This is a genomic window from Paenibacillus sp. FSL R5-0527, from assembly GCF_038008055.1.
Classification (GTDB): Bacteria; Bacillota; Bacilli; order Paenibacillales; family Paenibacillaceae; genus Fontibacillus; species Fontibacillus macerans.
The window spans coordinates 57,672-115,342 of sequence record NZ_JBBOYI010000001.1 but is presented as its reverse complement, the minus strand read 5'-3'; the positions used below and the strand labels follow the sequence as shown (position 1 = coordinate 115,342).

Below are 57,671 nucleotides of genomic sequence, written 5' to 3'. Positions count from 1 at the left end.
CGCACCGTGGACGGCGAGCCAATCGCGGAGCAGCTGAGCTGCCGTTCGATCAGCGCCTGCTCCTGCAGCGACCAGTCGAGGTGGTCGACCGGCGGGTTCAGCTTTCCGGTGCGGCGGCGGATCAGGTTCAGGAACTGCTGCTGCTGTGACGTCGCCAGCCGCCGCGCTTCTTCGTCGGTATCGGCCGCGATCACGTTGACGCCGATCATCGCGTATGGCTCCGCCAGCGCTTCCGAGGCGCGGAAGTGGCCGCGGTACAAATCGAGCGCCGGGAGCATATAATCCGGCGCGAAATGGCTGGCGAAGGCAAACGGCAGACCGAGCTGGGCCGACAGCTGCGCGCTGAAGCCGCTGGAGCCGAGCAGCCAGATCGGGATGTCCAGGCCTTCGCCGGGGACGGCCCGCACCGCCAACGAGGAGCCGGGTGCGGGCTGGAAGTAGTTCCGGAGCTCGGCGAGCCGCTCCGGGAAATCCTGGCCGTCGCTGCCCGGACCGCGGCGCAGCGCCTGCGAGGTCGCCGGGTCGGAGCCGGGCGCCCGCCCCAGGCCGAGATCAATCCGCCCGGGATACAGCGACTCCAGCGTGCCGAACTGCTCCGCGACGACGAGTGGCGAATGGTTCGGCAGCATGACGCCGCCGGAGCCGACGCGGATCTTCTTGGTGCCGCCGGCGATGTGGCCGATCGCGACCGCCGTCGCCGAGCTGGCGATGCCGGGCATGCTGTGATGCTCCGCCAGCCAGTAGCGGTGGTACCCCCAGCCTTCCGCGTGCTGGGCCAGATCAAGCGAGTTCCGCAGCGACTCGGCGGCCGTGCTGCCGATGGTAATCGGGGCGAGATCCAGGATGGATACGGGAATATCGGTTAAACGACCTTTGCGGTCATGAGATGAATTGGACATGAAAGAACCTCCTTCGATTACTATCTACTTATGTGGCTTCGCTATTGCCAAAAACGAAAGCCTTATTTCTATTATAATCGAAATTACAAATAAATGCGTTACCGATATCTCTGGCCTTGATCTGGCAATCTCAACAGTAAATTGCTTCACTTGGGTCCTGTTTCACAGCAGTAACGAGTGTAAATGACTCGTCAACATGCATTTTGTTTATCATTAATGTGCTTTTAGATTGCTGGTGAATGTAAGTATAGTAAACTATATATTATAAAGTTTATAATAAATCCCTTTTATATTTAATAATTCTTCATGAATTTTCTGTTTTCGCCCGATAGACCCTAACTTTTCCTTGATTTCCTGTTTTTGGCGATTATCCTCCTTTAAAAAGTCATGCAAAAGCATGAATTTATTCATCGATATACTCTTGCTTCTTACTGACAATATTAGCATTAAAGTGTTGCTTTTTAGAGTAGTTCGCCTTTAATTTTGTGCAGCCAATCGCGATAGGTTGGCCGTCGATAACCCGAAACCTTTTAACAGTGGGGTGAATTTTTTAATCAGCTTTTTTATAGAAGTAAATGAATTAGACCTTCAATATAAGGTATATATGCTCATCTCCTTTGATATAGAGATTCGACAAAGGTCATCTATTTTCATGCCTTTAATTAAGTAAGGATCTGTGAGAGTTGTGAGCGTTAAGCTCACTTCTACTCGACTAAATCCCAAATATTTAGCCTAATACCATGTATAGTAGCGGATCAAATCCAAATGGACTGATGGGTTAACGAAAATAGAAAAATCGCTTCGTTTTGGTAGAGTAAAGAGTCCCGAAGTCTTCAATACCACAGAGAAAGAGGTGTCATCTTAATAGAACAAAAGTAGATTAACTGCCAGACGATGCCGTTCCAGGAGCCGGAACCAATTTTTCTCGTGAGTCCTTCTCCGGCAAAGCGTGTGACATTTATTCAATCACGTTGGCTATACTTACCTGGATTTTTGTTATCACTCAGTATCGATACGGTCACGCAAATGAAACCGTTGTCCTTGTCCAACCGGGGAGACCGCTTGATTTTCAACGCTTTTACGTCTCTGCGCAACCGAAGCAAGACCATCGATATAGTCAAAATCATTTTTGATTGATCGTTATTCCCCTGGGTCAAAAAGGAGCGACAAGCAAGCAGATTACTGCAAATCGGCTCGGTCATTGACCAAGACAGCTTGCTTCGGCGAGTCCTCGAACGTGGCTATCTTATTGAAAAGTAACACTGGATTTACTAGAGGAACCAAGTAGTTAATTTCTGTTACCTGCAGGGATATTAACCAAAAGAAAAGTTCCTATTCTTTCGGCACCGCCAGCGAATTCAAGAGGAAACTAAAAGTATGCGAACACATTGAAGCTTAAGGAATATTTTTGCTGGATAAGGTCGATCCTGGGACTGACTGCTTGGATACTGAAGGCCTTATTTCTTAGGGGGAAAGAGTAAGATGGCGCTGGATGGATTTCCTAGCCAGAGAATCACACTTAATGCTTTTTTAAGGAATTTATAAAATAAAAACTATAATTGATAATTTTTCCTATTAAGTATATTATATATATGTAAGTAAAAAAATAAATGGAAAGGAATGAATGCTTTGAGGAAAATTCTTGTTTCCAGTATTACTGTTGGTATTCTTTCTTTGGCAATGTGCGTACCCTTATTCGCTGCGGATGGGAGTTCGGCAACGGATTCGGGAAGTAGGGTGAAAGAATCAATAAATCTACAAGATGCCTCTGAGAATATGACAATGAGTGATGTATTGACCTTTGATGAATTGGTCTTAGAATTTGCTAAGGATAGTGAAATTTCTGTCGATCAAGCTAGAGCTACATTACTTTCAAACTATTATTCATCTGGAAAGAAATTGAATTCAAGTGTCAGTCCACAATTAGCTACATTTAGAACTTTTACCGCTACACTTGAAGAATTTTCGAAAATTGGAATAGACTATAAACCGTCGCTTAATTTCTACTGCGAAACAACTGAAAGTCGTCCTTCTTTTCATGGGATTGTATCCGTGCTAAATACAACAATGAATAGGATTTATAATGGTAAGGCAAAACAGTTTTCTGGTACCGTTTACACAAATTTAGAGCATGCGAATAAGATTCACTACGTAGTAGAAGGAAGTTTCTATAATAATGGTACAACAACTTATTCAGGTAATGGTGGAATAAAAGTTGGTGAATCATTTACTTTATCGTTTGGCGTTTCCAACTCCAGTAACTATTTTGGTTCTTTATATGAGCCTGGAGATTATGAATGGTAATAAATTAACAGTTTAAAGTATTATAACCATGAAGGATTATTTCTATCCTTCATGGTTATATATTTTTGATGTGTTCTCAAGTTTGGTTCTTGAGAACTTAATATTTCTGATTTAGTTAGGTGGTGTTATTTTGAACAATAGCGGCTGTAAAAAAATGCTATTTATAAGTGTGGTAATAGGTGTACTGATTATGCTTTCACCTATTTTTATTACGGGGTCTTTGTATAATGATAATGAAGTTATGGGAGGTCTACTAAGCGCTGAACTAGTTGTAAGGACACTTTCCTTAGTTATAGGACTTATTGTTATTTACGACGGTTTTAAAAGTTTTTATAAAAAATAAGCAATAATGCCTTTGATATTTTTAAGTACAGCAAGCTAAATTTTCGTAGCAAGAAATTGGTAGATATGTATTAATACGATTGGGTAAAGCGACAATCCAACTGCTGGAGTTGATCTGAAACGGAGAGGAAGCTTTTTCCTTGCTTATGCGGTGACCTCGTGGGCCAGATCGAGCAGTTGTTGTAAGGCGAGCACCCAATCAAGAGATCCTACTGGTCGTGTGACTCACAAAACAGATCGTACGAACCGTACGAACGGCCCAGAAACTCGTTTTGCAGTCGTATAAGCGCCTTCGCGCACGTTAAGAAAAACTCAATGTCCCAGCGTATTAGAAAAACATCGCTTCGTCTGGTTAAGTGATAGTTCGAGCTAACACTGCCACACAGAAGAGGCGTCTTCGCTTTAAGACACCAAAAGCAATGACTCGATCAACTACCAAACGAAATTAAGCCATCTTTTCAGGAACTGAACGTGCTGAAGCACTTGAACAGTGCGGGTTTCAAAAGGGAATTTGGCTTTATGTTCACCTATTTGTCCGTCTCGTTTATTCGTACCTGGTCTATAGCGTACATGCTGTTTTGCCGATTTTACCTCTGAGAAAATTGAGTTATATGTAAGAAGAAAAAAGATAAATTCCAACATATGAAGCCTATTACTATCAGCCCAGAAATCCAACAAACCCCCGGAGCCATTTGCTCCGGGGGTTCTTATCAACAACATTCAGCCCTTCACCGCACCGGCGACCACGCCTTTGACGATGTATTTTTGCAGGAAGATGAACACGATGATCGAAGGCAGCACGGCCATCACCATGGCGGTCATCGCGTACTGCCAGTCGGAGGTGTATTGTCCGACGAAGGTGTACGCGGCCAGGGTCAGCGTTTTGGTCGCCGGCGAGCCGTTGACCATAAGCAGCGGGAGCAGGAAGTCGTTCCAGATCCACATCACGTCGATGATGATGATCGTGGTCGTGACCGACTTCAGCAGCGGGAAGATCACGCTAAAGAACAACCGGAAGCCGGAGGCGCCGTCGATTGTGGCGCTTTCGTCGATTTCCTTCGGAATCCCCTTTACGAAGCCGTGGTAGATGAACAGGGCAAGCGGGGCGCCAAAACCCCAATACAGAATGCCCAGACCCCAGGTGCTGTCGGATAGGTGGAAGCTTTTGGCCATTTGCAGCACCGTCAGCATGATCGACTGGAACGGAATCAGCATCGGTATAATGCAGAGCATGTAGATGATCGAACTGGCTTTTGATTTCGTGCGGGCCAGCTTGTAAGCGGCGATGGAAGAGATCAGGATGATCCCGGCCAGGCCAAGTATCGTGATGACCGCATTGTTCAGAAACAGCCGCGGGTAGTTGATGAATTCCCACACGTAGCTGTAGTTCTCAAAAGCAAGCCGTTTCGGCAAAGCGATCACGTCGGTCATGACCTCCTGGAAGCTTTTCAGCGAGTTGATGATGGTCAGGAACAACGGATACAGGAACAAAATGGACAGGAGGACCATAACGATTTCCAGGACAAAACGCCCCGCTCTGTTTTTAGTCATTATGCCTCAACCTCCCTGCGTTTGAAGAGCGTTAATTGAATAATGGTGATGATCAGCACCGCCACGAACAAAATCAGCGCCTTGGCCGTGCCGTAACCGTACAGATTGTTCTGGAACGTATCGCGGTAGATGTCGTAAGCGACGCTGTATGTGGTGCCGCCGGGTCCGCCGCCGGTCAGCGACAGGATCACGTCAAATACCTTGATCGAGTTGGTCAGCGCCATGAACACGGAAATGGTGATCGACGGCGCGAGCAGCGGCAGCGTGACGTTGAAGAACCGGCGGACCGGTCCGGCCCCGTCAACGGTGGCCGCCTCCTTCAAATCGTCTGGAACCGATTGCAAACCGGCGATGTAGATCACCATGTAGAAGCCGATCGATTGCCAGATCGAGACGAACAGCACGGAGATAAAGGCTAGTCCGGGTTCACCCAGCCAGCTTAGCGCGAATACCCCCCAGCCGGTGCTTTGCCCCAGCGATTCGAAACCTTGCATGAAAATGAACTTCCAGATAAACCCTACGATTACCAAGCTGAGAATGTAAGGAATAAAGAAGGCCGCTCTCAGCCAGTTGGTCGATTTCAGCTTCATGTCCAGCACGAGCGCCAGCAAAATCGCCAGCACATTGATCAAAACGATGTAAAGAATCATGTATTTGACCGTAAACCAAGCGGCGTGCGTAAAGTTGGCGTCGCCCATGAAGATCTGTTTGAAGTTATCGAGTCCGATAAATTTAGGGTGCTTCGAAATCCCGTTCCATTTGGTCAGGGAGTAGCGAATGGTCATAATAAACGGATAGTAGAACACAGCGATGACCGAAATAAGGATCGGCAGCGTAAATATTCCGAACTCCAGCTTCTCGGCGCGTTTTCTCCCAAGTCTCAACATAATGCACCTCTTTTTCGCAACGATAGTTTATATAAGGTGATTCGGCTATAATGATTATAAATCAACCGTTTTCACGCCAAAATGGATTTAAGAAAACAGTTAAGGGTAAAAACGTGAACTGGCGTTAAGCGCGGGTCGTGACTTATATTTTGAACTAGGGAATAGAACGGGAAAAGGCAACTTACACAGTCATAGAAATGAGGGCAATATGTTCAGCCGACTGAAACGTTTGACATTGTCGCTTAAAGACCGGGTTTCGCGCCGATTGGTCAATAAGCTTATTTTGCTGTTTACGACGATTATTATTCTTGTGGTAGGCTCGCTGACCGTCATCTCCTATCAAATGCTCGAAAAAGAATCGGTCGATCACAGCATCGTCAGCACGACCAACAATTTGAAGCTGGTGAACCAGAACCTCGAGGATTATTTGTCCGGCATCGAGCAGTTGTCCCTGCCGCAAATCCGCTATGACGAGATCATCCGGGCGATTAAGCTGGAGGAAAACGATTATTCGTCCAAAATGTATTTGGAAAATTATTTGCGGAGCCTGTTCTACTCGCGGGACGATCTGGAAAGCATTTATTTCTACCTCATCGATCAGAAGAAATATTATTCGATCACCCGTGAAGCCTATAACATTACGGTGCGTGTCAGCTACCAGGAGGGGATTCCCGACCAGCCGTGGTACAAGCAGGCCATGGAGAGCCCGCACAACCGTTCGTTTCAATCGTTTATCGTTCCCGGGGCCAAGTCGGGGTACGCCATGAGCAAGGAGCCCAGCTTCATGGGGTATCACCGCGTGCTGCGCTCGCTCGTTTCCCGCGACCCGAAAGCGGTCATTTCCTTCTATATAAAGCCGGCCGGCAAGGACGAAATTTTGCGGGATATCCCGTTTGAAGAAGGGGAGCATCTGCTGTACCTCGATGCCGACAACGTGCCGTTTCACGTCGACGATCCGGAGTTTCTGCAGCAGGTGGAGAACGCCCCCTGGCTCAGCCAGATCGGCAAGGACGGCGGCATGCGGCCGTTAACCTGGACGAGCGAGGACGGCACCAAGTATTTGATTGTATACAACGTGCTCCCGGACGAAGGCTGGAAATTGGTCAAGCCGATTCCTTACCGCAACATTTACGCCGCGGCGACGACGACGAGGGATTTGAGCTATCTCATCGGGGGCATTTTTTTGCTGATTTCGGTCGTTTTGGTCACGCTCCTTTCGAGTGCGATCACCAGACCGCTGAAAGACTTGTCCTATGAGATGAGACGCTTTAGCGAAGGCACGTTCGACGCGGAAATCCCGGTCAAGGGCAGGGATGAGATCGCTTATTTGTCCAGGCATTTCAACCGGATGGTGCGGCGGACCAACGATTTGATCAATGAACGGTATAAGATGAAGCTGGTGGAGAAAAACGCGATTTTGAAAGCGCTCGAGGCGGAAATCAATCCGCATTTTCTGTACAATGCGCTCCAGGCAATTTCGACCAAAGCGCTGAAAAGCGGGGACGACGAGGTCGCCGATATGGTGGATGCCTTGGCCTTGACGCTCAGATACTGCATAAGCGGAAAAGATATCGTAAACGCTAGGGAGGAACTCAAACATATCGATCGTTATCTGGCGCTGCAAAAAGCTAGATTCGGCAGCCGCCTTCAGGTGACGATCGAATGGGACGAATCGTTGATGGAGCTGCAAATTCCCAAGCTGTCCATCCAATCCCTGGTGGAGAATTCAATCAAGCATGCCCTGGAAAAGGTGTCGAGCGCCATTACGATTGTGATTCGGGCGGAACTGGCCAATACGCATGCGATTATTTCCGTGCAGGATAACGGGCCGGGGATTTCCCAGGAAAGGCTCGAGGAGATCCTGAAATCGTTTCACGCCGAATGGGAGGACCAGGAGGGCGAAAACATCGGGCTCAAAAACCTGTACACGCGCCTCAGGCTGCTTTATGGCGAAGACGCCGATCTGGTGGTCCGCAGCGGCGACGGCGGCGCGGAAATGCGAATGATGATACCGCGGGGAGGCAGCAGCCATGTATAAAGTGTTGATAATCGACGATGAAGAACCGCTCCGTGAGGCGATCCGGATTTTAGGGGATTGGGAAGGCCTGGAAGTTGACGAAGTGCTGGAGGCGACGGACGGCAAAACCGGACTGGCCATGCTGGAGCGGCACAAGCCCGACCTGGTGATGGTCGATATGAAAATGCCCGAGCTGAACGGCGTCGAGTTCTTAAAAATCGTGGAGCGCGATTACCCGGAGCTGCTGACGATCGTGATCAGCGGTTATAACGATTTTGAGTTCACCCGTCAAGCGATTCACTCCAGGGTGTTGGACTATTTGCTCAAGCCGATTAACCGGCATGATCTCAACCAGGCGCTCCGCAAAGGCATCGATTTGCTAAACGCCAAGCGGCAGCTGCAAACCGAATCGATTACCCGCAATATTGCGTTTAATATGTCCCTGCCGAAGCTGAAGGAGAAAATCTATCTATCGATCATTGAACGAAGCTTCAAACAACATAGCAACCGGGCGTTCCTGCCGCTGATCGGGGCGGACGATCCCCTGAACCGTTTCGGCACGCTGGTGCTGCGGATCATGAATATGGAAGCCGTCAGGGACAGCCGGTTCAACAGCGATACCGAGCTGCTTTATTTTGCGGTGGCCAATGTGGTGAGCGACGTGGCCGGGGGCGACATGCTCTGCTTCAGCTTTGCCAATCCGAAGCAGGAGCGCGAGATTATTGCGGTGTATACCGCGGGGGGCGGTTATCCCGAAGAAGTCGCTTTCCGCGCGGAAAAAATGATGCGCAAGATCACTGGTACCCTAAGTGAGCTGTTTGGCTTGCAGGCAGCGGGAGGGATCGGCCCTTCGAGCCCAAACATCATGGAACTGGCCGATTCCTATGAGACGGCGGTCAGTTCGATCCTGGCCATCGATCTGTTAAAGCTGAAGGGAACGGCCGCGATCGGCGACAAGGGGAGAGCTGCCGCGAAGGATATCTACTCTTTCACCAGCCGGATGCCGCTCCTTCGCGGGGCGCTGGAAGCCGGCAATCTCCATCATGCCAAATCGGTCATGGGGGATTTTGCCAAGAAGATCAAAGCTGCGGACGCGTTCAGCATCGGGGCGGCCGACCGGACGCTGCGCGAGATCGTCGTCCTCTTAAGCGACATGGCCCTGGATCTTGGCGTGCCGGGGGACGCGCTGCCGCGTTCCGGCGATGAAAGGGCGCTGCGCGCGCTGGGGCTGCGGACCGATTTTGCCGGCTTCGACGAATACGAAGAAGTGCTCCTGCGGCTGACGGAGTACTATCACGAACAAATCCGCCGCTTGCTGGCGGCCAACCGGCCGTTTCAGGTCGACGACATCAAGGAGTACATCGACAATCATTATTTTGAAGACATTAAAATTTCCATGTTCACCGAAAAATACTTCTTAAGCCGCGAGTATTTAATGAAGCTGTTCAAACAACAGTACGGGTACGGCATCCACGAATACGTGCAAAAGGTCCGCATGGACAAGGCCAAGGAGCTGCTGGACGATCCTTCCCTGAAAATCCAGGAGATTTCCGAAATGCTCGGCTACAAGGACAAAAATTATTTCAGCAAAGCGTTCCGCAATTACTGCGGGTTATCGCCGACGGAATACCGGTCGAAGGAGGAGGAAGGGGTCAAAAAGTGAACTGGACGATCACTCCACTTTTTTACCCTTAAGTCACCACTTATCTACATTTTTATCGCTGCACCTTTTCTTTAGAATAAGGAACATAGAAAGCGTGAAACTGCTTTCAAAGAATGAACAACGACAAGAAAGTGGGGGCGTTACGAATGAAAAAGAAAATCTTGGCCCTGTCGTTCAGCCTTGTGCTGCTCATGGGTCTGCTGTCCGCTTGCGGTGGCGGCGGAAACAATGCCGCGGGGGGCGGGACGAATGGCGCGGGTGCAGGGAACGGCGGTGCAACGGATGATTCCAAACCGGTCACGATCAACATGTTTACGGCTTCTCCGGAATATACCGACGCTTTTAACGCCTATATCGCTGAATACAAAAAAGTGAAGCCCAACGTGACGATCAACCTGGAAATCATGCAGTCCGACTATAATACGGTGTTGAAATCGAGAATCGCCGCAGGCAGCACGCCGGACGTATTCCAAACGACAGCCGGCGGAGATATCGACACGTTTGCCGAATACAGCGCCGATTTGACGGATCAGCCGCTGGCGGCAGCGATGACGGACGCCGTTCGCGCCAACATGACCTCTTCCGACGGGAAAGTGTTGGGCCTTCCGGTTAAAGGGAATCTGTTCTCGCTGATCTACAACAAAGATCTGTTTGAACAAGCCGGCATCACAACCTTCCCGAAAACGACGGCCGAGCTGGACGACGCTATCGCGAAGCTGGAAGCCAAAGGCATCAAGCCGTTTGCCAACGCCTATAAAGAATGGTGGGTATGGAAACACGTATTCCAGCATTTCGTCAACGCGGCGGCTCAAGACAAGGGCGTAACGTCGAAGGACCTGGTGAACAGCTTTATCGCCGGCGACGCCAAAATCAAGGATTATCCGGTGCTTTACAACAACTTCTTTGACTTCGTCGACAAAACGGTTAAACATGGCACCGACAAACCGCTGGAACGCGACAGCAACGCGCAAATCAGCGACTTCGCCACCGGCAAGGCGGCGATCATGGTAGGTAAAGGCGCATGGGACGAAGAAGCGATCAAGAAAATCAGCCCGGACATTAAAATCGGGATCGCCGGATATCCGGTCAGCGACAAACCGGAGCAAGCTACGATCATCACCGGCGCCGACCAGGCGCTGCGGATCAACAAGGACTCCGCCGTCGTCAACGAAACGATCGAATTCTTCAATTGGCTGTACACTTCCGATTACGGCAAGAGCTGGTTCTCCAACGTAGCGAAGGTCATTCCGCCGATTAAGGACGCTCCGCTTCCGGAACTGGATATGCCGAAGCAAATGAACGAAATTTTGCAATCCGAACCTTCGGGCGACCTGGCGATCAACTACTCGCTGGATACGTTCCACCAAAAATTCGGTGAAATCATGCAAGCTTACATCGGCGGCAGCAAAACGAAGGACCAAGCCGTGACCGAAATCGAACAAGCATGGGTTCAACTGGGCTCCGCCCAATAAACCGGCAGAATTAATGATTCCATCCTTCTTAACTCAGCACCCCGGGTGGTGCTGAGTTAAATTTTTGTAGAGGATAATGCTCCGGGCTCACGAAATCAATCAACAAGGGTCTGCAAGTTCAGCGATTTTTTAATAGGGAGGCTGCTTATTCTTATGTCCCAACTTATTCATGTTCAGGAAAACGGACTTCACCTGGTGCTGGAGGTTACGCCGGAGCAAGACGTGCGGCTGCTTCACTTTGGTACGGGCGAGCTGCGGGAAGGCGCGATTTCAAACGGGCAAAAGCCGGGCTTCCGGCTGATGGAGCTGCAGCTGACGGGCGAGGACCGCGCGGAATATCACGGGCGGACGCATCGGGCCACGTTCCCGGGGCTGCGCATGCGCTACGAGGCTCATGCCGATATACGCAATAAGGCCGGCCGCAAGCTGGAGATCGCGCTGCGCGATCCGGACACGTCGCTGCGGGCGGTGCAGCATTTTCAATTCTACGACGGTCTTCAGACTGTCAAGGCTTGGGTAACGCTGAGCAACGAGGGAACGGAAGAGTTGGGCGTAGAATACGTTTCCTCCTTCGCCTTAACCGGTCTCGATAAGGAAGGCGCGCTTGACCGCGACGACAAAATGGCGCTGTACATTCCGCACAGCGGCTGGCAAAGCGAGCTGCAGTGGCGCACGTACAGCCTGCCGGAGCTGGGCATGTCGCATTTGACGGACCGCAGCTCCAAGCGGGTTTCCTGCAGCAATACCGGTTCGTGGTCGGCTGCGGAGCATATCCCGATGGCCGTGCTGGAGAACCGGGAAGCCGGAAGCAGCCTGTTTTGGCAAATCGAGCATAACGGCTCCTGGCATTGGGAGATCATCGATCAGAACGATTTCCTCACCCTTCTCCTGAGCGGGCCGACGGAACACGATAATCATTGGTGGATTTCGCTGGCGCCGGGCGAGGAGTTCGTCAGCGTGCCCGTCGCGGTGGGCGCCGCGATCGGCGGGTTCGAAGAGGCGATCGGGCAGCTGACCGCGTATCGCCGCCGGATTCGCCGTCCGAACGCGGACAACCGCGATTTGCGGATTATTTTTAACGATTACATGAACTGTCTCTGGGGTTCGCCGACGACGGCCAAGCTATTGCCGCTCATCGACGCCGCGGCCGAAGCAGGATGCGAGTATTTCTGCATCGATGCCGGCTGGTACGCGGCGGGCGAATGGTGGGACGGTGTGGGTGAATGGATGCCGTCGCTGGAACGCTTCCCTGAGGGCATCAAATATGTGCTCGATTACATTCGCGGCAAAGGGATGGTTCCGGGGCTGTGGCTTGAACTGGAGGTGATGGGCATCAACAGTCCGAAGCTGGCCGGCACCGATGACAGCTGGTTTTTCATGCGCCACGGGCGGAGAGTCAAGGACCGCAGCCGCTATCAGCTCGATTACCGGAACCCGCGGGTGGTTGCCCATGCGAACGAAGTGATCCGCCGCCTGGTGGAGGATTACGGGGTAGGCTATATCAAGATGGACTATAACATCAACGCCGGGATCGGCACGGAGACGGACGCGGACAGCTTCGGCGACGGCCTGCTCCAGCACAACCGCGCTTATCTGGCTTGGCTGGACGGTATTTTTGCCCGGTATCCGGACCTCGTGATCGAAAACTGCTCAAGCGGCGGGATGCGAATGGACTATGCGATGCTCAGCCGCCACAGCATTCAGTCGACGAGCGATCAGGAAAACTACGTCAATTACGCGGCCATTGCCGCCGCTTCGCCTTCGGCGCTGACGCCGGAGCAGTCGGCGATCTGGTCTTACCCGCTGCGGGAGGGCAACGATGAAGAGGTCGTGTTCAACATGGTGAACGCGCTGCTGCTGCGGGTCCACCAAAGCGGGCATCTGGCCGAGCTAAGCCCGCGCCGGCGGGAGCTTGTGAAGGAAGCGCTGGATTACTACAAGACGATCCGCAAGGACATTCCGGAGGCGCTGCCGTTCTGGCCGCTGGGGCTGCCGAAGCAGCAGGACGATTGGATCAGCCTGGGGCTGCGCCACGGGGACTCGGTTTATTTGGCCGTGTGGCGGATTGGCGGTGCTTCGCCTGAGCGGACGCTGCCGCTTCCGGCGCTGCGGGGCGTGCAGCTTGACATTCGCTGCGCTTACCCGCAAGGGTTCGACTGCTCGTGGAGCTGGGACGCCGAGCGGGGCGAACTGCAAGTGACCTTGCCAAGTGTGAAATCCGCGCGCCTGTTTGAAATTCACCCGAAACGATAAACCTAAGGATTATGTGTAACAGAAACGATAAGAATTGATCCGCAGAAATAGAACCGAAGACGTGTTCAGGCAGGCCTTTTGAGACTGGTTGAATACTAGCTGAATACTAGCAACACAGCGCCGGAAATCCGGCGCTGTGTTGCTTTTTTGACACTATATCCAGAATTTATAAAATTTCGGGCATGGTAGAGAGCGATGCGCAGGTAGAGAGGGGAGGAGAAAAGGAATCGGGAGGCTAAGGGACACCAGGGCACTAGCTTTGCATTTAAAGCTGGCAAGATACCTTTTCTGGGCCCCCCAATATTCTAACGGTTGCCACAAGCGCTATTTGTTCCAAAAACGTTGATTTCAAATTGTAACGGTTGCCATGGAGCTTATTTCGCTGCAAACCGGTAATTTTTGCTTGGATTTAGGCAAATAACGACGTTCGCAACCGTTAGAATTTAGAAAAGTTCTTTTTTCGGCAAATAGCCGCTGCTGCAACCGTTAGATTTCCGGCGGGCGGACAGTATCGATTCGAAAGCCAACGCTTGTAAAGAAACCTTGAGCAAAAGTTAATGCAACGCCAGTGACACCAGAGCCGTTATTTGCGAAAAAACGGAGGTTTGCCAAATGTGTGGACACAGAAGACCTTTTTTGCCTCAAATCGGCCTAGATGAACTGGCTTAGAGCATAATAGGGCCGTTTGTGTCTGTTAGGCTGGGAAATACCCGGGAAATGGGCGAATAAGGTCGCTGGTGTCCGTTAGAGCAACGCCCAAAGTTTAAGAAGAGCCTCCAATCGCTCCCAAGTAAAAGCCAGAGCCGCTAAAGGACGCCGTCAGGCGTTTTTCTTATTTGCTTTATCATGAACGCGGCCCTGACGGCATCTCCTGGATGCGGCAGTTATGGAAGGCGGCAATGAGCCATTTATCAGCCTGTCTAACGATAACATTCGTATTGATGGAGCCTCTGTCGTTAGGATCCTGTTCGGGATCGGCCAGCTTAACTTCCCCGATCCCGTGGACAACGGCGACATCCGGCGTAATATAACGAGGTTGAAAATCGGATGTAAAGTTCGATTCCATTTTTGACCCGCGAAGCGGACCGTTAAACAACCATTGGTGAACTTCGGCAATTTGCTTTCTGCCTTTTAAATGCTGGCCTATAAAGGTAACATAATCGGCGTCTTCCGTGAAGCATTCCCCGTATGAGGTCCCGTCGCCGTTGTTCCAGGCCTCGTTAAGCGCTGTAAAGAGTTCTCTGATTGCGTCCAGGTCTTTTTCCCGATTTTCCATACTTGATCCTGTCCTTTCCATTAAGGTTTGATCATCGATTGGTTAAACTTTGGAGCTGTGATATACTGTTGCCGAATAAAGTCTTAACCATGATGAAATCTTAATTAAATAATTATCTTAATAAACTAAGATAAATTAATCATATATGGGAGGTTTCTTTATGTCAAGCGATAATTATCGGCCATGGCCGAACCTGACGCCGCTGCAACAGGAAATAGTTCTGGAATTGCGTGAGAACGGGACCCGGGCCGTGATGCTGCATCAGACGATTTCTGAAAAGATCGGCTTGAATGCGACCGATCACAAATGCCTGGATTATTTGCTGAAAGCTGGCCCTGTAACCGCAGGGCGTCTGGCCGAATTAACGGGGTTGACCACCGGAGCGGTTACAAGCGTAATCGACCGCCTGGAGCAAGCGGGATTTGCGACCAGAGACAAAGACCCGAACGACCGGAGAAAGGTGCTGGTCAAAGCCGTTTCCGAAAAATCGGAGCTGATTTCGTCTCTGTTCGATTCCGCGTTAAAGGCCACTCAGGAACTGGTAACTCGTTATAATGAACAGGAGAGCCGGATCATTCTTGATTTCCTTAAGCAATGCAACGCCATGACATTAGAAGAAATGGACAAATTAAAACAGAACAGCTTATAGTAACTCCGCAGTATTGACATGAAACCAAACGGTTTCTTAAAATGATATTGAGAAACCTTCTGGTTTCATAAAACAAATCGCGAAAGGACGAACATCATGGATCAAACCAACAACCCGCATCATCAAACCGGCGGAAGCGGAGCACTGCCGGATATCCGCCATACAATTATGCTGAACGCGCCGATCTCCCGGGTATGGGAGGCGGTGGCCACCTCGGACGGGATTGCCGCCTGGTTTATGCCCAACGATTTTCAGCCGGTCGAAGGCTTCGAGTTCCATCTTAATGCCGGGCCTTTCGGCAACTCGCCCTGCAAAGTAACGCTGGTGGATCCGCCGCATCGCCTGTCGTTTAACTGGGGCAAGGACTGGACACTGACGTTTGAGCTGAAGGAGCAGGGCGATCGGACGGAATTCACCCTGATCCACGGCGGCTGGAGTGCGGAACAAGTGACCGAATTCGGCGAAGCCCACGGGCTGGTGCGCGGCCGGATGGACCAAGGCTGGGCCGGACTGGTTCAGAAGCTGGCCGCTTACGTCGGAGCGTAACGATGGAGAGCGCTGCCGCGAAGCATGACGTGTTTCAGGCGATCGCCGATCCGACGCGCCGGGAATTGCTGCGTTTGCTCGGCGAACGTGAGCTGCCGCTCAAGGACATCAGCGGCCGTTTCCCGATGAGCCGCACGGCGGTCTCCAAGCATCTGCGCGTGTTGGCGGAGGCGGGGCTTGTCCACGAGCGCAAGGTAGGACGCGAGACGCGCTACCGGCTGGACGCCGACCCGCTGCTGGAGCTGAAGCGCTGGCTTGATTACTACGAACGCTTCTGGGAGAACAAGCTGTCCATGCTCAAGCATTACGTGGAATCCGAGCCGGGGCAATCGGCGGAAGGACTTAAGCTGGCGGAACCAAGCGAGTTTAATCCGGGACAAGCAGAAGGGAAAAAGCCAGGGACAGGCCAGGGGCAGGCGGAGGGACTTTAAGCCGGTGCGCAGGGAAAGCGAATAAACGGGACCGTACGCCGAAATAGCGGTAAAAAAGGGCGTTATTTTGACCGGACATGCGAAAATGGCACGAATAGCGGAATTTTATGTCGCTAATCTTTGCAACTGCCTGTTGAGAGGCGGCAAAAAGGAAGGTCACTCTAGAAATAGAGACAAAAAATTCCGCTAAGCCCCGAAAATGAGGCGAAAAGGTGCGGATAGGACCAAAAATTACCGCTATTTTTTGAAGAGGGAAGGGTTGCCGATAACAAGCACCGTAGGGTATCACAACAGAAACTCGAACAACAGAAACTCGAGCTTTTTACCGGTTCGGACTATGGTATATAATGGGTATGGACTTCATACACCTAGAAAGGTTTTGTGCAAACATGTCCGTTAGAGTCATGCTACCAAAACGCTTAAGGAGGTTGTAGTCATGAAGTATGCCAGTTTGGGAAGAACCGGGTTGAAGGTCAGCCGTCTTTGCCTGGGCACGATGAATTTCGGGCCGGCGACGGAGGAGCAGGAGGCGTTCAAAATTATGGACGCGGCACTTGATGCCGGGGTCAATTTTTTTGATACGGCCAATGTGTACGGCGGCCCCGAACACCGCGGGCGGACCGAGGAAATCATCGGCCGCTGGTTCGCGCAGGGCGGAGGCCGCCGCGAGAAAGTGGTGCTGGCCACCAAGGTGTACGGCCCGATGGACGATCCTCTGGACGGCCCGAACGGAGAGGCCGGGTTGTCGGCTCATAAAATCCGCCGCCATCTGGAGGCTTCTTTGCGGCGGCTCGGTACGGATCATATCGAACTGTACCAAATGCATCATATCGACTGCAACGTCACGTGGGATGAGCTTTGGAACGCTTTTGACATCGCGCAGAAACAGGGGAAAATCGGCTATGTCGGCTCGAGCAACTTTGCCGCCCGGGATTTGGTCAAGGCTCAGTATGAAGCCAAGGCGCACGGGGCGCTGGGACTCGTCTCCGAGCAGCACAAATACAGCCTGCTATGCCGGCTGCCGGAGCTGGAAGTGCTGCCCGCGGCCGAGGAGCTGGGCATCGGCGTAATCCCTTGGAGCCCGCTTGACGGGGGCATACTCGGCGGCAATCTCAACCCGCAGCCGGGATCCCGCACCGAGAAGCAGGCCGAACGGGTCGAGAAGCTGCGCCCGCAGCTGGAGCGGTTCAGCAGCCTGTGCAAAGAGCTGGGCGAATCCGCAGCCACGGTGGCCTTGGCCTGGACATTGGCCAATCCGGCCGTCACGGCGCCGATTATCGGGCCGCGCACGCTGCAGCAGTTCGAGGAGACGCTGCGCGTCGTCGATGTGGAGCTGAGCGAAGATACGCTGAAGGCGATCGACGAAATTTTTCCGGGCCCGGGCGGGGAGGCCCCGAAAGCGTACGCTTGGTAATCCGCGGTTTTCATAATATGCAAAAGGCAGTCGAACGATCGGCTGTCTTTTGTTTAGGCAAATAGCAGGCCCGCGCGTGTTGGGAGAGTAGATTTTCGGAGGTGTGAAATGCTTCGTTATGCCAGAGGCTCCGAAGTGGGGACGGATGTATTGTTCGCCGCTTTTCGGCGCGGTTTTTCGGACTATATTATTCAATTCAAGCTGGACGAACCCGGCTTTGCGGCCAAATTTTTTGGCCCGGAGGGGAACCGGAGAGAGCATTCCTTCGTCGCGCTGGACGGGGAGGAGGCCGTTGGGATCGTTCTGGGCGGCGTCAAAATGTACGAATCGGTCAAAACGATGCGCTGCGGGGCGCTGGCCGTAAGCCCGGAATACCGGGGGACAGGCGTAAGCGGCAAGCTGATGGACCTGCACCGCGAGGAGGCGGAAAAGGCGGGGTGCCGCCAGCTTTTTCTTGAAGTCATCGTCGGGAACGACAGGGCAATCTCTTTTTACCAAAAACGGGGGTACCGTAAAGTTTACGACCAGCACTATTATACGCTGACCGATGCGGCCAGGCTTGGCTCTCCGCCGGTCCCGGAGGGCTGCCGCTTGCGGCGGCTGGCGTTTGAGGAGTTTGCCGAGGCGGTTAACGCGCGCAGATATTTTCACGTGAACTGGCAAAATGACCTGGAATACCAGCAGCTTAGCGAGGGAAACGCGTACTTCGGCATCAGTCAAAACGATGCGCTGGCAGGGTGCCTGAGCGTAAACGGGTCCGGCAAAATCAACATGCTGCTGGTGGATCGCCGTTATCGCGGCAGAGGGATCGCCACCTGCTTGCTGGCCGCCGCCCGCGATGAGCTGGGGATCGCCAAATTAACCGCGTCCACCCCGAGCAATGCGCTGCTGGAAGGTTTTTTGGAGCGGACCGGGTTTGTCCGGGAAAGTTTGCGTCAATATGAAATGTACCTGCCATTGGGGAGTTGACACTCCCCTCGGCTATCGTTTATGATGTAGACCGATTGGTCTAATCTTAGAAAGAAAGGTACATGATGTTGGATGTCTACCCGCAATCACACCCGTCAAATACTGATCGAAACGACGGCAAAACTGCTGCAGAACCAGGGATATAACGCCACCGGGCTGAATCAGATCACGCAGCTGAGCGGCGCCCCCAAAGGATCGCTCTATTACCACTTCCCGGAGGGCAAGGAACAGCTTGCCTGCGAAGCCGTCAGCCATACAAAAAACGTTACGCTGGCCAACCTGCGTTCGGTTCTGGATTCGAAGGCGGATGCCACCCAAGCGGTTCAGGAGCTGCTTATGGTGCTTGCCGAACAGGTCGATCGCAAGAACGCGGAGCTCGGCATTCCGCTTGGCGTCATCGCCCATGAAACGGCGGGAAGCAACGAGAACATCCGGAAAGCCTGCTGCGGCGTATATAACGCCTGGATTGCCGAATTTGAAAACAAATTCGTCGCCTGCGGATACGCTCCTGAAGAAGCGAAGGAGATCGCCGTGTCGATCAATGCGCTGATCGAAGGCTCCATGATCATGTGCATGACCCAGCGGGACAGCGCCCCGCTGCGAACGGCTGCCAAACTGGTGCCGCGCCTACTCCAGGCGTAATGAACGAAAGGTGTAATGGATTGGCTAAAAAAGGACAGTGACAAATGCATTGGTAATACTTTAAATTTTATATATAGAACGGTCTAGAAAAACGATTTCAACAAAAGACGAAAGGCGCTCACACCCCAAGGAAGGCCCTGGAAACATACAAATGATCTTGGACCCTCCTTGTTTATATATAAAAAATAAAAAGAGAACAATCCAATTCCGGATAGTATGGAGGTAACCGAAAAAAATGAATACAACAACGCTTAGCGCTGTCAAGGAGGCCAGTGTAGAAGGGATTAGGCGGCTGCCGATAACGATCGCCTTGATCATTGGGGCCTTTGTGTCCATTTTGAATGAAACCCTTCTGAACGTGGCTTATACGGATTTAATGCATGAGCTCGGGGTTGGAGCTTCCACTATACAATGGCTGTCGACCTCATATATGCTGGTGATCGGGATCCTCGTGCCGATTACGGCGCTGTTGATTCAGTGGTTTACGACGAGGCAAATGTTTTTGTCCGCTATGATTTTGTTTCTAATCGGTACCGTCGTTTGCGGGATTTCCCCGAATTTCGGGATGCTGCTGTTCGGGCGGGTGATTCAGGCCATTGGTACGGGCCTGCTGCTGCCGGTGATGATGAACACGATCCTGACGATTTACCCTCCCGAAAAAAGAGGAGCGGCCATGGGCACCATCGGTCTCGTCATCATGTTCGGCCCGGCGATCGGTCCGACGCTGTCCGGCCTGATTCTGGACGCCCTGAACTGGCGCTGGCTGTTCTTTTTGGTCGTGCCGCTGGCCCTGTTTTCCATCCTGTTTGGGGCCGTTTATCTGCGGAATGTTTCCGAGCCCACGAAGCCGCGGGTGGATCTGATTTCCATTCTGCTGTCTACGGCCGGCTTCGGCGGCATCGTTTACGGCTTCAGCCACGCCGGGGAAGGCGAAGGCTGGTCGAGCCCTATCGTCTACATCTGCCTGATTGTCGGATTCGTGGCACTTGCCTTATTTGTATGGCGCCAGCTGGTCGTCGCCGAGCCGACGCTCGATGTCCGTGTCTTTAAATATCCGATGTTCGCGTTGTCCGCCGCGCTGCTGACGGTGATGATGATGACATTGTTCTCCACGCTGATCCTGCTGCCGATGTATCTGCAGGGGGCGCTGCTGCTGGCGCCGTTCGTCGCCGGACTCGTGCTGCTGCCGGGCGGGGTAATCAACGGCCTGATGTCGCCGGTGGCGGGCAGACTGTTTGATAAGTTCGGGCCGCGCGCGCTGATCACGCCGGGGCTGCTCATCGTCATCATTACGCTTTGGTTTATGCGCGGGCTGGAAACGACCACCTCCACCGGGGTCGTCATCGGGCTGCACATCGCGCTGCTCGTTGGCATCTCGCTGGTGATGATGCCGGGCCAAACGACCGGGCTGAACCAGCTGCCGCGCCAGCTGTATCCGCACGGGACCGCGATCATGAACACGCTCCAGCAGGTATCCGGGGCGATCGGTACGGCGCTGTTCATCAGCATCTATTCCTCCGGCCAGGCCCGTTATCTGGCTTCTTCCGCCAATCCGAAGGACCCGGGGGAGCTGGCCCAGGCTTTGGTCAGCGGCCTGCACAGTGCTTTTACCATCTCGATGTTTGTCGGCGTCATCGCCCTCATTCTCGGTTTGTTTTTGCGCCGGACGCAAGCGCCGGCGGAAGCACACGGTTCCGGGGCGAAGCAGGGCTCTTAATCCTTGGCCTTACGCCGGTGTGACCCAGGTCTGCCCGCGGGATCATCTTAGAATGGTCCTGCGGGCAGCTTTTTGCGTTTAAGAGGCTGCATACGCGCACTTTAAACAATTTGTAACCCGTTTTAACTTTGCTGTGACCCTTTTTCGCAGCAGCCGTCATATAATGAAGGTGTAAGGCATATTAGTAAGCTTGAATGCTGAATTTGTGCTGACAGGGAAAGGCGGACCCGAAACATGAGAAATTGGTTTGTAGCAGTGCTTCCTTTGTTGTTGATCGTTGCGTTGCCCCCGTTTGCCGCATCCGGTTCCTTGATGCCCGGAACGCAGGTAGTTTCCGGACCCGTGCAGGGACCTCATACGGTTACCGTGTATGTGAACCGGCTTGAACTGGGCCCCCGGGGCGGTACCCTCGCCGCAGATCCGATTCTTTGGTACGAGGGGGAAGAGGCGGCGGCCGCGTTCGCCGAGCATGAGCCGGACGCGGGGATTGACGGACCGCCGGACGGTTACTACATCGTGAATGACGTCAAAGAGACGGTGGAGTATCCGGTAGCGAAAAATGCCGAAGTGCTGATGCAGATTTACGATCGCACCGGGCGGATCGAGGATATTCAAGTCAAATGGAACGAGCCGGTAAGCCTGGAGAAGTTCGGCCGGCTGTTTGGCGACAACGATTTGATCGATTTAAGCCGGTTTCCGTACCACCTTACCATCGAAGGCGGGCAAGTGGTGCGGATCGTTCAACAGTTTATCCCTTAGAAACAAAAACCCATGATGCGGGTTGCGGGGAATCTTAACCCTCTGGACCCGCGTTTTTTTAGTTCTTCTCGATTAAAAACGGAAACGCGATGCCGCTGCATAAAATTAACGTACTCCACATTTTATACTTTGTAGTATAATAATTCCTTAGGCATAGTCCTTTATACCCACGCGAAATTCCCAGCGAAGTCTGCTGCTGACTGCAAAGCAAAAAGGTGGTAGAAATGAGTAGAGATGCCAAACTAATTCATCAAAAAAACGTATGGATGCTGGTGCTGCTGGGTTGTTTCTTTGCGGCAGGCCTGTTCATGAACATATTGATCAACCGGAACGCCATGGCGGTGCAGCCGCTGCTTGGCTTCGTCCTGCTGCTCATTTTGGCCGGCTTCGTTTGGAACGGGCGCTGGCCGACGGCCACGATGCTGCTTGCGATCTTTCTGCTGTTTATCTATCTTTTCGTTGTAATATGGAACGAGCGTTCTTTTACTAGTTATATCTTTCTTGGACTGCTGCCGCTGCTGAGCCTGTTTTATCAAAATTACACGGCCGTGGCGCTGGCGGGCGCGCTTTATTTGTCCTCGGGGGTGTACTTCTTCTACAAGCTGCAAAATACGATGTTTGCCGAGAGTACCAACGTGTCCGATACGGCTTACATCGCCGCATACGGAGTGCTCATTCTGACGTTTTCCCTCATTACTACCATGATTACCAGAAAATTGTCAGATCGGGCGGAGCACAGCGAAGGACGGCTCAAGGCGATCCTTGAAAGCGTCTCCGTCGGCATTTGGACCTATGATTTTGGCGAGATGAAGCTGACGGTTTCCGACGGATTTGAACAGATAACCGGGTATCCCGCCAGCTTATTTGAGCAGTCCCCGGAGCGGATCACGGATATGATTCATCCGGAGGATCAGCACATGTTTTTCGAGTCCCAACAGGAAATGATTCTCGGCCGGACAAGCTCGGTGAAGGAATGCCGGATTCTGCGGCCGGACGGCGAGGTGAGATGGATTCAAAGCCGGGGCACGCCTCATTTTAATGCCATAGGCCATCTCGTTCGTCTGGAGGGGATCATTATCGAAGTTACGGATCGGAAACAGCTGGAGGAAACGGTTCATTATCTGGCGTACCATGATGAACTTACCGGCCTGCCCAACCGGACAAAATTCGGGGAGAAGTTTGCGGAATGCGTGAGCAAAGGGGACTATCCCCTGGCGCTGCTGTTCCTTGATCTGAACAATTTCAAGGACGTTAATGATACATACGGCCATGAGGCCGGAGATCATCTGCTGAAACAAATTGCCGTCAAATTGTCCTCCCTGATCCGGGAAAACGATATGGTTTGCCGTATGGGCGGCGATGAATTTGTCATCCTGCTGACCCATCTGGACACCGATGGCGTCTTGAAAGTGGTGGAGCGGATTCTGGCCAACCTGTCCGAAGGCTGCGAGTATCGGGGCGTTCGGCTCGGCATCTCGGCCAGCGTCGGCGTCAGCTTCTCCCCGGACGGCGGCAGCAGCCTGGAGGAGATGCTCCGGCAGGCGGACGCCACGATGTATGACGCCAAGCGGGGAACAACGGGCGCTTACCGGTTTTACGGTGACAGGCGGAACGAGACCGAACGCGTCCGGTGAACAAGCTGATCGCATTGTAGCGTAAGCTTTCTAACGCCGGCGAACGGCCCCGGCAGCCGCTGAAAGCGCACGGCCGCTTCTCCCGAAAAATTCGGAAAAAGCGGCCTGTGCGGAAAGCGGATCAGCTTTTGTTTACAGCCGTCTTTTTGGGGCGAGCATCACGCCGGCGCCGATGGCGATGAGCGCGATCGCCAGCACCGGCTGGCCGAAGATCAGGCGGTTATACAAGTTGCCGAGCGAAAAGACGGCAAAAAACAGCAGCGACAGTACGGTCAAAATGTTGATCGGAATGAGCAGATATCTGTTGCGGTCGCCGAACCAGTAGAACTCGAACAGGCCGACGGCCGGAGCCAAAATGAATCCGGGCCATAGGTATTGCCAGCTGTCAAAGAGGGTGGCAAGCTGGCAGACTAGGCCAGCCGTGAACAAAATGCCGCCGGGAATAAGCAGCCCCGTTGCTCTCCGGTCCGTCATCGAGAAGTACATCCAGTGGAAAAATAGTCCGACCGGAATGACGAACAAGGTTGGCCAGAACTGGCCGAAGATCGTGCCCGCGCTGACCGCTTCCTTGCGGAAAAAGAGCAGACAAATGCCGATCAGCACAAGCGCCGGCCCGATTAATGATTTTTTATTCAAATTCATACCAAGGTCTCCTTTGCCTATGTATTCATTACCTACAGCATACAATAAAATCGCCGTCAGGTTCTTCGGACTCTGGGGAAGTTGTGAACTGGACTTAGGTCCAGTCAGAGTATAAAAACAGCCAATAAAAGACACGCTAACGCTAGAAACGAGTAATTCGGATGAATAGGAGGGTACTCACTTGGCAAACGAGAAAAACCGCGGGCGGCAAGCCGGCAACGGCAGCAGCAACGGGCAAAATGATACGACCGGAGACGGCGGAGAACGCCGCAACGGACGCCTCGCCCAAATCAAAAACCACAGCACGACGGGCGTGGGGCCGCTGGATGAGTATATTAGCGGAAACGACAAGAACTAAGGATCACCTCTGGCTTGAAAGCAGCTTTTGCCGGGTTGAAGACAAAAAGAGGTAGGCCTTTGATTAAGCGGAAGGTGCTATCTCTTTTTTTGTATCGATCTTCCATATATTTACGTATACAGCCAATCTATCTAAAGTATAAGAAAAGAAGAAGTCCTACAATGATGATAATGGTGGTCAAACAACCGCCCTTTGCTAAGGCGTTCCAATCGCCGATTTCAGCACGATTCATCGAATCAGCAAAATTAATGAAAGGCTTGCGTTTATACTCTTCATACTTATCCTTTTCTTGTTTTCCCCAGTTGCCCATTGCTATCCCCCCTTAATTATGTGTTAGGTGGTATGGAATAAATTTCCTCATCCTACTATAAGAAATTAGTATTAATTTTTCAATGGAAATTGCGGCTCAAACTAATAATCAGCGCTTGACAGGGAGGGCCGGTAAGCGATCGTGGCAAAAAATATCGGCAGATCAATATCCGATGTTCGGACACTTGGCACGATTATCCCGTTTGATCCGGAAGCAGAGAGGAGGGTAAGTTCAGGAGAAGAAAATAGGTTTGGGAGAAGCAGACCTGTTTGAGATCGTTAGACAGATTTTGTGAGAAGGAGGTCTAGGAGAAGTGAAGCAGACCTGACCGGAGGAATGGGGCAAGACACCGGGAAAAATGAAAGGACCGTGATTAGTCCCCACCCTCTCCCCCTGAACAAGAGGGATAATCGTGCAAAGCAGCATGCAGGGATACCAAGACACGAAAATGACTGAAATGATAATTAAAAGTTGGCTTTGTAAAGAAAAGGGGCGTCCTCCAAAGCTGCAAGAAAGCCGCTGCACAGCGTAGTGTGGGCGGCTTTTTAAATAACTCTTCAATCGGGAGGGATCCTTACTTCTGCGTGCCGTGCTGTTTCGTCGGCAGTTGGCCGGCGGGGTTGCCTTTGCCGCGCTGTTTGTTTTTCTCCTGCTTTTCCTGCTGATCATGCACCTTTTCCACGAATTCGTGCAGATTTTCCATAGCTAGCGTCGACTCCTTTATTAAAGATATATGCTTCCCGTGATACTATGCCCCGTTTGGGTGCCTTTCATCACGTTAGGGTTGACAGTCCGGAAAATGAGACGATATAATTCAATTTAATTGATAATGAATATCATTATCAAAAATGTCCTGCCGGCAGTGGTCAAACTTGAACTTCCTCCCGGCCAGAGGAAGGGAAGCAAGGACGAATTATGAAAACAAGATATTTAACAGCAATGTTGATTGTCTTATCCCTGGTCTCCTTGTTTATCGGAGTCAAGGGCATCTCCCTGCCGGGCCTGCTCCGTCTGGACGCCGAGCAGTGGGAGATTTTCCGCATTAGCCGGATTCCCCGGCTCGTCAGCATCATCATCGCCGGGGTCAGCATGAGCATCGTCGGGCTGATCATGCAGCAGTTGACCCGCAACAAATTCGTGTCCCCGACGACGGCGGGCACGATGGATTCCGCCAGCTTCGGAATCATGATCTCGCTGCTGCTGTTTTCGGCGGCGGGGCCGCTGGCGAAAATCGCCGTTGCCTTCGTCTGCTCGCTCGCGGGCACTTATATTTTTATGCAAATCCTGGATCGCGTGAAATATAAGGATACGATTTTCATTCCGCTGGTCGGCTTGATGTTTGGCGGAATCGTCAGCTCGGCAACGACGTTTTTTGCCTATAAATACAATTTGATTCAAAGCATGTCCGCCTGGCTGCACGGCGATTTCTCGATGATCATGCAGGGGCGTTACGAGCTGCTGTACATCAGCGTTCCGCTGGTCGCGGCGGCTTATACCTACGCAAACAAATTTACGGTCGCAGGGATGGGCGAGGAGTTTTCCGTGAATCTGGGGCTGAATTACAAGCGGGTCGTCAATCTCGGTCTGATGCTGGTGGCGCTGGTGACTTCGGTCGTCGTGCTGACGGTAGGGTCGATCCCTTTTCTCGGGTTGATTATTCCGAACCTCGTTACGATGTACCGGGGCGATAACCTGAAAAACAATCTGCCCCACACGGCGTTGCTGGGGGCGGTCTTTGTGCTGGCTTGCGACATTTTGGGAAGGGTCATCATTTATCCGTATGAGGTTTCGATCGGTCTAACCGTCGGGGTGATCGGGAGCGGCATCTTCCTGTATTTGCTGATGAGGAGAAACGCCTATGAGCCTAAGCCATAAAACGAAACTTGCGATTCTCGTCGGAATCGGCATTCTGCTCGTGGTCGTGTTTATGACGATCGACGTGGGTGGACATTGGGATTACATACTGCCGAGACGCGGCAAAAAGCTGCTTGCGATCCTTCTTACCGGAACGGCGGTTGCTTTTTCCACCGTAGTGTTTCAAACGATTACGAACAACCGGATTCTGACGCCGAGCATCATCGGGCTGGATTCGCTTTATATGCTGCTGCAGACGTTCATTGTTTTTCTGTTTGGCGGAACGGCGCTGACGCTAATGAGCAAAAACCTGCGCTTTCTGCTGGCGGTCGGGTTCATGGTGCTGTTCGCGGGGCTGCTGTACCGCCTGCTGTTCCGCAAAGAGGGACGCAACATCTACCACCTGCTGCTGATCGGCTTAGTGTTTGGGACGTTTTTTTCCAGTCTGTCGTCGTTTCTGCAAAAACTGATCGATCCGAACGAATTTCTCGTTATCCAGGATAAAATGTTCGCCAGCTTCAACAACGTGGATACGGATCTGCTAATGATCTCGCTGGCCGGCGTGCTGCTGGTGGGGTGGTACTTCGCCCGATTTTCCAAGTATCTCGATGTGCTTGCTTTGGGACGCGATCACGCGGTGAATCTGGGAATCAGTTACGAATTTGTCGTCAAAAGAATGCTGATCGTCGTGGCGGTCCTGATTTCGATCTCCACGGCATTGGTCGGGCCGATCACGTTCCTTGGCCTGCTGGTCGCCAACGTCGCCTATCAGTTTCTGGACACCTACCGCCACCAGACGTTGATCCTCGGCGCTTCCCTGATCAGCTTCATCGCCCTGCTCGGCGGACAGCTGCTCGTTGAACGAGTGTTTACGTTCTCCACCTCGCTAAGCGTAATCATCAACTTTATCGGCGGCGTTTACTTCATCTATTTAATGCTAAAGGAGAATAAGTCGTGATTAAGGTCAGGGGAGTATCCAAACGATACGGCGGCAAAAAAGTGGTCGACAACGTAACGCTCGACATCGCGGAGGGAAAGATCACGTCTTTCATCGGCCCGAACGGCGCCGGCAAAAGCACGCTGATGTCGATGGTCAGCCGTTTGATCGCCAAGGACGAAGGCGAAATCATCATTAGCGGCAAGGAAATCGGCAGCTGGAACAGCAGGGAGCTGGCGCAAAAAATCTCCATTTTAAAGCAGTCCAATCATATCAACCTGCGGCTTACGGTCCGCGACCTGGTGGCATTCGGGCGTTTTCCTTATTCGCAAGGGAAGCTGACGAAGGAGGACCAACGGTACGTGGACGAAGCGATTCAGTATATGGACCTGGCGCCGATGCAGCACAAATATTTGGATGAACTCAGCGGCGGACAAAAGCAGCGGGCTTTTATCGCCATGGTTATCGCCCAGGACACGGAATACGTGCTGCTCGACGAGCCTTTGAACAATCTGGATATGAAGCATTCAGTGCAGATCATGAAAGTGCTGCGCCGGCTTACGGATGAACTCGGCAAAACGGTCGTTCTGGTGATCCACGATCTCAATTTCGCCTCCTGCTACTCCGATTACATCGTGGCTTTAAAAAACGGGGTCGTGGTCAGGGAAGGGATGAAGGATGAGATCATCGATCCCGCGGTTTTGCGGGAAGTGTACGAGATGGATATTCCGATCGAAAACATCGGCGGAAACCGGATTTGCGTATATTTTGCGGGCTAACGTGCGAAGGCTTCGGCATCGGGCCGGCTTTAGCACATTTGAACATATTTGAGGGGGAATGAACGATGAATCGGAAAATTTCAATGTTGTTGATGATGGTCTTTTTGGTGGTAATCCTCGCGGCTTGCGGCTCGAATCAAGGCGGAAGCGCGGCGGGGAACGGTGGCAATGCGGCCTCCGGGACGAATGCCGGAGCCAGCGCGGGGAGTACGAATACCGCCGAACCGGCGAGCGCCGATGCAATTGGGTCGGAGGCGGAGGAACTGTCGATCAAACATCAGCTGGGGGAAGCCAAAGTCAAGAAAAACCCGGGCAATGTCGTCGTTTTTGACTACGGCGTACTGGAAACGCTGGATAAGCTGGGCGTGGAGGCAGCGGCGGTGCCGCAGGGGAACTTGCCGGCGCATTTGAAAAAATACGAAGACGCCAAATACACGAACGCCGGCACGCTGTTCGAGCCGGATTTCGAGAAGCTGAACGCGCTTGAGCCCGGGGTGATCTTCATTTCCGGCCGGTCTTCGGAAGCGTACGAGGAGCTTAACAAAATCGCCCCGACGATCTTTATGGGCGTCGATACGAAAAACTACCTCGAATCGTTTACGGAGAACGTGAAAACGCTGGGACGGATTTTCGGCAAGGAAGCCGAAGCCGAGCAGGAGCTGGCGGCGATCAGTGATTCGATTCAAGCGGTCAAAGAAACGGCGGCGGCCGGCGGTAAGAAAGGACTCGTCATCCTGACGACCGGCGGCAAAGTGAGCGCTTATGGCCCGGGCTCGCGGTTCGGCTTGATTCATGACGTGTTCGGTGTGCCCGCGGTGGACGACACGATCGAAGCTTCGACGCACGGTCAAAGCATCTCCTTCGAATACGTCGCCGAGAAAAACCCGGATTACCTGTTCGTCGTAGACCGCGACGCCGTTGTTACCGAGGAGGGCAAACAGGCCGAACCGGCCGCCAAGCTGGTCGAAAACGATCTGGTGAAGAAAACGAACGCTTACAAAAACGGCAAGATCATTTACCTTGACGCGAACTATTGGTACCTCTCCGGGGGCGGGCTGCTGTCCATGCCGGAAATGCTGAAGGAAGTCCAGGAAGGGATAAAATAAAGTAAACAAAGCGGGATTCCGTGGGGAGTCCTGCTCTTTTTTTTGCTTAACCGGCGCCGCCAAGGGTTTGGATGACCTGCTGCTTAAAATGATCGTCGGTTAAATATTTTTGCAAAAACAGGTCCAGCTTTTTATCCAACCACATGATTTCCAGCCCCTGGGGTTCGTGAATGAACAGGGCCAGCTGAATCCGGTTGCCTTGTTTGTCTTCGCAATATAAGGTCTGATTCATAATGCTCAGGGTTGAGCCGCCCTTGGACCCGATAGTTATGTATCTGGATTCCGGCTTTGGCTTACGTTCCATGATCTCCCTGACGATCCGGGCCGCTTCCGGGGAAAGCGATTCGCCTTTCTGGATGTTTTGCAGTAGGACGGCATATTCTTTGACCGTGGCGCCCGGCAGTCTGGAGGACCAGATCCGCTGAACCGGTATGGGGGTGCTGCGGTCGTGCAGCGACGGAATCGACTCCGGATTTTGCCGGATCCAATCGAAAATCAGCTGCGCTTTGGCGGCGTATTCCTGGTCCGTCAATCCTTTCATCGCTTGCACCGCCTGCCTGTGCGGCATATGCTCGTATTTGGTCATATACCCGTACATCAGCATGGCCGAAGAGACTGGAAATATCGGATCGTGCCGGGACAGGGCGAGTTTTTGGATGCGGGCGTTGATGTTGTCCAGGCCAAGCCTCTCCATGAAATATTCCGTATTGGCATTGGAGCTGTAGTGGATCATGCCTTTGGCAGCTTCCATCAAGGAAACCGTGCCGCCTGCGGTTACGGCAGGATCCAGCGCGTCCAGCCAGCTTGGGTGCGCGCCTCCATCCGTTCCCGGAATATAGAAGCGGCGAAGCGAGTCAAGAGGCACGGCTTCATTCATATCGATGCGCCCCTCCGCCGCCTGTTCGGCCAACTCTATGGCCAATATGATTTTGAGCACGCTGGCCAGCGGCCGCTTGACATCGGACTGATAATCGATCAGTACCCGATCATTTTCCATGACATACATTGAGGCGAGCTCCGGATGAGCCGCCAGAAACTGCAGGACATCCGCTTCCGTTTTGCGCTCGTCTTTCCGCTTGGCGTAGAATACCAGCAGCCCAAAGGACACAGCAATCAAAACAAGCACCGCGGCTACTATAATGAGTACTATCAATAGGAACCTCCTTATCGGGGGGGGGGGGGGGAATTTATTATTCTTTTTACGAATGCGGCATCGCGAAGGTTCCATAAACAATGCTTGGCAATGGACCATAGTGGATTGGAGCGCCGCTTCCCCGCGGCAAAATAAAAAGGCTGCCTTGCAGGCAGCCTTTACCTAGACTCGGCTTAACGCACGTGCATTTCGTTCGGATTCGAGCCTTTGCGGCGGTTGATGTTGAGCTTGTTGATCCGCTCCATGTCGCTGTCCGCCAGCTTGAAATCGAACACGTTGAAGTTCTCCTCAATCCGCGAAGGGGTGACCGATTTCGGGATGACGATGGTGTTGTTTTGCAGATGCCAGCGCAGCACGACTTGGGCCGCTGTTTTACCGTGGGCCTCGGCAATTTCCATGACAACCGGGTCTTTCAGCACGTCGCCGCCTTGCTCCAGCGGGCTCCACGCTTCGATGAAAATATCGTGCTTCGCGCAAAACGCCTTCAGCTCATTTTGGGACAAATGCGGGTGGCACTCCACCTGGTTGAGCACCGGTTTGATTTCCGTTTCGTTCAGCAGGCGCTCGAGATGCTCGATTTCGAAGTTGCAGACGCCGATCGCTTTGGCGCGGCCGTCGCGGTACAGTTTTTCCAGCGCTTTATAGGTGTCCACGTACTGATCGAATTTAGGCGTCGGCCAGTGGATCAGATAAAGGTCGATGTAATCGAGACCAAGCCGCTCCAGGCTTTCGTCAAAAGCGCGCAGCGTATTGTCGTAACCTTGGTCGGCGTTCCACACCTTGGTTGTAATAAACAGATTTTCGCGGGGAACGGACGACTGCTTGATCGCTTTGCCGACCCCAACCTCGTTGCGGTAAATCATCGCCGTATCGATGGAAGTGTATCCGACTTCCAGCGCTTTGGCTACCGCTGCCGTAGCTTCCTCGTCTTTGACTTGCCATACGCCAAACCCGAGCTGCGGCATCTTTACTCCATTGTTCAATGTGACAAAATCCATATGTAAATCCTTCCTTTCTCCATTTGATAGCTTTGCTGTTAAAGTGTTTCCGATATCGCTCTGGCGCAATCCTTAACCATGCGTATATGCACGGGATCCTTGTCCCTGCACAGCCGGTTGGATGGACCGGATAACGCGATCGCCGCGATAACCTGATCTCCTTTGCGGATCGGGGCGCCGATGCAGCGTACACCGATTTCCCCCTCTTCGTTGTCCAACGAATAACCGTTTTGCCGAATCCGCTCCAGTTCCTCCCGGAACAATTCCCGGGACGTGATCGAATGCTCCGTTAGTTTTTCCAAAGACAACTGCTCGATGATCCGGTTTTGTTCCTCCCGCCCCTGAAAGGCCAGCAGGCATTTGCCGATGGCATCGGCATGCAGCGGCAGGCGGTCTCCGGCTTCATGATGGGTACGTGTAGCATATTTGCCGGGCACGGCTTGCGTGATCATCATTTCCGTTCCCTGTAGCATCCCGATGTAGGCGGTCTCCCCGGTTTCCCGGCTCAATTGATCGAGATGAGAAACGGAGCGCCACATGAAATAATCTTGTTTCTGCGGGTAGCTTGCAAACAGCCTGGAGATGAAAACATCCGACACGGCGTACCGGCTGCCGCTGTTTTTGGCGATGAAGCGGTTTTGTTCCAAGGTGCTGATCAAGCGGTAGGCGGTGCTTTGGTTAAGCTGCAGCTTTTCGATGATTTCCTGGGCCGTGAGGCCGGGCGAATCGATCAGCAAATGGAAGATATCCAGTCCTTTTTTGAGCGTTTGGACTTCATTCCGGTTAATGCATAACCACCTCCTTCGGAGCCCGGATGCGATTAATTTCCAGTAAAAGTATATCACGATTAAAATTTGATTTGCAAATAAGGATAATTTAATTGTTTTCATTATCCAAAATGGGGAATTCACTTTTGAAAAAAGTATAAATTTATTTCAATATATGGATTTTGTGTAAAACTATAATATTATTAAGTTTGTAATAAGATTCACTATTTTGGTGGGCCGTGAGGTGGTTCAAGATGAGGTATGATTATAAGTGGAGATATCTTTTATCTGATACTGCTTCTAGTGACAATAACTGCTACATTAAAAACATGGAACGATGAGGGCTATGATAAATTCCTTAGCTTGCTTGGAGCAGTGGCTTGTTTAGTGGGATTGTACAAAACGTGGAAGGAAAGAAGATAAGACTGTAAGACTGTAAGACTCTAAGACTCTAAGACTCTAAGACTCTAAGACTCTAGACGGATTAACCTTGAGAAGGGATGGAGAAAATGGTCGGCAACAATGAACCTGTCATCACGCTGCGGGATTTGCGTATGAGATTTGGAGACAAATTTGTGTTAAACGGAATTGATCTGGACGTGTATCCGGGGCAAATCATCGGCTACATCGGTCCAAACGGGGCGGGCAAAAGCACGACGGTCAAAATCATGCTGGGACTGATCGAAGGCTATTCCGGCGAGGTCCGGATTTTGGGCGCCAGCCCGCAGGATGAAAGCGTGGAGTACAAAAAACGCATCGGTTATGTGCCGGAAGTGGCGGAAATTTACGATACGCTGACGGCACGGGAATATTTGACGTTTATCGGCGAGCTTTGCGGCTTGTCTGCGGACGATGCGGAGAGCAAAGCGCGCCGGCTTGCGGAACGTTTCGGCCTTAAGGATGTTTACGACGTCCGTATCGCCACGTTTTCCAAAGGGATGAAGCAGAAGGTGCTGCTTATTTCCAGCCTGCTGCATAACCCGGACATTTTGTTCCTGGACGAGCCGCTCAGCGGGCTTGACGCCAACAGCGTCATGGTGGTGAAGGAAATTCTCGCTTTGCTGGCCGCGCAGGGGAAAACGATTTTTTATTCTTCGCACATTATGGACGTAGTGGAAAAAATCAGCGATCGGATCATCCTGCTGGACCGGGGAATCGTGGTCGCCGACGGCAGCTTCGAGCAGCTTAAAGGCCAATTTAAAGAGGGCTCCCTGGAACAGGTGTTTAACCAGTTGACCGGATTTAACGAGCATCAAAGCATCGCCAAACAGTTTGTGGCGATTGTGCAAGAGGTGTAGTTATGAACGAGATGAAGTCGCTGAAGGTGCTGGACCGGTTCCGCGGGCTGTTCGAGCAAATGGGGGTAGACTATCCCGTTATGCGCCGCATCCTGCAGGTGAAGCTGACGATGGATGCCCGGCGGGTGCCCACCATTGTCGGAAAATCCCGAAAGGAGGCGGATCGGGGGAAAGACCGCTTCGGGAAGGAAAAGGAGAGAAACCAGTTTTTTGGTTCCTTGTGGCTTTACTTTATTTTTGGCGCGCTGGGTGGCATCATTGTGGCGGCCGGAGACAACTACCTGTTTCAGGTAAGCATGTTGTTTGGCATTATGATGTTTATAGTCATGACCTCGATGATTTCCGATTTTTCCGCGGTGCTGCTGGATATCCGGGACCGGAGCATCCTGGCGGTCAGGCCGGTGAACCGCCGGACGATCGCCATGGCCAAGGCGCTGCACATTTTCTTCTACCTGTTTTTTCTGACCGGCGCGATTGCGGCGGTGCCGCTGGCCGTCGGGCTGCTTAAGCACGGGGCCGGGTTTACGGTGTTGCTGCTGTTGGGGCTGGTGCTGATGGATATGCTCATTGTTGTCATCACCGCGCTGCTGTATTTGGCGGTGCTGCGCTTCTTTGACGGCGAAAAGCTGAAGGACATCATCAACTATGTGCAGATCGGGTTGACGATCGGCATTACGGTCGGGTATCAGCTGGTGGTCCGGCTTTTCGATTTTGCCGACTTAAACGTCGTGTTCCAGCCAAGATGGTGGCAGTATTTCATCCCGCCGATTTGGTTCGGAGCGGCGTTCGAGACGGTGCTGCATCCGGGGAACGGAAGGCCGTACACGGCCCTCGCCCTGTTGTCTCTGCTCGTGCCGCTGGCCGCTTTCGCCCTGTATCTGAAGTTGGCGCCGGCCCTGGAAAGGAATTTGCAGAAGCTGGCGGAGCCGGGACGGCGGCGCGGACAGCGGACGGGAACCGCATTGAAGCGGCTGGCCGAGTGGCTGTGCCGGGACCCGCAGGAGAGAGTATTTTTCCGGTTCGCCTGGTCGATGCTGGGGAATGAGCGGGAGTTTAAGCTTAAAGTGTACCCGACGCTGGGGTTTTCGATTATATTCCCGTTTATTTTTCTGTTTACCGACGGCTTCGGAAACGGACTTCAGGGGCTGGCCGGAACCCGCAAATATTTGTTTATTTATTTCTGCGGCTTGATGCTGCCTACCGTCATTATGATGCTGCGCTATTCCGGCAAACACAAGGCCGCCTGGATTTACCGGGTGCTGCCGATCCGGGAGGAGGGGCCGGTATACAAGGGGGCGCTGCTGGCTTGTCTGGTTCGGCTGCTGCTGCCTTTGTTCGTGCTGGAAGGCCTGATTTTCGTCCTGTTGTTCGGGGCGCATATCATTCCCGACCTGGTCGTTACCGGCCTGGCGCTGCAATTGTTCGCCATCCTGTGCTTCGCCTATTTGCGCAAAGGGCTTCCCTTCTCGGAACCGTTTGAGGCCACGCAGCAAAGCGAAGGATTGAAGTTACTGCCGCTTATGTTCCTGCTTGGCGGCATGGGACTACTGCATTGGGCGGCGACCACGGTTCCGTTTGGCGTTATCGTCTATGCGTTATTGCTGATCATCGCGATTTGGCTGGGGTGGCGAAAAGTGTTTGCTCCCGGAACGCTCGCAAAAGGGAGGGCGGAGTATTGAAGGTTGGAAGGATGCAATCGGAAAAAGAAGGGCCGCGGATCCGCCGCGAGAAGGCGACGGTGGCCCTGATGATTTCCCTTTATTGCCGGCGCCGGCATAGCCGCCGGGAACGGACCGGCCGGGACGAAGCCGCCGCCGGAAGCGAACCCGGCCTGTGCCCGGAATGCGCGGAGCTGCACCGATACGCGTTGGAGCGGCTCGCCCGCTGCCGGTTCGGCGAAGACAAAACGACCTGCCGGGCGTGTCCGGTCCACTGCTATGCGCCCAAACAGCGGGACAAAATCCGCAAAATCATGGCTTACGCCGGACCGAAAATGCTGTTGCGGCATCCGATATTGACGGTCCGGCATCTGCTGGACGATAGGAAGTGATCTCATTCACAATAATGTCAAACTTTTTGTGGCATTTAAAAAGTCCAGTAATGGCGCGGGTTTTCGGCTCCAATTTCACCTTTGTGACATACATCATGTGATTTCTGTCACAAAATTATTATTTTTTCGGCGTTCGTTTTCATCAATGAGTGCTAGAATTCACATTAGATAATAATTATTCGAAAGTAGGGGAATGAAATGTTGGATCCGATTCTGCTTGCACGGCTTCAGTTTGCGGTCACGACGATTTTCCATTTCTTCTTTGTGCCTCTGTCCATCGGCCTAGTCGTCCTGATCGCGATCATGGAGACGATGTACGTCGTAAAGGGAAAAGAAGAGTACAAACGGATGGCCAAATTCTGGGGAAAACTGTTCCTGATCAACTTTGCGGTCGGGGTCGTAACGGGGATTCTTCAGGAATTCCAGTTCGGAATGAACTGGTCCGATTACTCGCGGTTCGTAGGGGATGTGTTCGGCGCGCCGCTCGCGGTGGAAGCGCTGTTCGCCTTCTTTATGGAATCGACCTTTATCGGACTGTGGATCTTCGGCTGGGATCGCCTGTCCAAGAAGGTGCATCTGCTGTGCATTTGGCTGGTGGCTCTGGGGACGACGGTATCGGCGTTCTGGATTTTGGCGGCCAACTCGTTCATGCAGCGCCCGGTCGGGTTTGAAATCAATAACGGCCGTGCGGAAATGAACGACTTCTTTGCGCTGATCGGCAACGGCCAGCTGTGGGTGGAATTCCCGCATACCGTGCTTGGCGCGTTTGCCACAGGAGCGTTTATGATCGCCGGGGTCAGCGCGTATAAGCTGCTGAAACGCCAGGATACGTCCTTTTTCAAAAAATCGTTTACGATCGGCATCATCGTTGCTTTAATCGCTTCGTTCGCCACGGCGCTGTTCGGCCATCAGCAAGCGCAGTATCTGGTCAAAACGCAGCCGATGAAAATGGCCGCATCCGAAGGCCTGTGGGGCAAATCCGGCGACCCGGCGCCGTGGACGCTGTACGCGCACATCGATTCGGGCAACGGGAAAAACGACTTTGAAATCAAAATCCCTTACCTGCTCAGCTTCCTGTCTTACAGTAAATTTTCCGGCGAAGTAAAAGGAATGCACGAGCTTCAGGCCGAATATGAACAATCATATGGGCCTGGGGATTATATTCCGCCGGTGCGGACGACCTTCTGGAGCTTCCGGATCATGATCGCCGCCGGCTGTCTGATGATCCTGCTTGGACTTTACGGGACGTATCTCGCTTGGCGCAAAAAGCTGGACCGTCCGAACAAATGGTTCTACCGCGCGATGCTGTGGTCGATCTCGCTGCCGTTTATCGCCAATACGTCCGGCTGGATCATGACGGAAATCGGCCGTCAGCCGTGGACGGTATTCGGCCTGATGCAGACGAAGGACAGCGTATCGCCGAGCGTCACCGGCGGGCAAATTTTGTTCTCCCTGATCGCGTTCACGCTGATTTACGCGGTGCTTGGAGCGGTGATGGCCTACCTGTTCGTTAAAGTTATCAAGAAAGGGCCGAATGAGGACGGCGCCGGTGCCGACCATTCGACGGATCCATTTGGTAAGGAGGGTTATCATGCTGTCTCTTAATGAGCTGTGGTTTATCCTTGTCGCGGTGTTGTTCATCGGATTCTTCTTTTTGGAAGGTTTTGATTTCGGCATCGGAATGAGCACCCGGTTTTTGGCAAAAAATGATATGGAGCGCCGCGTGCTGATCAACTCGATCGGACCGTTTTGGGATGCCAACGAGGTGTGGCTGCTGACGGCGGGCGGCGCGATGTTCGCCGCGTTTCCGAACTGGTACGCCACGATGTTCAGTGGCTATTACACCCCGCTTGTCGTGCTGCTGCTGGCGCTGATCGCCCGCGGGGTCGCCTTTGAATTCCGCGGCAAGGTCGGCAGCGAGAAATGGAAGTCGACCTGGGATGCCGCGATTTTTCTCGGCAGCCTGCTGCCGCCGTTCCTGCTCGGCGTGGTGTTCGCCGGTCTGATGAAAGGCCTGCCGATCGACGGGGACATGGAAATGAAGGCCGGCCTGTTCGATATGGTGAACGTCTACACGCTGGTCGGCGGTATTACGGTCGTGGTGCTGTGCCTTGTGCACGGCCTGCTGTTCGCCTCGCTGCGCACGACGGGAAGCTTGCGGGAGCGGGCCCGCAAGCTGGCGCATAAAATGCTGATTCCGCTCGCCGTATTGTTCGTACTGTTCGGCGTGTTGACCTACTTCCAGACGGACGTGTTCCAAGTCCGCGGCTTAGTGCTCGGGCTGGTAGGGTTGCTCGGCGTTATCGCCTTTGTGCTGGGGGGATGGTTTATCTTCAAGCAAAAAGACGGCTGGGCGTTCGGCATGACCGGAACGATGATCGCCTTATCGATCGCGGCGGTGTTTATCGGGTTGTTCCCGCGCGTCATGGTCAGCTCGATCAGCGAGACGTTTTCCCTGACGATCCAGAACGCGTCTTCCGGGCCGTATTCGCTGAAGGTCATGACGATCGTGTCTTTAACCCTGCTGCCGTTTGTGCTGGGGTACCAAATTTGGAGTTATTTCGTTTTCCATAAACGCGTACACGAGAAGGAGCATTTGGAATATTAATGGGACGCGGTTTGATGAAATTTCAAGGGGTGCGGCCGGTCATGGCGATCATGGCCCTGCTGACCCTGCTTCAGAGCATCGCAATCATCGGGCAGGCTAAATGGCTGGCGGAGATCGTCTCCGCCCTGTTTGCCGGCGCCAAGCTGCAGGAACAAGCCGGCGGGGCCGGTTTGTTCCTGCTTGCTTTTATGGTGCGGCAAATTTGCGCGCTGACGATGCAGAAGACGGCCTACCGCTTTGCGGAAGAGACGGGGCGGGACCTGCGGAAGCAGGTGCTGGAGAAGCTGTTTCAGCTGGGTCCGCGGTTCACTGGAACCGAAGGCACAGGGAACCTGGTGACCCTGGTGCTGGAGGGCGTGGCCAAATTCCGCAATTACCTGGAGCTGTTTCTGCCGCGGATGCTGGCGACCGGGCTGACGCCGGTGCTGATTTTGGCTTACGTTTATAAGCTGGATCTCGCTTCCGGGGTTATCCTGACGATCACGATGCCGATTTTGATCGCGTTTATGATTTTGCTCGGGCTGGCGGCGCGGAAGCAAACGGAGCGGCAGCTCAAATCGTACCGCGTGTTGGCGAACCATTTCGTCGATTCGCTGCGCGGTCTGGAGACGCTGAAATTCCTCGGGCGCAGCAAATCGCATCAGAACTCGATCGCCCGGGTGAGCGATTCCTACCGCTCGGCGACGATGCGCACGCTGCGGGTCGCCTTTTTGTCTTCGTTTGCGCTCGACTTCTTTACGATGCTGTCGGTCGCTTCGGTGGCGGTCAGCCTCGGGCTGCGGCTGGTGAACGGGGAAATGCTGCTGCTGCCCGCGCTGACCGTGCTGATTTTGGCGCCGGAGTATTTCCTGCCGGTGCGGATGGTCGGGGCGGATTTCCATGCCACCCTGGACGGGAAAGAAGCCGGAGAAGCGATGCAGGCGATCATCACGGCGGCGGAGGAGGAGGCGTCTAAGGCGGCGCCGGTGCCGGAAGGCGTGGCCTGGGCGTGGACGGCGGACAGTACGCTGGCCTTGCATGGCGTGGGCGTGATTCATGAGCGGGAGGCCATGGCCTCGCTGGAGGACGTCCGGCTGTCGCTTCGCGGCATGGGCAAAATCGGCATCATCGGCGAAAGCGGAGCCGGAAAGTCGACGCTGATCGACGTGATCGGCGGGTTTTTGCGGCCGACATCCGGCGGCTTTGAGCTGAACGGCAGCGCGCTGGGCGACTTGACGGCCGCGGGCTGGCGGGAGCAAATCACTTATATTCCGCAGCGTCCGTATATTTTCAGCGGCAGCCTGGCCGATAATATAAGCTTTCATGCGCCCGGGGCGTCGCGCGGGGACGTGGAGCGGGCGGCGGTGGCGGCCGGGCTCGGGGAATTGGCGCGCAGCTTGCCCGGCGGGCTGGACGAGCCGATCGGCGGCGGCGGGCGGACGCTGAGCGGCGGCCAGGAGCAGCGCGTGGCGCTGGCCCGGGCTTTAGTCAGCAAACGGCCGATCATTTTGCTCGACGAGCCGACGGCCCATTTGGACATCGAGACGGAATATGAATTGAAGAATACGATGCTGCCTTTGTTTGAAGGCAAGCTCGTATTGCTGGCCACCCACCGCCTGCATTGGATGCGGGAGATGGACCGCATTATCGTGATGGAGCAGGGCCGGGTGGCGGAAACGGGAACGCATGGCGAGTTGATGAAGAAACGGGGCGCTTATTACCGCATGGTTGCGGCGCAGCGGGAGGAGATCGGATGAAGCGGGAGTCTTGGATTGGCCCTTATTTTCGTTTATACAGCGGACGGTTTGCCCTTTATTTGCTCTTCGGCGTGCTTACGCTGCTCTCCGCCGGCATGCTGATGTTTACTTCCGGTTTTCTGATCTCGAAGTCGGCGCTGCAGCCTTACAATATTTTGCTGGTGTACGTGCCGATCGTCGGCGTGCGCACGTTTGGGATCGGCCGGGCGGTCATCCACTATGTCGAGCGGTTGGTCGGCCATGACACGGTGCTGCGGATTTTGGCCCGGATGCGGGTACGCTTGTATCGGATATTGGAGCCTCAAGCGCTCTTTATCCGTTCCCGTTATCGGACGGGCGACATTCTCGGAGCGCTGGCCGACGATATCGAACAGCTGCAAAACGTATATATCCGCACCGTGTTCCCGAGCCTGGTCGCTTTGATTTTGTATGCTGCGGCCGTAATTGCGATGGGATTTTTTGATGTGACGTTCGCTTTGTTGCTGGCGGGGTACATTTTTGTTCTGGTGGCGGTGCTGCCTTATGTGACGCTGCGGCTGACCCGGCGGACCAACGAAGAGGTCAAACGCGAGCGTGGCGGGCTGTACCGGACCTTGACCGACGCCGTCATGGGCATCGGCGATTGGGTGATCAGCGGCCGGGCGGACGAATTCCTGGCCTCGTACGAGCGGGATGAGGCGGCCGTGGCCCGCAAAGACCGCAAGCTGCGGGCATGGGCGCGCTGGCGGAGCCTGTTCGGCCAGTCGGTCGTCGGCCTCGCCGTCGTCTCGATGGTGTACTGGGCCGGCGGGCAGGCCGCGGCCGGGCAGATCGACGCCACGCTGATCGCCGCGTTCGTGCTGATCGTGTTCCCGCTGGCGGATGCGTTTTTGCCCGTCTCGGACGCGGTGGAGCGTATCCCGCAGTACGGCGTGTCGTTGGCGCGGCTGGCGCGGATCGAGCACTCCGGCGGTGAGCAGCGGCAGGACGCTGGCGGAACGGGCGTTGCCAGCGGGAGCGGGGGATCCCGCGCCACGGCCCCGGAGGCTGCTCAAGCCGTCCACATTCGGCTGCAGGGCGTGCGCTTCGCGTATGCGGCGGGCGGCGCCATTTCCGTGGACGGTGTGTCGCTGGACATCCCGCAGGGCAAGCGGGTTGCCGTGATCGGCCGCAGCGGCGCGGGCAAGTCGACGCTGCTGAAGCTGATCCAGGGGGCGCTTGCCCCAAGCGATGGAACGGTGACGTTTAACGGCGTCCCCGCCGCGGCCTTAGGCGAACGGATGCCGGAGTACGTGTCCGTTCTGAATCAGAGCCCGCATCTGTTCGACACGACGGTGGCGAACAACATCAGGCTCGCCCGGCCGGAGGCTGCGGACGAGGAGATCCGCCGGGCCGCGCAAGCTGCGCAGCTGGGCCCGCTGATCTCGGCGCTGCCGGAGGGCCTGAACACGCCGATGCGCGAAACGGGCCAGCGTTTCTCCGGCGGCGAACGGCAGCGCGTGGCGCTGGCGCGGATCTTGCTGCAGGACACGCCCGTGCTCATCCTCGATGAGCCGACCGTAGGGCTCGATCCGCGCACGGAGCGTGAGCTGCTGGCGACGATCTTCCGCACGACGCAGGGCAAAACGCTCATCTGGGTGACGCACCATCTGGTCGGCGCGGAGAAGATGGACGAGATTATTTTTATGGAGCATGGCCGCATCCTGATGCGGGGCACCCACGCCGAACTGATGAAGTCTGAACCGCGCTACCGCAATCTATACCGCTTGGACCGGCCGGATTAACGGCTTGGCAGCGGTTATAGGCTGTATGTCGAGGGACTCCGGCGGCAGCATCAAATACCGGATGTAGCAATGGCAAGACCGGCTGCTTACCACTTCATTCGATTCATTCGTTATTGGAGTTAGCGGGTTCGGCATCCGGGGGCTTGGGTCTTTCGCTAACGGTTGTGATAGCCGTTATTTAGCTGAAAAGCGGGGGTTTCAATTTCTAACGGTTGCAACGGCGCTTACTTGGGTGAAAAAGGCTCGAATCCGCGGAAAAAAGCAAAAATTAGCTTTATGGCAACCGTTAAATTTTGTTTTGGTCACATTATGCCGAAATAACGGCGCTGGCAACCGTAAGAATGACGGCTCGCCCGAGAGGCCGCGTCTTTCTGATCGTCAAGCGCCGTTTTTAGTTTTGAGCTAGCTAAAACAGCTCGGCTTGGGAAGTATGTTTGACAGCAGCCGGCTTCCGGAATGACGAGGACCGTCGGCCTTCAAATAACGTCACTTTTTGTTCTTATTCTCCTGCCCCCCCGGCATATCCATCCCATTAGCGGCATTCTTTGTCCTTATTTTCTTATGAATGGTGCGAAACGGGGATATTTCTTCACGATTCGAGAAAATAGCGGCATAAATTGCCTTTATTTTTTTCAAATTGATCGATATCGCCGGAATAACGTCATTTTTTGCTCTTATGGTTTCTGTTGGAGTTCACCGAGTTCGCTAGAGTCCGCCGGAGTTTGTTGAGTTTCGCTAAAGTCACCGAAATTTCGCCGCATTCAACCGCATTCCGCTGAAACTCGCTGGATTTGGCTGGAATCCAACCGAAGTTCCGCAGCATTCCGTATAATCCCGCTGAAGTTCGCCGCGTCCCGCAACATTCCGTTGAAGTTCGCAGCATTCGCGGCACCCCGCCGCATTCCGCTGGCGTTTTCCGGCAGCCTGGTCCTAGTGCCTGCAAATTATGCAGGTATTTTCTTATGTTTCCAGCGCTTTTTCCTGAAGTCTATGCTTCCGTTTCGGTCGCTTCCCTTATATAATGGAGATTAATATATTTACACGGAATGTAAGGGATTTAATGGGTTAATAATCTAATGGTTTAATAGTTTAATGATTTAATGGTGGAGCCATTTAAATGGCCTGCCGGCGGTAGAGCATCGCTTGCTGCGGGCAAGTGCGCCAAAGGCTGCTGACGGCTTAGGAGAAGGCTTTTTCACGAAACAGGTGAATCCGGTTTTTCTGAGGCGTCTGGAATAGGGAGGGTGTGGCATGGAACTGAGGCAAATCCAATATTTCATCGAAGTGGCCAAACTTGAGCATGTGACTGAGGCATCCTACGCTCTGCACGTTTCGCAATCGGCGGTAAGCCGGCAAATTTTCAAGCTGGAAGCGGAGCTGGGCGTGGACTTGTTTATTCATGAAGGGCGCAAAGTCAAGCTGACGCCGATCGGCCGGCAGTTTTTAAACCAGATGGAGCAGCTGATGAAAGTCATCGACCATGCCCGTCAGGAGATCGAAGAATATTTGGATCCCGAGCGGGGGACCGTGCGGATCGGCTTCCCCAGCAGCTTGGCGGCGCGGATGGTTCCGGCGGTCGTTTCGGCTTTCCGCAAAAAGTACCCGTATGTCCATTTTCAACTGCAGCACGGCTCGTACAAAGAATTGATGGACTGGGTCGTCGAAGGGGAGATCAACCTGGCGGTGATGGGGCCGGTGCCGCAGCAGGAACCGCAAATCAACGGCGAGATTTTGTTCCGGGAAAAATTCGTGGCGCTCCTTCCCGCCGGACACTCTATGGCCGACCAGCCCTCTTTGAAACTAAGCGATTTGAAAAACGATGTGTTTGTCTTGTTTCCCAAAGGTTTCATCCTGCGCGATATCGTGGTGAGGGCTTGCGCCAATTTGGGGTTTCAGCCCAAGGTCGCTTTTGAAGGGGACGATCTGGATGCCATCAAAGGGCTGGTTTCCGCGGGCCTTGGCCTGACGCTGCTGCCGGAAATCGCCTTAAGCGAGCAGATTCCGCCGACGATTGTGACGGTGCCGATCAATGAACCGCAGGTCACCCGGGATGTCGGGGTCATCGTTCCGGCGGGGCGCGAAATGGCGCCGACGGAGAAGCTGTTTTATGAGTTCCTGAAGGAGCTTTCGCCCCAGGCGCTGGGTTATATATCCTAAGCGAACCGAAAAATTTTTAATAATTAAGGACCGTGAAAATAATCACTTTCATGGTCCTTTTTTGTAGAAAATGTGGTACAATTTATTGGGATTGTTGCAGGTTGAGATGTGCCTTTTTTCACTAACCAAAAATGGTTGGAGTAAGAGAAGGTTGGAACACTAAGGAACAAGCAAGTACTTAAGATCTATTGCAAAGGAGAATCGGAAATGTCAGAAACAATTGCCGAAACGAAGACGGAGCAAGGCGGCGCCTTGTCTGCCGGGCAGCAGGAGCGTGAACTTCTGGAGCAGCTGTTGAAGCCGGAAGTTCAGGAATCCTTGAGCGTGCTGGTAGAGCAGCTTCCTAAATTAACGGAAATGGTCGGCGCGCTGACCAAATCGTATGATTTTTTCAAATCACTGTCGACGGACGAAGTGCTGAAAAACGACATGGTCGGCGGTTTCGCGGAGGTGGCCGGACCGGTGGTGGGCACGGTGAAGAAAGTAGCCGCCAACGTCATCGAAGCCAGAGATCGGGCTGAAGAGAGCCAGGAGGTAATCGGCTTGTTCGGTCTGCTTAGAATGCTTAAGGATCCGCAGGCGCAAAAGCTGTTTCGCTTTGTGAATGCTTATCTTCAAGTCTCTGGCGCACGCGACAGTCAACAAAAATAACGGAGGATAATAACCATGGCAAAAGAAATTGTAATTTTAGGTGCCGGTTACGGCGGCGTGCTTAGCGCTTTGACCGTTCGCAAATATATGGACAGATCGGAAGCGCAGGTGACGGTCGTTAACCAATATCCGACGCATCAGATCATTACGGAGCTGCATCGTCTGGCTGCCGGCAGCATTTCCGAACGGGCGGTGGCGCTGCCGCTGGATAAGCTGTTTAAAGGAAAAGACATCGATCTGCGTATCGCCACGGTCAAGAGCTTTTCGGTGGATAATAAAGAAATTAAGCTTTCCGACGGTTCGACCCTGACTTATGACGCGCTGGTGGTCGGGCTTGGCAGCAAAACGGCCTACTTCGGCATCCCGGGTCTGGAGGAGCACAGCATGGTGCTGAAATCGGCCTACGACGCCAACGCGATTTACAAGCATATCGAGGAGCGGATCAGCGAGTATGCCAAGTCCGGCAATGAAGCGGACGCCACGATCCTGATCGGCGGCGGCGGTTTGACCGGCGTCGAGCTGGTTGGGGAAATCGCCGACCAGCTGCCGAAGCTGACGAAGAAATACGGCGTGGACCGCGAGGCGATCAAACTGCTGCTCGTGGAAGCGGGGCCGAAGATTTTGCCGGTGTTGCCGGATTCTTTGATCGAACGCGCGACGGCGAGCCTGGAGAAACGCGGCGTGAAATTTTTGACCGGGTTGCCGGTGACGAATGTCGCGGGCAATGTAATCGATTTGAAGGACGGCCAAAAAATCGTGGCCAACACTTTCGTCTGGACAGGCGGCGTGCAAGGCAATCCGCTCGTGGGCGAGTCCGGCCTGGAAGTGAACCGCGGACGCGCTTCGGTCAACCAATTCTTGCAGTCCGTTTCCCATCCGGACGTGTTTGTGGTCGGCGACAGCGCGGTATTTATGGGACCTGACGGCCGCCCGTATCCGCCGACGGCGCAAATCGCCTGGCAAATGGGCGAGCTGACCGGCTACAACCTGTTCGCTTTCTTGCGCGGCAAAAAGATGGAAGGGTTCGAACCGGTCAACTCCGGTACGCTGGCCAGCCTTGGCCGCAAGGACGCCGTAGCGACGATCGGCGCCAACAACACCGAGCTGCGCGGTCTGCCGGCCACGATGATGAAAGAAGCGAGCAACATCCGCTATTTGTCGCACATTAAAGCTCTGGACGCCCTGGCTTATTAATTTAGCCTGGCTCTAGCGAAAAAAAGCGCCCGGGACATTAGATCCCGGGCGCTTTTTTTGGTTTTATTCTATTTAAACTACCCCATGCGCCAGCATCGCGTCGGCGACTTTCAGGAAGCCGGCGATGTTGGAGCCGACCACCAGGTTTCCGGGATGGCCGAACTCTTCGGCGGCTTTTACACTATTGGCATAGATGTTCTTCATGATGCCTTTGAGCTTTTCGTCCACTTCCTCGAAGGTCCAGGACAATCTCGCGCTGTTTTGCGCCATTTCCAGGGCGGAGACCGCGACGCCGCCGGCATTGGCCGCTTTGGCCGGGCCGAAATATACTCCGCTGTTCAGATACACCTCGATCGCTTCCAGCGTCGAAGGCATGTTGGCGCCCTCGGCGACGAATTTCACGCCTCCGGCGACGAGCTGCTTTGCCGCAGCTTCATCGATTTCGTTTTGTGTCGCGCACGGCAGGGCGATATCGCAAGGGATGCTCCAGATGTTGCGGCAGCCCTCATGGTATTCCGCACCCGGATGCTCGTTCACGTATTCCTTAATCCGTTTTCTTTCGACTTCCTTCAACCGTTTGACCGTTTTCAGGTCGATGCCGTTCGGATCGTACACGTAACCGTTCGAATCGCTGCACGCGACCACCTTGGCTCCCAGCTGCTGCGCTTTTTCGATGGCGTAGATCGAAACGTTGCCGGAACCGGAAACGACGACCGTTTTGCCTTCAAAGGTTTCGCCTTTGCTGGCCAGCATTTCCGCCGTGAAGTACACCAGGCCGTACCCCGTTGCTTCGGTGCGCGTCAGGCTGCCGCCGTACGTCAGGCCTTTCCCCGTCAACACGCCGGTTTCACTGCCGTAAAGCCGTTTGTACTGGCCGAACATGTAGCCGATTTCCCGTCCACCTACGCCGATATCTCCGGCAGGCACATCCATGTCGGGACCGATGTATTTGGCCAGCTCGGTCATAAAACTCTGGGTGAATCTCATGACCTCCAGCTCCGATTTGCCTTTGGGATCGAAATCCGAGCCGCCTTTCCCGCCGCCGATCGGCAAGCCGGTCAGCGAATTTTTGAAAATTTGCTCGAAGCCGAGGAATTTAATGATGCTGGCATTTACCGACGGATGAAAGCGCAGCCCGCCTTTGTAAGGCCCAATCGCGCTGTTGAATTGCACGCGGAAGCCGCGGTTAACCCGTACTTTGCCCTGATCGTCCACCCACGGAACGCGGAAGCTGATCAAACGCTCCGGCTCCACGATTCTTTCGAGGATGCCGCTTTCCTGGTATTTCGGATGTTTGGCAAACACCGGAACCAGCGAATCCAAAATCTCCTTCACCGCTTGATGGAATTCGTGTTCTCCCGGATTGCGTTTTTGAACGGCTTCATAAACTTCAGCCACATAGCGGCTGGCTTGTTCCAGTGCCTCGTTTTGCTGTGTAATCGCCATTTGGATCCACCCTTTCTCGCTAAAAACATGTTCTACTTTTCACGTTTTTTATGACCTTTATTGTAATATCTATGTAAGCTTTAAACAAAGCTAATTATAGATCAACTTCATGAGCAATTGAGATCAACTTCGCCGAGCGGCCGCTCAAGCCGCGGACTTATGCAGAAAAAAAGCAAATGACCTGATATAGTATGCGCCAAACGGCGGCCAAACCGGCTGGGAATTTCGAAAAAATAGGGGCAGCCATCCGGGCATAAAAAAAGCGGAAGAACCTTTCGGTTCTCCGCTTTTTGTTTGCTTATCAGGATTGGAACGAGTTCCAGGACGTCACTTGATCTACGCCCAGGCGCGGTGTGGCATGAGCCGGTTTGGCCGCTTTGCCGATGGCGATGAGGAGGATCGGCTTGAGCGTTTCCGGAACTTCGAAGACCTCGGCGAATTTTTCCGGATTGTATCCGGCCATCGGCACGGTGTCGTAGCCTTTCGCTTTGGCGATCAGCATCAGCTGCATGGAGATCAGACCGGCGTCGAGCAAGTTGACCTGATGGAGCCGCTCGTCTCCCAAACCTCCGTACATTTGCTGCAAACGTTCGACAAAATTGGTTTTCACCTCTTCGGTCATTGCGCCCATCGCCACGGACTGGCTGTAAATCGCATCGGCCTGCTCATAGGACTTCAGGTCGCCAAGCACCGCGATAACGGCGGAAGCTTCCACGACCTGCTGCTGGTTGTTGGCGATCGGCAGCAGCTTTTGCTTCAGCTCGTCTTCGTCAATCACCAAAAACCGCCAAGGCTGCAAATTGGAAGAGGAAGGAGCGGAAAGCGAAAGCTCCAGCATTTCCTTCAGTTCTTCCCGGGAGATTTTCACCGACGGGTCGTAAGCGCGAACCGAATGTCTTTCCCGAAGTACCGTATAAAAATCGTTCAGATTTACTGTCTCTGCCGTACTCATATCCAAAATCATCCTTTCTTTATAAAATGATCTCGATCACAGTATAAAGCCTAACTGTTAGTATTTCAAGTACAGTTTTAAATGATGCCGGCCAAATGTTGACTCGGCATAAACGGGCGAAAAGCCGGCCGTCGGTGGAAGCCGCAAGGCAAAGACTTACCGCGCAAAAAAATACCCCCGCCCAAGGCGGAGGTTCAAGAGAAAACTATATGTTGAGTTTGGAGGAACCGTAAGGTTATTGCATTATTGCAGCAGCGAGATCAGCATCGGGGCGGCGCCCAACGTGAACAAGGCGGCCAAAATCATGGAGATGCTGGAGATCGTGCCGGTCAGCGAGCTTAGCTCAAACGCTTTGGACGTTCCGGTGCCGTGGGCGCTCGTGCCGAACAATACGCCGCGCGCCACCTCGTTTTCGATGCGGAACAGCTTCACGACCAGCGGCCCGAGCATCGTTCCGAGCAGGCCGGTAATAATGACGAAGACGGCCGTAATATTCGGCACGCCGCCGATGACCTGGGAGACGTTCATAGCGATCGGCGTCGTAATCGAACGGGGGATCAGGCTTGTGATCAGATCGTTGTCCAGATGCAGCCACTCGGCCAGGAAGGCCGAAGAGAACATCGCCACCACCGAACCGGTCAGTACGCTGATGAGAATTTCCACCGCGTGTTTTTTCAGAACATTGTAGTATTTATATAGCGGAACGGCAAAAGCGACGGTGGCGGGCTGCAGCATCGTGCTAAGCCATTTTCCCCCGGCCTGGTAAGTTTCGTAAGGAATCTGCGCCCACATCAGGCCGATGACCAGAAACAGCGGCGTAATCAGCAGTGGGGACAAATAAACTTTAGGCCGGATTTTGTACAGCCGTTTGGCCAGATAATAAATCACCAATGTAAAAACAAGGCTAAGCAAACCGGTGATCATGAGCTGTGACGCTCCTTTCGTTTGGAAATGCGGGAGGCGACAAGCCCCGAGCTGATCATGACGATCAAGGTGCTGAAAATGACGACGATCAAAATCCGCACGCCTTCGCTTTCCAGCAGCGGCATATATTTCATAATGCCAACGGCGGACGGAATAAAGAACAGCAGCAGCTCGGCGAGCAGCCAGTTTGCGCCTTGTTCGATCCACGCCAGCTTGACGATGTTGGTTTTCAGAAGGACAAACAACACGAAAATGCCCAAAATCGAGCCGGGTACCGGCAGATGAAGCAGCTTTGCAACCTCGTTCATGACAAAGGTGAATAAAAATAAAATCGCTACTTGAAATACGCCCTTGCCGGCCGTTTTCATTATTTTCATCGTGTTCATGGTGAACGGAAGCTCCTTCCTGTCGGTTTTGCGTCGTTGATAATGAAAATATTACACCGATTGTTTTCATGGGTAAAATGAATATACTGAATGAATAACATTCCAATTGGCTATCGATAGGTTGTGAAAGGAGTGTCTCCAAATTTGGATATTCGGCAAATGCAATATTTGATCGAGGTTGCCCGGTTCAAAAGCTTTACGAAAGCGGCCGAAGCGCTGTATATCACCCAGCCGACCATCAGCAAGACGATCAAAAGCATGGAGGACGAACTGGGCGTCGTTTTGTTCGATCGGGTCGGCAAAAAAATCGTGCTCACCGATGCCGGTCAAATCATAGTGGGACAAGCGCAGCAAATCGTCACCTCGTTCCAAAACCTGGTGGCGGAGCTGGACGACCTGCGGAATTTGAAAAAAGGGCATATCCGGATCGGACTTCCCCCGATGGTGGGATCGAGTTTTTTTCCGAAAGTGATCGGGCAGTTTCATCAGAAATATCCGGACATTTCGATCCAGCTGTTTGAGGACGGGGCCAAAAAGGTGGAGTCGGATGTGGTCGGCGGGGCGCTTGATGTCGGCGTTATCGTGCTGCCGGCGACGGCGGAGGAATTAAGCAGTTTTCCGTTCGTGGAAGAGAAGCTCAACCTGGTCGTGCACCCGTCCCACCCGCTTGCGGAGCGGCAGGCGGCGGAACTGTCCGAACTGGCCCAGGACGGGTTCGTCCTGTTCCGGGAGGATTTTACGCTGCATGACCGGATCATTAACGAATGCGCCAAGGCCGGATTTCAGCCGCATGTCATTTACGAGAGCTCGCAATGGGACCTTATCAGCGAAATGGTCGCGGTCGGCCTCGGCATCACGCTGCTGCCGGAAACGATCTGCCGCGAGGTGGATGACGAGCGCGTAAGGATCATTCCGCTGGTAAAGCCGATCATCCCCTGGAAGCTGGGCATCGTCTGGCGGGACGACCGCTATTTGTCCTTTGCGACGAGGGAGTGGATCCGCTTTGCGCAGCAGGAGTTAACGGGGGGCCCGGGATAATATTTCCTGAAATGTTCGAAATTAAAGGCGCAACCGGCAATATTTGCGCTTGTCCGTACCGCACGGGGACTCTATAATTGCCGGATGGGTGTCTTAAATTTGAATTAGGGGACAGAGCCTAAATGCATTTATTCAGAAAAAAATCGATAACCTCCATGCTTGCGGAGAAAAACGCGGCCGGCACCACGCTCAAAAAAGAGCTTGGCGTCTTTGATTTAACCATGCTTGGCATCGGATGCGTCGTCGGGACGGGCATCTTCGTGCTCACCGGTGTTGCGGCGGCGCAGCATGCCGGGCCGGGACTTATTCTTTCCTTTATTCTGGCCGGGATCATCTGCGCCTTTTGCGCGCTGTGTTATGCCGAATTCGCGTCGATGGTTCCCGTGTCGGGGAGCGCCTACACCTATAGCTACGCTACCTTCGGGGAGCTTGTCGCCTGGATTCTCGGCTGGGACTTGATGCTGGAATACGGTTTTGCCGCTTCTATGGTGGCCAGCGGCTGGTCGGGGTATTTTCAGGGCCTTGCCGCCGGGTTTGGCATAGCCCTGCCGCATGCGATCAGCAGCGCCTTTGATCCTAAAGCCGGGACCTATGTCGACGTTCCCGCCGTTTTGATCGTGCTGCTGCTTACGTTTATCGTATCCCGCGGATCGAAGGAGTCGTCGCGGCTGAACTCGATCATGGTCATTGTCAAAATCGCCGTGATCGCGTTGTTTGTCGTTGTCGGCGCCTTTTACGTGAAGCCGGGCAACTGGACGCCGTTCATGCCGTTTGGATTCAGCGGCGTCGTTACCGGGGCGGCGACGGCCTTCCTTTCTTATCTCGGCTTTGATGCCGTCGCCACAGCCGCCGAGGAGGTGCGGAACCCGCAGAAGGATCTGCCGCGCGGCATCCTCTGGTCGCTGGCGATTTGCTCGCTGCTGTACGTCCTCGTCACGGCGGTGCTTACCGGGATCGTTCCGTATTCGCAGCTGAACGTCAAAAATCCGGTCGCCTTCGCCCTGCAGTATATCGACCAGAATTGGGCGGCCGGCTTTATTTCGCTGGGAGCCATCGTCGGTATAACGACCGTGCTGTTTGTGCTGCTGTTCGGTCAAAGCCGGCTCCTGTACGCGATCGGGCGGGACGGATTGCTTCCCGGGAAGCTGGCCCGGCTGCATCCCCGGACCGGGGTACCTTCCGTCAGCATCTGGACGACCGGCATCGCGGTCGCGGTGTTGGCCGGTCTGATTCCGCTCGGCCGGCTCGCCGATTTGGTCAGCATCGGTACGCTTTTTGCCTTTATTACGGTATCGCTCGGGGTTGTCATTTTGCGCCGGACCCGCCCGGACTTGCCCCGCTCGTTCAAAGTGCCGCTGGTGCCCTGGATCCCGCTGCTGGCCGTGTTGACCTGCGGCTATTTGTTAACCAGCCTGCCGCGGATAACTTGGATCGCCTTCCTCGTTTGGATGATTTTCGGGTTATTGGTGTATGTGCTGTACGGGTACCGGCACAGCGAACTGTCCGGTTCGGCGGGCAGACAGCAGGGCAATTAAAGTTGCGGTGCGAGGGGCCCGGCCGGCCCAAAAGCGAGTTGTATATTTCCCGCAGTACAGGCAATAGTAAACGAGAGCGCTGCAGCTAGGATTTTGGAGAATAAGGAGAGAATGCTCTGTGAGATTGGCCTTGATCTGTGCGGTAATGGTCGGCATGCTGCTTGGCCCCGCGGTACCGCAAACCGTTAACGCCGATTCGCCCCATCATTTCGGGTTCAAAAAAAGCGTAAACGGAAGTCTTCCTTCGATTAACGAGGAGGGTTTCAAAGAGATCGTCGATAAACATGGGGCAATTTTTCTCGGCGATACCTCCCTGAAGGAATTGTTTCTCACGTTCGACAACGGTTATGAAAACGGGTATACCGCGCCGATTCTCGACACGCTGAAGGCGAAGAAGGTGCCGGCCGTTTTTTTCGTCACCGGACATTATGTGAAGGATCAGCCCGAGCTGTTAAAGCGGATGGTTGCCGAAGGGCATCTTATCGGAAATCATTCCTGGAGCCATCCGGATATGACCACGATTTCCGACGAGCGAATCCGCGACGAACTGGAACGCGTCAAGCAGGAGACGGCGAAGGTGACCGGCCGTCAGGAGATGAAATACCTGCGGCCGCCCCGCGGCATTTTCAGCGACAGAACGCTGCGGGTGACGAAAGAGCTGGGGTACACCAACGTATTTTGGTCGGTGGCCTACAAGGATTGGGATGTCAAGGCCCAAAGAGGCGCAGATTACGCATACCGGCAAGTGGTCTCTCAACTGCATCCCGGCGCGGTGATTCTGCTGCATTCCGTGTCCAAGGACAACGCGGCGGCTTTGGGCTCCATCATTGATGAAGCCCGGCGCCAGGGATACGAGTTCAAAAGTCTGGATGAACTCCGCCAAGGCGGCGGGGCAGGGCAGTAATGGAAAAGGATCGTAACGGCCATGGGGACAATTTTAGCTCTACAAGCCCGCCGTTACGATCTTTTTTGCGGAATCGAGGGAAATAGAGGTAAAAATGGACCTCTGTCAAGAAAGTGGACACCCTTTTAAGCAACTTTTCTCTTATTAAATTGCGCAGCAAAGCGAACCGGTGACAAATAGCCGAGTGAACCATGGATCCGTTTTCGGTTGTAGAAGAATTCAATGTAACGGTAGATCTCGTCATAGGCTTGCTGCTTGGTCTTAAATCGCTTGCAGTAAATCAACTCCTTCTTGAGGATGCTGTGAAAGGATTCAATACAAGCATTGTCGTAGCAGTTGCCTTTGCGGCTCATGCTGGCTGTCATTTTGTAAATTTTGAGTTGTTCTCTGTACTCGTGGGACGCATATTGGCTCCCTCGATCCGAATGATGAATGAGCCCTTTTTTAGGCCTTTTGGCCACATAGGCATCCTTCAGAGCGTCCAGAACAAGATCGGTTGTCATTCGGTCATTCAAACGCCAGCCCACGATCTCACGGGTGCATAGGTCCATAACGCTGGCAAGGTACAGCCGACCTTCTCTACAAGGAATGTACGTAATGTCGGTAACCCAAACCTTATTGGGTTTGTTCACTTGAAACTGCTGGTTAAGGATATTGGGAGCAATCGGTAAGTCATGGTTAGAATCGGTAGTTTGCACTTTGTATTTACGTGCGACACAGGCGCGAAAGCCGAGCTCCCGCATGTATAAACCAATCGTCCTCTCCGTTACGTTCTCGCCTTCCTGATTCAGCAAGTACGTGATTTTAGGGGCCCCGTAACGCTGCTCGGAATCGTTGAAGTGATAAGTAATCCTTTTCAGCAGGTGTAACTTACGCAATGCTCGCTCACTCGGCTTTTTGTTTCGCCATTTGTAGTAGCCGCTCCGGGAAACTCTAAAAACCTGGCACATCTTCTCCAAAGAAAACTCGGAGCGGTGATCTTCAATAAACTGAAACCTTACTTCTTTGGTTTGCTGAAGATGTGCACTGCTTTTTTTACGATGGCCAGTTCCTCTTCCACATCGGCGATACGCTGCTGGCTTTCGCGGAGTTCACGCTCTTTGTCTTTCAAGAGTTGTTCGAGTTCCCGAACGCGTTCGACGTTTGTGATGGGTTCGTTCTTAAACTCACGGTATTTCGCCTTCCAGGAATGCAATGTCTTTGCTGGGATATCTAGCTCCAAGGCTACGTCCTCCACCGACTTTGTCTGTTCTTGGAGATATTTTACCGTTTGTCTCTTAAATTCTTCGTTATATCGTTTCCGTTGTTCACCCATGTGAACACCTCCTCAGATAGTTCCATTATCTTTTTCTCTTAACGAGGTGTCCACTTTTTATTCTAGCTCTAAAAAGGGCGTTATCCCCTACCGAGATAGGGGGTCCAGCTATATTAGCGGAACTTTTTACCGCTATTTTTTGAAAATGAGCGGGAAAAGGCTTCTTTTTCAAGTTCAGCCCCCAATAGGGCCTAAAAGTTCCGCTATCCTGCGACCGAGGGACAAAATCACGAAAATAGCGCCGCAAATTTACCGTTATTTCCGGCAACAGTGGTTTGCCCGTCCCGATCCCATCCCATATCCTTCGCACGCACCTGCAAAGCTTTATCCGAAAACGGAGCCAGTTCCTTATTTAAGTGTAAAAAAGACGCCAGCACCCGGTAGCTTTACCCCGGCAGGCGTCTTTTTCTTTCTAATATGTGGAACTTCGGGCTCGCTTGACTTTCATGATAAGCGAAATTATAATTAGGCTTGCTAATAAATAGGATTCCTAATTATTAAATCATGAAAATAAATGGAAAGCTGAGGTGATCACCGGTGCATTCCAGCGATAATTCGCAGGCGCATAAGCTTATGCTGGCGCTGCACCGCTTGCGGAGACTGGATATGAACAAAATGGCGCCGTTAACGTTCAAACCAAGCGAATTCAGACTGATGTATTCTATTCTTCAAGGGCTTGAACAGGAGCCGCGGGGCATCACCGTCTCCGAGCTCAGCACAAGGATGGGAGTGGCTTCGCCCACCGTCACGCCGCAGATTCGCAGCCTGGAAGAACAAGGGCTTGTGCATCGCTACAACGATCAGGAGGATCGCCGGGTCGTGCGCGTCAAGCTGACGGAGCAAGGCCATCAGGCGTTTCGCACGGCGGCGGAACACCGATCCAAGCAAATTCAAAATTTATGCGATTTTTTGGGCGAAGAGAAAAGCAACCAATTGATCGAGCTGCTGCACGATGTACACCGGTATTTCGAATCGCAGATCAATCAAAATAAAACCGAGTGATTCGGATAAGTGGAGATGATGGAATTGATCAAACTTTTCCGCTATTTGAAACCATACCGCTGGCTGGTCGCCGGAGTGCTCGCCCTCGTCTTTCTTCAGACGTTGTCCGAGCTGTATTTGCCGACACTGATGGCCGATATCGTCGATATCGGCGTCGTCAAAGGTGACACGCCGTATATTTGGCGGGTGGGCGGATTTATGCTGCTAGTGGCGCTGGGCGGAATGGCCTGCTCCATCGGAGCGAGCTTCTTCTCGTCCAAGGCGGCGTCGGGATTCGGCAAGCGGCTGCGCGCCAAAATGTTTAACCATGTGTCCAACTTTTCGCTGGAAGAGTTCGACAAGGTGGGCACCGCTTCGCTGATCACCCGGACGACGAACGACATTACCCAAGTTCAGCAGGTGCTGATCATGATGATGCGGATGATGGTAATGGCGCCGCTCATGTGTTTGGGCGGGATCATCATGGCCGTATCGAAGAACGCGGAATTGTCCCTGGTGCTGGTGGTCGTCCTGCCGGTGCTGGCCGGGTCGATCTGGTTGATTGCCGGCAAAGGGATCCCGCTGTTTAAGGCGATTCAGAAAAAAATCGATAAGCTGAACCTCGTCATGCGCGAGAGTCTGACCGGCATCCGGGTTATCCGCTCGTTTAACCGGACCGCTTACGAAAGCAAACGGTTTGACGCGGCCAACCTCGATTTGACGGATACCTCGATTCGGGTCAATAAAATCATGGCTTTCATGATGCCGATCATGATGCTGGTGATGAACCTGTCTTCGGTGGCGATCATTTGGTTCGGCGGGCTGCGGATCGATGCCGGGCAAATGCAGGTAGGGGACCTGATGGCTTTTCTGCAGTACGCGATGCAGATTATGTTTTCGCTCGTCATGGTTTCGATGATGTTCGTCATGGTTCCCCGCGCTTCCGCTTCCGCCGTGCGGATCAACGAGGTGCTGGACATGGTTCCGGAGATCAAGGATGCCGATGTGGCGGCGGCGATGTCCGGGCAAAAAGGTTACGTGGAATTTCAAAACGTCTCCTTCAGCTATCCCGGAGCGGAACAGCCGGCGGTGCGGGACATTACGTTCAGCGCCAAGCCGGGCGAGGTGACCGCGATCATTGGCGGAACGGGTTCCGGGAAATCGACGCTGATCAGCTTGATTCCGCGGTTTTACGACGTCGATGAGGGACGCGTGCTGGTGGACGGCGTCGATGTGCGGGAGATGAAGCAGGAGGAACTGCGGCGCAAAATCGGTTTCGTTCCGCAAAAAGCGGTGTTGTTCTCCGGCACCATCAACGACAACATCCGTTACGGCAAGGAGGACGCCACCGACGAGGAGATCCGCCACGCGGCCGAGATCGCCCAGGCGAGCGATTTTATCGCCGAGATGGAGCATGGTTACGAATCGGTGATCGCTCAAGGAGGCACCAACGTGTCGGGCGGGCAGAAGCAGCGGCTTTCCATCGCCCGGGCGCTCGTGCGGAAGCCGGAAATTTACATTTTCGACGACAGCTTCTCCGCGCTCGATTTTAAAACGGACGCGAAGCTGCGCGCCGCCTTGAAGCAGGAGACCCGGGAAGCGACGGTCATTATCGTGGCCCAGCGGGTAAGCACCGTGCTTGACGCCGACCGCATCATCGTCATGAACGAAAGCCGGATCGCCGGCATCGGCAATCACCGCGAACTGATGGAAACCTGCGACGTGTATAAAGAGATCGTTTATTCACAGCTTTCGGAGGAGGAGATTGCATGAGTCAGGAGCAAAAAGGCGCGGGCGCCTCTGGGCAGCCTGCCGGCAGACCTCCGGGGCTAAGAGGACACGCTCCGAGACATCCCGGACCGGGAGGGCCCGGCGGACCCGGCATGAGCATGCCGGCCGAGAAAGCAAAGGACTTCAAAGGGACTTTAAAGCGGCTTATCCGTTATTTGCGGCCGCATCAATATCAATTGGCAGCCGTGCTTGTCATGGCGGTTTTAAGCACCGTGTTCAGCATCGTAAGCCCCAAGGTGATGGGGAAAGCGACGACCAAGCTGTTTGAAGGGATTATGGCGAAAATTCAGGGGGTTCCCGGGGCGGCGATCGATTTTGCGTACGTGTGGCAGATCATCATGGTCCTGGTGGGACTTTACGTATTAAGCTCGCTGTTCAGTTATGTGCAGCAGTACCTGATGGCCGGCGTCGCGCAGAAAACGGTGTACGACTTGCGCCGCGATGTGAACGCCAAGCTGAACCGGCTGCCTTTGAAATACTTCGACGCTCGTACCCACGGTGAAATTCTCAGCCGGGTCACGAACGACGTCGACAATATCAGCAATACCTTGCAGCAAAGCTTGACGCAACTGATCACCTCGATCTTGACGCTTATCGGCGTCATCGTGATGAT

Annotated in this window: 50 protein-coding genes and 1 pseudogene (2 of these 51 cut by a window edge); 36 read left to right on the top strand and 15 right to left on the bottom strand. The window is 53.5% G+C overall.

The genetic code is table 11. From position 1 onward, the window contains the following. Positions 1 to 899, bottom strand: partial view of an LLM class flavin-dependent oxidoreductase gene (locus NYE69_RS00505; RefSeq protein ID WP_278738843.1) — the 5' portion only. The gene continues 124 nt to the left of window position 1, outside the view; 899 of the gene's 1,023 nt are visible here — the first part of the coding sequence; it begins with the start codon at positions 897 to 899; its stop codon lies beyond the left edge, outside the window. 1,629 nt (positions 900 to 2,528) lie between these two features. Between NYE69_RS00505 and NYE69_RS00500 the strand changes: the two genes are divergently transcribed. Both NYE69_RS00500 and NYE69_RS00495 read left to right on the top strand, forming a co-directional pair. Next, positions 2,529 to 3,203 carry a hypothetical protein gene (locus tag NYE69_RS00500; RefSeq protein WP_196427455.1) on the top strand — a complete coding sequence of 225 codons (675 nt, stop codon included), beginning with the start codon at positions 2,529 to 2,531 and terminating at the stop codon, positions 3,201 to 3,203. A gap of 154 nt (positions 3,204 to 3,357) precedes the next feature. Next, positions 3,358 to 3,546: a hypothetical protein gene (locus tag NYE69_RS00495; protein ID WP_230876970.1), complete on the top strand. Its 189-nt coding sequence runs from the start codon at positions 3,358 to 3,360 to the stop codon at positions 3,544 to 3,546. A 719-nt stretch (positions 3,547 to 4,265) separates the two neighbouring features. Here the strand turns inward: NYE69_RS00495 and NYE69_RS00490 are convergent. Together NYE69_RS00490 and NYE69_RS00485 are read right to left on the bottom strand one after the other, a co-directional pair. Continuing rightward, the gene (locus tag NYE69_RS00490) at positions 4,266 to 5,096 is read right to left on the bottom strand and encodes a carbohydrate ABC transporter permease (protein ID WP_340922683.1); all 831 of its coding nucleotides are present in this window, start codon (positions 5,094 to 5,096) and stop codon (positions 4,266 to 4,268) included. Next, the gene (locus tag NYE69_RS00485) at positions 5,096 to 5,983 is read right to left on the bottom strand and encodes a carbohydrate ABC transporter permease (RefSeq protein WP_340922681.1); all 888 of its coding nucleotides are present in this window, start codon (positions 5,981 to 5,983) and stop codon (positions 5,096 to 5,098) included. Before NYE69_RS00485 ends, NYE69_RS00490 begins: the two co-directional genes overlap by 1 nt. 208 nt (positions 5,984 to 6,191) lie before the next feature. Between NYE69_RS00485 and NYE69_RS00480 the strand changes: the two genes are divergently transcribed. The 4 genes from NYE69_RS00480 (at position 6,192) to NYE69_RS00465 (ending at position 13,388) form a co-directional block, all read left to right on the top strand. Continuing rightward, positions 6,192 to 8,021 carry a cache domain-containing sensor histidine kinase gene (locus NYE69_RS00480; RefSeq protein ID WP_340922676.1) on the top strand — a complete coding sequence of 610 codons (1,830 nt, stop codon included), beginning with the start codon at positions 6,192 to 6,194 and terminating at the stop codon, positions 8,019 to 8,021. Continuing rightward, positions 8,014 to 9,663 carry a response regulator gene (locus NYE69_RS00475; protein ID WP_340922673.1) on the top strand — a complete coding sequence of 550 codons (1,650 nt, stop codon included), beginning with the start codon at positions 8,014 to 8,016 and terminating at the stop codon, positions 9,661 to 9,663. Before NYE69_RS00480 ends, NYE69_RS00475 begins: the two co-directional genes overlap by 8 nt. Positions 9,664 to 9,809: 146 nt before the next feature. Then, on the top strand, positions 9,810 to 11,135 hold the full coding sequence (locus NYE69_RS00470) for an ABC transporter substrate-binding protein (protein WP_328271363.1): 1,326 nt from the start codon (positions 9,810 to 9,812) through the stop codon (positions 11,133 to 11,135). A 153-nt stretch (positions 11,136 to 11,288) separates the two neighbouring features. Further along, positions 11,289 to 13,388 carry a glycoside hydrolase family 36 protein gene (locus NYE69_RS00465; protein ID WP_340922661.1) on the top strand — a complete coding sequence of 700 codons (2,100 nt, stop codon included), beginning with the start codon at positions 11,289 to 11,291 and terminating at the stop codon, positions 13,386 to 13,388. An 844-nt stretch (positions 13,389 to 14,232) separates the two neighbouring features. Here NYE69_RS00465 and NYE69_RS00460 read toward each other — a convergent pair. After that, positions 14,233 to 14,664, bottom strand: coding sequence for an SgcJ/EcaC family oxidoreductase (locus NYE69_RS00460; protein ID WP_340922658.1), 432 nt, complete (start codon positions 14,662 to 14,664; stop codon positions 14,233 to 14,235). Between the two features lie 160 nt (positions 14,665 to 14,824). On the opposite strand from NYE69_RS00460, the gene NYE69_RS00455 reads away from it, so the two are divergent. The 9 genes from NYE69_RS00455 (at position 14,825) to NYE69_RS00415 (ending at position 23,425) form a co-directional block, all read left to right on the top strand. Beyond that, positions 14,825 to 15,313 (top strand): MarR family winged helix-turn-helix transcriptional regulator, encoded by a 489-nt coding sequence (locus NYE69_RS00455; protein WP_036619075.1) that lies wholly within the window; start codon positions 14,825 to 14,827, stop codon positions 15,311 to 15,313. Between the two features lie 96 nt (positions 15,314 to 15,409). Beyond that, positions 15,410 to 15,859: an SRPBCC family protein gene (locus NYE69_RS00450; protein ID WP_340922655.1), complete on the top strand. Its 450-nt coding sequence runs from the start codon at positions 15,410 to 15,412 to the stop codon at positions 15,857 to 15,859. 2 nt (positions 15,860 to 15,861) lie between these two features. Next, complete coding sequence (locus tag NYE69_RS00445) at positions 15,862 to 16,290, top strand: ArsR/SmtB family transcription factor (RefSeq protein WP_340922652.1); 429 nt, start codon at positions 15,862 to 15,864, stop codon at positions 16,288 to 16,290. A gap of 436 nt (positions 16,291 to 16,726) precedes the next feature. Beyond that, positions 16,727 to 17,704, top strand: a complete 978-nt coding sequence (locus tag NYE69_RS00440; RefSeq protein WP_340922650.1) for an aldo/keto reductase — start codon at positions 16,727 to 16,729, stop codon at positions 17,702 to 17,704. 108 nt (positions 17,705 to 17,812) lie between these two features. Beyond that, positions 17,813 to 18,673, top strand: coding sequence for a GNAT family N-acetyltransferase (locus tag NYE69_RS00435; RefSeq protein WP_340922647.1), 861 nt, complete (start codon positions 17,813 to 17,815; stop codon positions 18,671 to 18,673). A 72-nt stretch (positions 18,674 to 18,745) separates the two neighbouring features. Beyond that, a complete protein-coding gene (locus tag NYE69_RS00430; RefSeq protein ID WP_326044933.1) occupies positions 18,746 to 19,315 on the top strand; it encodes a TetR/AcrR family transcriptional regulator in 570 nt (189 codons plus the stop codon). Positions 19,316 to 19,550: 235 nt separating this feature from the next. Further along, positions 19,551 to 21,032, top strand: a complete 1,482-nt coding sequence (locus tag NYE69_RS00425; protein WP_340922641.1) for an MDR family MFS transporter — start codon at positions 19,551 to 19,553, stop codon at positions 21,030 to 21,032. A 234-nt stretch (positions 21,033 to 21,266) separates the two neighbouring features. Then, positions 21,267 to 21,791, top strand: coding sequence for a hypothetical protein (locus NYE69_RS00420; protein WP_340922638.1), 525 nt, complete (start codon positions 21,267 to 21,269; stop codon positions 21,789 to 21,791). A gap of 224 nt (positions 21,792 to 22,015) precedes the next feature. After that, positions 22,016 to 23,425: a sensor domain-containing diguanylate cyclase gene (locus tag NYE69_RS00415; RefSeq protein ID WP_340922636.1), complete on the top strand. Its 1,410-nt coding sequence runs from the start codon at positions 22,016 to 22,018 to the stop codon at positions 23,423 to 23,425. A gap of 132 nt (positions 23,426 to 23,557) precedes the next feature. Here the strand turns inward: NYE69_RS00415 and NYE69_RS00410 are convergent, their stop codons facing one another. Beyond that, positions 23,558 to 24,067: a hypothetical protein gene (locus tag NYE69_RS00410; RefSeq protein WP_082207631.1), complete on the bottom strand. Its 510-nt coding sequence runs from the start codon at positions 24,065 to 24,067 to the stop codon at positions 23,558 to 23,560. Between the two features lie 181 nt (positions 24,068 to 24,248). Between NYE69_RS00410 and NYE69_RS00405 the strand changes: the two genes are divergently transcribed. Then, positions 24,249 to 24,425: a hypothetical protein gene (locus tag NYE69_RS00405; protein ID WP_164815302.1), complete on the top strand. Its 177-nt coding sequence runs from the start codon at positions 24,249 to 24,251 to the stop codon at positions 24,423 to 24,425. A 127-nt stretch (positions 24,426 to 24,552) separates the two neighbouring features. Here the strand turns inward: NYE69_RS00405 and NYE69_RS00400 are convergent, their stop codons facing one another. Together NYE69_RS00400 and NYE69_RS00395 are read right to left on the bottom strand one after the other, a co-directional pair. Further along, positions 24,553 to 24,735 (bottom strand): hypothetical protein, encoded by a 183-nt coding sequence (locus NYE69_RS00400; protein ID WP_340922625.1) that lies wholly within the window; start codon positions 24,733 to 24,735, stop codon positions 24,553 to 24,555. Between the two features lie 574 nt (positions 24,736 to 25,309). After that, the gene (locus NYE69_RS00395; RefSeq protein ID WP_036619087.1) at positions 25,310 to 25,438 is read right to left on the bottom strand and encodes a DUF4023 family protein; all 129 of its coding nucleotides are present in this window, start codon (positions 25,436 to 25,438) and stop codon (positions 25,310 to 25,312) included. A gap of 212 nt (positions 25,439 to 25,650) precedes the next feature. Here NYE69_RS00395 and NYE69_RS00390 point away from each other — a divergent pair, with 212 nt between their 5' ends. The 4 genes from NYE69_RS00390 (at position 25,651) to NYE69_RS00375 (ending at position 29,411) form a co-directional block, all read left to right on the top strand. Beyond that, entirely contained in the window at positions 25,651 to 26,610 is a 960-nt protein-coding gene (locus tag NYE69_RS00390) for an ABC transporter permease (RefSeq protein WP_340922620.1), read from the top strand. After that, on the top strand, positions 26,594 to 27,547 hold the full coding sequence (locus NYE69_RS00385; RefSeq protein ID WP_036619090.1) for an iron chelate uptake ABC transporter family permease subunit: 954 nt from the start codon (positions 26,594 to 26,596) through the stop codon (positions 27,545 to 27,547). The genes NYE69_RS00390 and NYE69_RS00385 overlap by 17 nt, the downstream gene beginning before the upstream one ends. Beyond that, positions 27,544 to 28,305: an iron ABC transporter ATP-binding protein gene (locus NYE69_RS00380; protein ID WP_036619092.1), complete on the top strand. Its 762-nt coding sequence runs from the start codon at positions 27,544 to 27,546 to the stop codon at positions 28,303 to 28,305. Before NYE69_RS00385 ends, NYE69_RS00380 begins: the two co-directional genes overlap by 4 nt. Positions 28,306 to 28,370: 65 nt before the next feature. Continuing rightward, a complete protein-coding gene (locus tag NYE69_RS00375; protein ID WP_340922612.1) occupies positions 28,371 to 29,411 on the top strand; it encodes a siderophore ABC transporter substrate-binding protein in 1,041 nt (346 codons plus the stop codon). 46 nt (positions 29,412 to 29,457) lie between these two features. Here the strand turns inward: NYE69_RS00375 and NYE69_RS00370 are convergent, their stop codons facing one another. From NYE69_RS00370 to NYE69_RS00360, 3 genes are all read right to left on the bottom strand, one after another. Further along, positions 29,458 to 30,564 (bottom strand): serine hydrolase, encoded by a 1,107-nt coding sequence (locus tag NYE69_RS00370; protein WP_340922606.1) that lies wholly within the window; start codon positions 30,562 to 30,564, stop codon positions 29,458 to 29,460. A gap of 173 nt (positions 30,565 to 30,737) precedes the next feature. Beyond that, positions 30,738 to 31,562 (bottom strand): aldo/keto reductase, encoded by an 825-nt coding sequence (locus NYE69_RS00365; RefSeq protein ID WP_340922604.1) that lies wholly within the window; start codon positions 31,560 to 31,562, stop codon positions 30,738 to 30,740. Between the two features lie 38 nt (positions 31,563 to 31,600). Continuing rightward, entirely contained in the window at positions 31,601 to 32,452 is an 852-nt protein-coding gene (locus NYE69_RS00360; RefSeq protein WP_340922600.1) for an IclR family transcriptional regulator, read from the bottom strand. 386 nt (positions 32,453 to 32,838) lie between these two features. Here NYE69_RS00360 and NYE69_RS00355 point away from each other — a divergent pair, with 386 nt between their 5' ends. The 10 genes from NYE69_RS00355 (at position 32,839) to NYE69_RS00310 (ending at position 45,786) form a co-directional block, all read left to right on the top strand. Then, positions 32,839 to 33,627, top strand: a complete 789-nt coding sequence (locus NYE69_RS00355; protein WP_340922597.1) for an ABC transporter ATP-binding protein — start codon at positions 32,839 to 32,841, stop codon at positions 33,625 to 33,627. A gap of 2 nt (positions 33,628 to 33,629) precedes the next feature. Then, positions 33,630 to 35,306: a hypothetical protein gene (locus NYE69_RS00350; protein WP_340922595.1), complete on the top strand. Its 1,677-nt coding sequence runs from the start codon at positions 33,630 to 33,632 to the stop codon at positions 35,304 to 35,306. After that, entirely contained in the window at positions 35,303 to 35,677 is a 375-nt protein-coding gene (locus tag NYE69_RS00345; protein ID WP_340922592.1) for a nitrous oxide-stimulated promoter family protein, read from the top strand. Before NYE69_RS00350 ends, NYE69_RS00345 begins: the two co-directional genes overlap by 4 nt. Positions 35,678 to 35,875: 198 nt before the next feature. Further along, positions 35,876 to 37,282, top strand: coding sequence for a cytochrome ubiquinol oxidase subunit I (locus NYE69_RS00340; protein WP_371861009.1), 1,407 nt, complete (start codon positions 35,876 to 35,878; stop codon positions 37,280 to 37,282). Further along, positions 37,269 to 38,285, top strand: coding sequence for a cytochrome d ubiquinol oxidase subunit II (gene cydB / locus NYE69_RS00335; protein ID WP_340922589.1), 1,017 nt, complete (start codon positions 37,269 to 37,271; stop codon positions 38,283 to 38,285). Before NYE69_RS00340 ends, cydB begins: the two co-directional genes overlap by 14 nt. Next, the gene (cydD, locus tag NYE69_RS00330) at positions 38,285 to 40,021 is read left to right on the top strand and encodes a thiol reductant ABC exporter subunit CydD (protein ID WP_340922586.1); all 1,737 of its coding nucleotides are present in this window, start codon (positions 38,285 to 38,287) and stop codon (positions 40,019 to 40,021) included. Before cydB ends, cydD begins: the two co-directional genes overlap by 1 nt. After that, complete coding sequence (gene cydC / locus NYE69_RS00325) at positions 40,018 to 41,784, top strand: thiol reductant ABC exporter subunit CydC (RefSeq protein WP_340922583.1); 1,767 nt, start codon at positions 40,018 to 40,020, stop codon at positions 41,782 to 41,784. Before cydD ends, cydC begins: the two co-directional genes overlap by 4 nt. 1,251 nt (positions 41,785 to 43,035) lie before the next feature. After that, complete coding sequence (locus NYE69_RS00320) at positions 43,036 to 43,941, top strand: LysR family transcriptional regulator (RefSeq protein WP_155619334.1); 906 nt, start codon at positions 43,036 to 43,038, stop codon at positions 43,939 to 43,941. 207 nt (positions 43,942 to 44,148) lie between these two features. Beyond that, complete coding sequence (locus NYE69_RS00315) at positions 44,149 to 44,592, top strand: DUF1641 domain-containing protein (protein WP_036619115.1); 444 nt, start codon at positions 44,149 to 44,151, stop codon at positions 44,590 to 44,592. 15 nt (positions 44,593 to 44,607) lie between these two features. Then, positions 44,608 to 45,786, top strand: a complete 1,179-nt coding sequence (locus NYE69_RS00310; RefSeq protein WP_155619335.1) for an NAD(P)/FAD-dependent oxidoreductase — start codon at positions 44,608 to 44,610, stop codon at positions 45,784 to 45,786. Between the two features lie 72 nt (positions 45,787 to 45,858). Here NYE69_RS00310 and gdhA read toward each other — a convergent pair whose 3' ends face one another. The 4 genes from gdhA to NYE69_RS00290 form a co-directional block, all read right to left on the bottom strand. Then, a complete protein-coding gene (gene gdhA, locus NYE69_RS00305; protein ID WP_155619336.1) occupies positions 45,859 to 47,232 on the bottom strand; it encodes an NADP-specific glutamate dehydrogenase in 1,374 nt (457 codons plus the stop codon). A 301-nt stretch (positions 47,233 to 47,533) separates the two neighbouring features. Then, positions 47,534 to 48,184: a nitroreductase family protein gene (locus NYE69_RS00300; RefSeq protein ID WP_036619118.1), complete on the bottom strand. Its 651-nt coding sequence runs from the start codon at positions 48,182 to 48,184 to the stop codon at positions 47,534 to 47,536. A gap of 243 nt (positions 48,185 to 48,427) precedes the next feature. Further along, the gene (locus tag NYE69_RS00295) at positions 48,428 to 49,108 is read right to left on the bottom strand and encodes a CidB/LrgB family autolysis modulator (RefSeq protein WP_155619337.1); all 681 of its coding nucleotides are present in this window, start codon (positions 49,106 to 49,108) and stop codon (positions 48,428 to 48,430) included. Beyond that, the gene (locus NYE69_RS00290; protein WP_036627395.1) at positions 49,105 to 49,476 is read right to left on the bottom strand and encodes a CidA/LrgA family protein; all 372 of its coding nucleotides are present in this window, start codon (positions 49,474 to 49,476) and stop codon (positions 49,105 to 49,107) included. Before NYE69_RS00290 ends, NYE69_RS00295 begins: the two co-directional genes overlap by 4 nt. Before the next feature lie 162 nt (positions 49,477 to 49,638). On the opposite strand from NYE69_RS00290, the gene cidR reads away from it, so the two are divergent. The 3 genes from cidR to pdaA all read left to right on the top strand — a co-directional run bounded on the left by cidR (position 49,639) and on the right by pdaA (position 52,971). Next, entirely contained in the window at positions 49,639 to 50,532 is an 894-nt protein-coding gene (cidR, locus tag NYE69_RS00285; RefSeq protein ID WP_036619120.1) for a cidABC operon transcriptional activator CidR, read from the top strand. A gap of 122 nt (positions 50,533 to 50,654) precedes the next feature. Beyond that, a complete protein-coding gene (locus tag NYE69_RS00280; RefSeq protein ID WP_036619121.1) occupies positions 50,655 to 52,067 on the top strand; it encodes an amino acid permease in 1,413 nt (470 codons plus the stop codon). A 145-nt stretch (positions 52,068 to 52,212) separates the two neighbouring features. Further along, the gene (gene pdaA, locus NYE69_RS00275; RefSeq protein WP_051985819.1) at positions 52,213 to 52,971 is read left to right on the top strand and encodes a delta-lactam-biosynthetic de-N-acetylase; all 759 of its coding nucleotides are present in this window, start codon (positions 52,213 to 52,215) and stop codon (positions 52,969 to 52,971) included. A gap of 125 nt (positions 52,972 to 53,096) precedes the next feature. On the opposite strand, the pseudogene NYE69_RS00270 reads toward pdaA, so the two are convergent. Beyond that, positions 53,097 to 54,286, bottom strand: a pseudogene (locus tag NYE69_RS00270) (IS3 family transposase). A gap of 537 nt (positions 54,287 to 54,823) precedes the next feature. Between NYE69_RS00270 and NYE69_RS00260 the strand changes: the two are divergent. The 3 genes in view from NYE69_RS00260 to NYE69_RS00250 are tightly spaced (at most 24 nt apart) and all read left to right on the top strand, a layout consistent with a single transcriptional unit that may run on beyond the window. Then, the gene (locus NYE69_RS00260) at positions 54,824 to 55,288 is read left to right on the top strand and encodes a MarR family winged helix-turn-helix transcriptional regulator (RefSeq protein WP_036619124.1); all 465 of its coding nucleotides are present in this window, start codon (positions 54,824 to 54,826) and stop codon (positions 55,286 to 55,288) included. Between the two features lie 24 nt (positions 55,289 to 55,312). Then, entirely contained in the window at positions 55,313 to 57,040 is a 1,728-nt protein-coding gene (locus tag NYE69_RS00255) for an ABC transporter ATP-binding protein (protein WP_036627397.1), read from the top strand. Then, on the top strand, positions 57,037 to 57,671 hold the start of the coding sequence (locus tag NYE69_RS00250) for an ABC transporter ATP-binding protein (RefSeq protein ID WP_036619125.1). Its footprint extends 1,294 nt past the window's final position; the window shows 635 of its 1,929 coding nt (coding positions 1-635); the start codon lies at positions 57,037 to 57,039; the stop codon falls past the right edge of the window. Before NYE69_RS00255 ends, NYE69_RS00250 begins: the two co-directional genes overlap by 4 nt.

What these genes read in the sequence shown, in the direction of transcription:
- NYE69_RS00495 (WP_230876970.1), top strand. Translation starts at nt 3,358, where the DNA reads ATGCTATTTATAAGTGTGGTAATAGGTGTACTGATTATGCTTTCACCT.
- NYE69_RS00490 (WP_340922683.1), bottom strand. Translation starts at nt 5,096, where the DNA reads ATGACTAAAAACAGAGCGGGGCGTTTTGTCCTGGAAATCGTTATGGTC.
- NYE69_RS00485 (WP_340922681.1), bottom strand. Translation starts at nt 5,983, where the DNA reads ATGTTGAGACTTGGGAGAAAACGCGCCGAGAAGCTGGAGTTCGGAATA.
- NYE69_RS00480 (WP_340922676.1), top strand. Translation starts at nt 6,192, where the DNA reads ATGTTCAGCCGACTGAAACGTTTGACATTGTCGCTTAAAGACCGGGTT.
- NYE69_RS00475 (WP_340922673.1), top strand. Translation starts at nt 8,014, where the DNA reads ATGTATAAAGTGTTGATAATCGACGATGAAGAACCGCTCCGTGAGGCG.
- NYE69_RS00470 (WP_328271363.1), top strand. Translation starts at nt 9,810, where the DNA reads ATGAAAAAGAAAATCTTGGCCCTGTCGTTCAGCCTTGTGCTGCTCATG.
- NYE69_RS00465 (WP_340922661.1), top strand. Translation starts at nt 11,289, where the DNA reads ATGTCCCAACTTATTCATGTTCAGGAAAACGGACTTCACCTGGTGCTG.
- NYE69_RS00460 (WP_340922658.1), bottom strand. Translation starts at nt 14,664, where the DNA reads ATGGAAAATCGGGAAAAAGACCTGGACGCAATCAGAGAACTCTTTACA.
- NYE69_RS00455 (WP_036619075.1), top strand. Translation starts at nt 14,825, where the DNA reads ATGTCAAGCGATAATTATCGGCCATGGCCGAACCTGACGCCGCTGCAA.
- NYE69_RS00450 (WP_340922655.1), top strand. Translation starts at nt 15,410, where the DNA reads ATGGATCAAACCAACAACCCGCATCATCAAACCGGCGGAAGCGGAGCA.
- NYE69_RS00445 (WP_340922652.1), top strand. Translation starts at nt 15,862, where the DNA reads ATGGAGAGCGCTGCCGCGAAGCATGACGTGTTTCAGGCGATCGCCGAT.
- NYE69_RS00440 (WP_340922650.1), top strand. Translation starts at nt 16,727, where the DNA reads ATGAAGTATGCCAGTTTGGGAAGAACCGGGTTGAAGGTCAGCCGTCTT.
- NYE69_RS00435 (WP_340922647.1), top strand. Translation starts at nt 17,813, where the DNA reads ATGCTTCGTTATGCCAGAGGCTCCGAAGTGGGGACGGATGTATTGTTC.
- NYE69_RS00430 (WP_326044933.1), top strand. Translation starts at nt 18,746, where the DNA reads ATGTCTACCCGCAATCACACCCGTCAAATACTGATCGAAACGACGGCA.
- NYE69_RS00425 (WP_340922641.1), top strand. Translation starts at nt 19,551, where the DNA reads ATGAATACAACAACGCTTAGCGCTGTCAAGGAGGCCAGTGTAGAAGGG.
- NYE69_RS00420 (WP_340922638.1), top strand. Translation starts at nt 21,267, where the DNA reads ATGAGAAATTGGTTTGTAGCAGTGCTTCCTTTGTTGTTGATCGTTGCG.
- NYE69_RS00415 (WP_340922636.1), top strand. Translation starts at nt 22,016, where the DNA reads ATGAGTAGAGATGCCAAACTAATTCATCAAAAAAACGTATGGATGCTG.
- NYE69_RS00410 (WP_082207631.1), bottom strand. Translation starts at nt 24,067, where the DNA reads ATGAATTTGAATAAAAAATCATTAATCGGGCCGGCGCTTGTGCTGATC.
- NYE69_RS00400 (WP_340922625.1), bottom strand. Translation starts at nt 24,735, where the DNA reads ATGGGCAACTGGGGAAAACAAGAAAAGGATAAGTATGAAGAGTATAAA.
- NYE69_RS00395 (WP_036619087.1), bottom strand. Translation starts at nt 25,438, where the DNA reads ATGGAAAATCTGCACGAATTCGTGGAAAAGGTGCATGATCAGCAGGAA.
- NYE69_RS00390 (WP_340922620.1), top strand. Translation starts at nt 25,651, where the DNA reads ATGAAAACAAGATATTTAACAGCAATGTTGATTGTCTTATCCCTGGTC.
- NYE69_RS00385 (WP_036619090.1), top strand. Translation starts at nt 26,594, where the DNA reads ATGAGCCTAAGCCATAAAACGAAACTTGCGATTCTCGTCGGAATCGGC.
- NYE69_RS00375 (WP_340922612.1), top strand. Translation starts at nt 28,371, where the DNA reads ATGAATCGGAAAATTTCAATGTTGTTGATGATGGTCTTTTTGGTGGTA.
- NYE69_RS00365 (WP_340922604.1), bottom strand. Translation starts at nt 31,562, where the DNA reads ATGGATTTTGTCACATTGAACAATGGAGTAAAGATGCCGCAGCTCGGG.
- NYE69_RS00360 (WP_340922600.1), bottom strand. Translation starts at nt 32,452, where the DNA reads ATGAAAACAATTAAATTATCCTTATTTGCAAATCAAATTTTAATCGTG.
- NYE69_RS00355 (WP_340922597.1), top strand. Translation starts at nt 32,839, where the DNA reads ATGGTCGGCAACAATGAACCTGTCATCACGCTGCGGGATTTGCGTATG.
- NYE69_RS00350 (WP_340922595.1), top strand. Translation starts at nt 33,630, where the DNA reads ATGAACGAGATGAAGTCGCTGAAGGTGCTGGACCGGTTCCGCGGGCTG.
- NYE69_RS00340 (WP_371861009.1), top strand. Translation starts at nt 35,876, where the DNA reads ATGTTGGATCCGATTCTGCTTGCACGGCTTCAGTTTGCGGTCACGACG.
- cydB (WP_340922589.1), top strand. Translation starts at nt 37,269, where the DNA reads ATGCTGTCTCTTAATGAGCTGTGGTTTATCCTTGTCGCGGTGTTGTTC.
- cydD (WP_340922586.1), top strand. Translation starts at nt 38,285, where the DNA reads ATGGGACGCGGTTTGATGAAATTTCAAGGGGTGCGGCCGGTCATGGCG.
- cydC (WP_340922583.1), top strand. Translation starts at nt 40,018, where the DNA reads ATGAAGCGGGAGTCTTGGATTGGCCCTTATTTTCGTTTATACAGCGGA.
- NYE69_RS00320 (WP_155619334.1), top strand. Translation starts at nt 43,036, where the DNA reads ATGGAACTGAGGCAAATCCAATATTTCATCGAAGTGGCCAAACTTGAG.
- NYE69_RS00315 (WP_036619115.1), top strand. Translation starts at nt 44,149, where the DNA reads ATGTCAGAAACAATTGCCGAAACGAAGACGGAGCAAGGCGGCGCCTTG.
- NYE69_RS00310 (WP_155619335.1), top strand. Translation starts at nt 44,608, where the DNA reads ATGGCAAAAGAAATTGTAATTTTAGGTGCCGGTTACGGCGGCGTGCTT.
- gdhA (WP_155619336.1), bottom strand. Translation starts at nt 47,232, where the DNA reads ATGGCGATTACACAGCAAAACGAGGCACTGGAACAAGCCAGCCGCTAT.
- NYE69_RS00300 (WP_036619118.1), bottom strand. Translation starts at nt 48,184, where the DNA reads ATGAGTACGGCAGAGACAGTAAATCTGAACGATTTTTATACGGTACTT.
- NYE69_RS00295 (WP_155619337.1), bottom strand. Translation starts at nt 49,108, where the DNA reads ATGATCACCGGTTTGCTTAGCCTTGTTTTTACATTGGTGATTTATTAT.
- NYE69_RS00290 (WP_036627395.1), bottom strand. Translation starts at nt 49,476, where the DNA reads ATGAAAACGGCCGGCAAGGGCGTATTTCAAGTAGCGATTTTATTTTTA.
- NYE69_RS00280 (WP_036619121.1), top strand. Translation starts at nt 50,655, where the DNA reads ATGCATTTATTCAGAAAAAAATCGATAACCTCCATGCTTGCGGAGAAA.
- pdaA (WP_051985819.1), top strand. Translation starts at nt 52,213, where the DNA reads ATGGTCGGCATGCTGCTTGGCCCCGCGGTACCGCAAACCGTTAACGCC.